The 55,610-nt window shown below is 73.5% G+C and carries 55 protein-coding genes (1 of these 55 running past the window's edge); 14 read left to right on the top strand and 41 right to left on the bottom strand.

Going from position 1 to position 55,610, the window contains the following annotated elements:
- The 18 genes from ABZ801_RS38545 to pgsA form a co-directional block, all read right to left on the bottom strand.
- Nucleotides 1-2,230: bifunctional (p)ppGpp synthetase/guanosine-3',5'-bis(diphosphate) 3'-pyrophosphohydrolase (locus ABZ801_RS38545; RefSeq protein ID WP_360708352.1), on the bottom strand; the 2,230-nt coding region annotated here is incomplete at its 3' end.
- A 553-nt stretch (nucleotides 2,231-2,783) separates the two neighbouring features.
- Nucleotides 2,784-3,329: an adenine phosphoribosyltransferase gene (locus ABZ801_RS38550; protein ID WP_344957867.1), complete on the bottom strand. Its 546-nt coding sequence runs from the start codon at nucleotides 3,327-3,329 to the stop codon at nucleotides 2,784-2,786.
- Between the two features lie 106 nt (nucleotides 3,330-3,435).
- Nucleotides 3,436-4,638, bottom strand: coding sequence for a protein translocase subunit SecF (secF, locus tag ABZ801_RS38555; RefSeq protein WP_360708104.1), 1,203 nt, complete (start codon nucleotides 4,636-4,638; stop codon nucleotides 3,436-3,438).
- Nucleotides 4,638-6,422: a protein translocase subunit SecD gene (secD, locus tag ABZ801_RS38560; protein ID WP_360708107.1), complete on the bottom strand. Its 1,785-nt coding sequence runs from the start codon at nucleotides 6,420-6,422 to the stop codon at nucleotides 4,638-4,640. Before secD ends, secF begins: the two co-directional genes overlap by 1 nt.
- Nucleotides 6,423-6,547: 125 nt before the next feature.
- Nucleotides 6,548-7,060, bottom strand: coding sequence for a preprotein translocase subunit YajC (yajC, locus tag ABZ801_RS38565; RefSeq protein WP_360708110.1), 513 nt, complete (start codon nucleotides 7,058-7,060; stop codon nucleotides 6,548-6,550).
- Between the two features lie 176 nt (nucleotides 7,061-7,236).
- Entirely contained in the window at nucleotides 7,237-8,310 is a 1,074-nt protein-coding gene (gene ruvB, locus ABZ801_RS38570) for a Holliday junction branch migration DNA helicase RuvB (protein WP_344957859.1), read from the bottom strand.
- Nucleotides 8,311-8,335: 25 nt separating this feature from the next.
- On the bottom strand, nucleotides 8,336-8,938 hold the full coding sequence (ruvA, locus tag ABZ801_RS38575) for a Holliday junction branch migration protein RuvA (RefSeq protein WP_360708113.1): 603 nt from the start codon (nucleotides 8,936-8,938) through the stop codon (nucleotides 8,336-8,338).
- Entirely contained in the window at nucleotides 8,935-9,495 is a 561-nt protein-coding gene (gene ruvC, locus ABZ801_RS38580) for a crossover junction endodeoxyribonuclease RuvC (RefSeq protein WP_360708355.1), read from the bottom strand. Before ruvC ends, ruvA begins: the two co-directional genes overlap by 4 nt.
- Nucleotides 9,496-9,589: 94 nt before the next feature.
- Entirely contained in the window at nucleotides 9,590-10,747 is a 1,158-nt protein-coding gene (locus tag ABZ801_RS38585) for a GNAT family N-acetyltransferase (RefSeq protein ID WP_360708115.1), read from the bottom strand.
- Nucleotides 10,748-10,900: 153 nt separating this feature from the next.
- Entirely contained in the window at nucleotides 10,901-11,653 is a 753-nt protein-coding gene (locus ABZ801_RS38590; protein ID WP_344957853.1) for a YebC/PmpR family DNA-binding transcriptional regulator, read from the bottom strand.
- 23 nt (nucleotides 11,654-11,676) lie between these two features.
- On the bottom strand, nucleotides 11,677-12,318 hold the full coding sequence (gene pdxT / locus ABZ801_RS38595) for a pyridoxal 5'-phosphate synthase glutaminase subunit PdxT (protein ID WP_360708358.1): 642 nt from the start codon (nucleotides 12,316-12,318) through the stop codon (nucleotides 11,677-11,679).
- Nucleotides 12,319-12,443: 125 nt separating this feature from the next.
- The gene (locus ABZ801_RS38600; RefSeq protein ID WP_344957851.1) at nucleotides 12,444-13,061 is read right to left on the bottom strand and encodes a hypothetical protein; all 618 of its coding nucleotides are present in this window, start codon (nucleotides 13,059-13,061) and stop codon (nucleotides 12,444-12,446) included.
- A 130-nt stretch (nucleotides 13,062-13,191) separates the two neighbouring features.
- Nucleotides 13,192-14,112, bottom strand: coding sequence for a pyridoxal 5'-phosphate synthase lyase subunit PdxS (gene pdxS, locus ABZ801_RS38605; protein ID WP_344957849.1), 921 nt, complete (start codon nucleotides 14,110-14,112; stop codon nucleotides 13,192-13,194).
- 137 nt (nucleotides 14,113-14,249) lie between these two features.
- Nucleotides 14,250-15,290: a DUF3048 domain-containing protein gene (locus tag ABZ801_RS38610; protein ID WP_360708119.1), complete on the bottom strand. Its 1,041-nt coding sequence runs from the start codon at nucleotides 15,288-15,290 to the stop codon at nucleotides 14,250-14,252.
- 153 nt (nucleotides 15,291-15,443) lie between these two features.
- On the bottom strand, nucleotides 15,444-15,980 hold the full coding sequence (locus tag ABZ801_RS38615) for a hypothetical protein (RefSeq protein WP_360708122.1): 537 nt from the start codon (nucleotides 15,978-15,980) through the stop codon (nucleotides 15,444-15,446).
- Nucleotides 15,981-15,989: 9 nt separating this feature from the next.
- Nucleotides 15,990-17,150, bottom strand: a complete 1,161-nt coding sequence (locus tag ABZ801_RS38620) for a glycosyltransferase family 4 protein (RefSeq protein ID WP_360708125.1) — start codon at nucleotides 17,148-17,150, stop codon at nucleotides 15,990-15,992.
- Nucleotides 17,147-18,073, bottom strand: coding sequence for a phosphatidylinositol mannoside acyltransferase (locus ABZ801_RS38625; RefSeq protein ID WP_360708128.1), 927 nt, complete (start codon nucleotides 18,071-18,073; stop codon nucleotides 17,147-17,149). Before ABZ801_RS38625 ends, ABZ801_RS38620 begins: the two co-directional genes overlap by 4 nt.
- On the bottom strand, nucleotides 18,070-18,870 hold the full coding sequence (gene pgsA, locus ABZ801_RS38630) for a phosphatidylinositol phosphate synthase (RefSeq protein WP_360708131.1): 801 nt from the start codon (nucleotides 18,868-18,870) through the stop codon (nucleotides 18,070-18,072). The genes ABZ801_RS38625 and pgsA overlap by 4 nt, the downstream gene beginning before the upstream one ends.
- A gap of 489 nt (nucleotides 18,871-19,359) precedes the next feature.
- On the opposite strand from pgsA, the gene ABZ801_RS38635 reads away from it, so the two are divergent.
- The 3 genes from ABZ801_RS38635 (at nucleotide 19,360) to ABZ801_RS38645 (ending at nucleotide 22,948) form a co-directional block, all read left to right on the top strand.
- Nucleotides 19,360-21,519, top strand: coding sequence for an elongation factor G-like protein EF-G2 (locus ABZ801_RS38635; protein ID WP_360708134.1), 2,160 nt, complete (start codon nucleotides 19,360-19,362; stop codon nucleotides 21,517-21,519).
- An 89-nt stretch (nucleotides 21,520-21,608) separates the two neighbouring features.
- On the top strand, nucleotides 21,609-22,064 hold the full coding sequence (locus tag ABZ801_RS38640; RefSeq protein ID WP_360708137.1) for a hypothetical protein: 456 nt from the start codon (nucleotides 21,609-21,611) through the stop codon (nucleotides 22,062-22,064).
- Entirely contained in the window at nucleotides 22,061-22,948 is an 888-nt protein-coding gene (locus ABZ801_RS38645; protein WP_360708140.1) for a hypothetical protein, read from the top strand. Before ABZ801_RS38640 ends, ABZ801_RS38645 begins: the two co-directional genes overlap by 4 nt.
- A gap of 127 nt (nucleotides 22,949-23,075) precedes the next feature.
- On the opposite strand, the gene ABZ801_RS38650 is transcribed toward ABZ801_RS38645, so the two are convergent.
- Both ABZ801_RS38650 and ABZ801_RS38655 read right to left on the bottom strand, forming a co-directional pair.
- Entirely contained in the window at nucleotides 23,076-23,483 is a 408-nt protein-coding gene (locus tag ABZ801_RS38650) for a DUF393 domain-containing protein (protein WP_360708143.1), read from the bottom strand.
- Nucleotides 23,484-23,509: 26 nt separating this feature from the next.
- A complete protein-coding gene (locus ABZ801_RS38655) occupies nucleotides 23,510-24,136 on the bottom strand; it encodes an HIT domain-containing protein (RefSeq protein WP_344957829.1) in 627 nt (208 codons plus the stop codon).
- Between the two features lie 192 nt (nucleotides 24,137-24,328).
- Here ABZ801_RS38655 and ABZ801_RS38660 point away from each other — a divergent pair, with 192 nt between their 5' ends.
- Nucleotides 24,329-24,946, top strand: a complete 618-nt coding sequence (locus ABZ801_RS38660) for an Asp23/Gls24 family envelope stress response protein (protein ID WP_360708146.1) — start codon at nucleotides 24,329-24,331, stop codon at nucleotides 24,944-24,946.
- A gap of 24 nt (nucleotides 24,947-24,970) precedes the next feature.
- Here the strand turns inward: ABZ801_RS38660 and ABZ801_RS38665 are convergent, their stop codons facing one another.
- The 9 genes from ABZ801_RS38665 to ABZ801_RS38705 all read right to left on the bottom strand — a co-directional run bounded on the left by ABZ801_RS38665 (nucleotide 24,971) and on the right by ABZ801_RS38705 (nucleotide 33,952).
- Complete coding sequence (locus tag ABZ801_RS38665; protein WP_360708149.1) at nucleotides 24,971-25,573, bottom strand: hypothetical protein; 603 nt, start codon at nucleotides 25,571-25,573, stop codon at nucleotides 24,971-24,973.
- Nucleotides 25,574-25,668: 95 nt separating this feature from the next.
- Complete coding sequence (locus tag ABZ801_RS38670; protein WP_344957824.1) at nucleotides 25,669-25,902, bottom strand: hypothetical protein; 234 nt, start codon at nucleotides 25,900-25,902, stop codon at nucleotides 25,669-25,671.
- 163 nt (nucleotides 25,903-26,065) lie between these two features.
- The gene (gene thrS / locus ABZ801_RS38675; protein ID WP_344957821.1) at nucleotides 26,066-28,042 is read right to left on the bottom strand and encodes a threonine--tRNA ligase; all 1,977 of its coding nucleotides are present in this window, start codon (nucleotides 28,040-28,042) and stop codon (nucleotides 26,066-26,068) included.
- A gap of 359 nt (nucleotides 28,043-28,401) precedes the next feature.
- Nucleotides 28,402-29,871: a sugar porter family MFS transporter gene (locus ABZ801_RS38680; protein ID WP_344957819.1), complete on the bottom strand. Its 1,470-nt coding sequence runs from the start codon at nucleotides 29,869-29,871 to the stop codon at nucleotides 28,402-28,404.
- A 67-nt stretch (nucleotides 29,872-29,938) separates the two neighbouring features.
- Nucleotides 29,939-31,099 (bottom strand): LLM class flavin-dependent oxidoreductase, encoded by a 1,161-nt coding sequence (locus ABZ801_RS38685; protein ID WP_360708154.1) that lies wholly within the window; start codon nucleotides 31,097-31,099, stop codon nucleotides 29,939-29,941.
- Nucleotides 31,100-31,202: 103 nt separating this feature from the next.
- Entirely contained in the window at nucleotides 31,203-32,207 is a 1,005-nt protein-coding gene (locus tag ABZ801_RS38690) for an ABC transporter substrate-binding protein (RefSeq protein ID WP_360708157.1), read from the bottom strand.
- Nucleotides 32,204-32,971, bottom strand: coding sequence for an ABC transporter ATP-binding protein (locus ABZ801_RS38695; RefSeq protein WP_360708159.1), 768 nt, complete (start codon nucleotides 32,969-32,971; stop codon nucleotides 32,204-32,206). The genes ABZ801_RS38690 and ABZ801_RS38695 overlap by 4 nt, the downstream gene beginning before the upstream one ends.
- Nucleotides 32,947-33,786 (bottom strand): ABC transporter permease, encoded by an 840-nt coding sequence (locus ABZ801_RS38700; RefSeq protein WP_360708162.1) that lies wholly within the window; start codon nucleotides 33,784-33,786, stop codon nucleotides 32,947-32,949. The genes ABZ801_RS38695 and ABZ801_RS38700 overlap by 25 nt, the downstream gene beginning before the upstream one ends.
- A gap of 85 nt (nucleotides 33,787-33,871) precedes the next feature.
- Nucleotides 33,872-33,952, bottom strand: coding sequence for a putative leader peptide (locus ABZ801_RS38705; protein ID WP_360708361.1), 81 nt, complete (start codon nucleotides 33,950-33,952; stop codon nucleotides 33,872-33,874).
- 141 nt (nucleotides 33,953-34,093) lie between these two features.
- On the opposite strand from ABZ801_RS38705, the gene ABZ801_RS38710 reads away from it, so the two are divergent.
- Together ABZ801_RS38710 and ABZ801_RS38715 are read left to right on the top strand one after the other, a co-directional pair.
- Nucleotides 34,094-35,353 carry a sensor histidine kinase gene (locus tag ABZ801_RS38710; RefSeq protein WP_360708165.1) on the top strand — a complete coding sequence of 420 codons (1,260 nt, stop codon included), beginning with the start codon at nucleotides 34,094-34,096 and terminating at the stop codon, nucleotides 35,351-35,353.
- A 64-nt stretch (nucleotides 35,354-35,417) separates the two neighbouring features.
- Nucleotides 35,418-36,098, top strand: a complete 681-nt coding sequence (locus ABZ801_RS38715) for a response regulator transcription factor (protein ID WP_344957807.1) — start codon at nucleotides 35,418-35,420, stop codon at nucleotides 36,096-36,098.
- Nucleotides 36,099-36,137: 39 nt separating this feature from the next.
- Here ABZ801_RS38715 and ABZ801_RS38720 read toward each other — a convergent pair whose 3' ends face one another.
- The gene (locus ABZ801_RS38720; protein WP_360708168.1) at nucleotides 36,138-37,094 is read right to left on the bottom strand and encodes an NADPH:quinone oxidoreductase family protein; all 957 of its coding nucleotides are present in this window, start codon (nucleotides 37,092-37,094) and stop codon (nucleotides 36,138-36,140) included.
- A 29-nt stretch (nucleotides 37,095-37,123) separates the two neighbouring features.
- Entirely contained in the window at nucleotides 37,124-37,915 is a 792-nt protein-coding gene (locus tag ABZ801_RS38725) for an SDR family NAD(P)-dependent oxidoreductase (protein WP_360708171.1), read from the bottom strand.
- A gap of 49 nt (nucleotides 37,916-37,964) precedes the next feature.
- Between ABZ801_RS38725 and ABZ801_RS38730 the strand changes: the two genes are divergently transcribed.
- The 3 genes from ABZ801_RS38730 (at nucleotide 37,965) to ABZ801_RS38740 (ending at nucleotide 40,542) form a co-directional block, all read left to right on the top strand.
- Entirely contained in the window at nucleotides 37,965-39,233 is a 1,269-nt protein-coding gene (locus ABZ801_RS38730) for an acyl-CoA dehydrogenase family protein (RefSeq protein WP_360708174.1), read from the top strand.
- Nucleotides 39,230-39,940 (top strand): TetR/AcrR family transcriptional regulator, encoded by a 711-nt coding sequence (locus ABZ801_RS38735; RefSeq protein WP_344957800.1) that lies wholly within the window; start codon nucleotides 39,230-39,232, stop codon nucleotides 39,938-39,940. Before ABZ801_RS38730 ends, ABZ801_RS38735 begins: the two co-directional genes overlap by 4 nt.
- Nucleotides 39,941-40,071: 131 nt before the next feature.
- The gene (locus ABZ801_RS38740; protein ID WP_360708177.1) at nucleotides 40,072-40,542 is read left to right on the top strand and encodes a luciferase family protein; all 471 of its coding nucleotides are present in this window, start codon (nucleotides 40,072-40,074) and stop codon (nucleotides 40,540-40,542) included.
- Nucleotides 40,543-40,545: 3 nt separating this feature from the next.
- On the opposite strand, the gene ABZ801_RS38745 is transcribed toward ABZ801_RS38740, so the two are convergent.
- Entirely contained in the window at nucleotides 40,546-41,586 is a 1,041-nt protein-coding gene (locus ABZ801_RS38745; protein ID WP_360708180.1) for a hypothetical protein, read from the bottom strand.
- An 80-nt stretch (nucleotides 41,587-41,666) separates the two neighbouring features.
- Between ABZ801_RS38745 and ABZ801_RS38750 the strand changes: the two genes are divergently transcribed.
- On the top strand, nucleotides 41,667-42,248 hold the full coding sequence (locus ABZ801_RS38750) for a TetR family transcriptional regulator C-terminal domain-containing protein (RefSeq protein WP_360708183.1): 582 nt from the start codon (nucleotides 41,667-41,669) through the stop codon (nucleotides 42,246-42,248).
- Between the two features lie 18 nt (nucleotides 42,249-42,266).
- On the opposite strand, the gene kynU is transcribed toward ABZ801_RS38750, so the two are convergent.
- The 7 genes from kynU to ABZ801_RS38785 form a co-directional block, all read right to left on the bottom strand.
- The gene (gene kynU, locus ABZ801_RS38755) at nucleotides 42,267-43,538 is read right to left on the bottom strand and encodes a kynureninase (RefSeq protein WP_360708185.1); all 1,272 of its coding nucleotides are present in this window, start codon (nucleotides 43,536-43,538) and stop codon (nucleotides 42,267-42,269) included.
- Between the two features lie 65 nt (nucleotides 43,539-43,603).
- Entirely contained in the window at nucleotides 43,604-44,629 is a 1,026-nt protein-coding gene (locus tag ABZ801_RS38760; protein WP_360708188.1) for an amidohydrolase family protein, read from the bottom strand.
- On the bottom strand, nucleotides 44,626-45,201 hold the full coding sequence (locus ABZ801_RS38765) for a 3-hydroxyanthranilate 3,4-dioxygenase (RefSeq protein WP_344957788.1): 576 nt from the start codon (nucleotides 45,199-45,201) through the stop codon (nucleotides 44,626-44,628). The genes ABZ801_RS38760 and ABZ801_RS38765 overlap by 4 nt, the downstream gene beginning before the upstream one ends.
- The gene (locus ABZ801_RS38770; RefSeq protein ID WP_344957786.1) at nucleotides 45,198-45,665 is read right to left on the bottom strand and encodes a RidA family protein; all 468 of its coding nucleotides are present in this window, start codon (nucleotides 45,663-45,665) and stop codon (nucleotides 45,198-45,200) included. The genes ABZ801_RS38765 and ABZ801_RS38770 overlap by 4 nt, the downstream gene beginning before the upstream one ends.
- Nucleotides 45,662-46,411: a fumarylacetoacetate hydrolase family protein gene (locus tag ABZ801_RS38775; RefSeq protein ID WP_360708191.1), complete on the bottom strand. Its 750-nt coding sequence runs from the start codon at nucleotides 46,409-46,411 to the stop codon at nucleotides 45,662-45,664. The genes ABZ801_RS38770 and ABZ801_RS38775 overlap by 4 nt, the downstream gene beginning before the upstream one ends.
- Nucleotides 46,408-47,223 carry a fumarylacetoacetate hydrolase family protein gene (locus ABZ801_RS38780; RefSeq protein WP_360708194.1) on the bottom strand — a complete coding sequence of 272 codons (816 nt, stop codon included), beginning with the start codon at nucleotides 47,221-47,223 and terminating at the stop codon, nucleotides 46,408-46,410. The genes ABZ801_RS38775 and ABZ801_RS38780 overlap by 4 nt, the downstream gene beginning before the upstream one ends.
- A gap of 11 nt (nucleotides 47,224-47,234) precedes the next feature.
- Nucleotides 47,235-48,674: a 2-hydroxymuconic semialdehyde dehydrogenase gene (locus ABZ801_RS38785; RefSeq protein WP_360708197.1), complete on the bottom strand. Its 1,440-nt coding sequence runs from the start codon at nucleotides 48,672-48,674 to the stop codon at nucleotides 47,235-47,237.
- Nucleotides 48,675-48,798: 124 nt separating this feature from the next.
- Here ABZ801_RS38785 and ABZ801_RS38790 point away from each other — a divergent pair, with 124 nt between their 5' ends.
- Entirely contained in the window at nucleotides 48,799-49,737 is a 939-nt protein-coding gene (locus tag ABZ801_RS38790; protein WP_344957777.1) for a LysR substrate-binding domain-containing protein, read from the top strand.
- On the opposite strand, the gene ABZ801_RS38795 is transcribed toward ABZ801_RS38790, so the two are convergent.
- Nucleotides 49,715-50,596, bottom strand: a complete 882-nt coding sequence (locus ABZ801_RS38795; RefSeq protein WP_344957775.1) for an alpha/beta hydrolase — start codon at nucleotides 50,594-50,596, stop codon at nucleotides 49,715-49,717. The genes ABZ801_RS38790 and ABZ801_RS38795 overlap by 23 nt on opposite strands.
- Before the next feature lie 54 nt (nucleotides 50,597-50,650).
- On the bottom strand, nucleotides 50,651-52,249 hold the full coding sequence (locus ABZ801_RS38800) for an ATP-binding cassette domain-containing protein (RefSeq protein ID WP_360708200.1): 1,599 nt from the start codon (nucleotides 52,247-52,249) through the stop codon (nucleotides 50,651-50,653).
- A gap of 74 nt (nucleotides 52,250-52,323) precedes the next feature.
- Between ABZ801_RS38800 and ABZ801_RS38805 the strand changes: the two genes are divergently transcribed.
- From ABZ801_RS38805 to ABZ801_RS38815, 3 genes are all read left to right on the top strand, one after another.
- Nucleotides 52,324-52,974: a TetR/AcrR family transcriptional regulator C-terminal domain-containing protein gene (locus ABZ801_RS38805; RefSeq protein WP_360708203.1), complete on the top strand. Its 651-nt coding sequence runs from the start codon at nucleotides 52,324-52,326 to the stop codon at nucleotides 52,972-52,974.
- Between the two features lie 86 nt (nucleotides 52,975-53,060).
- Nucleotides 53,061-54,701: a serine/threonine-protein kinase gene (locus ABZ801_RS38810; RefSeq protein ID WP_360708204.1), complete on the top strand. Its 1,641-nt coding sequence runs from the start codon at nucleotides 53,061-53,063 to the stop codon at nucleotides 54,699-54,701.
- 195 nt (nucleotides 54,702-54,896) lie between these two features.
- Nucleotides 54,897-55,610: the 5' portion of an RtcB family protein gene (locus tag ABZ801_RS38815; RefSeq protein ID WP_360708207.1), read on the top strand. Its footprint extends 654 nt past the window's final position; only the first 714 of its 1,368 coding nucleotides appear in the window; its start codon is at nucleotides 54,897-54,899; its stop codon lies off the right edge, out of view.

A 55,610-nucleotide genomic window follows, 5' to 3' on the forward strand; every position in this document is an offset into this window, starting at 1 on the left:
CGCGATGACGGAGAAGCCGGGCTTGGCGAACACGGTGTTGTCGGTGTCCAGCTCGGGAATGGAGACGTACTTCTCCGACAGGATCGAGATCAGCGGCGCCGTCGATGGAGCGGACGGCCTTCAGGACGTGGCCGAGATGCTTCGGGTCGCCCATCTCGAAGGTGAAACGGCTGACGGCGACGCGGTCGCGGGTGGTGGTGACCGAGGCCGACAGGATGTTCACGTGCTGGTCGGACAGTACGCGGGTGACGTCCGACAGCAGGCGGGGACGGTCCAGCGCCTCGACCTGGATGGCGACCAGGAAGACCGAGTCCTCGGTCGGCGACCACTTGACGTCGATCAGCCGGTCCGGCTGGGAGCGCAGCTGGGCGACGTTGGCGCAGTCGGCGCGGTGCACCGACACGCCGTGCCCGCGGGTGACGAAGCCGACGATGTCGTCGCCGGGCACCGGGGTGCAGCAGCGCGACAGCCGTACCCACACGTCCGGGTCGCCGGCCACGACGACGCCGGGGTCGCCCGCCGGGCGGACCCGCTTGCGGCGGGTCGGCAGGGCGATCTCGGCCAGGTCCTCCTCGGCGCTCTCCACCCCGCCCAGGGCGTCCACCAGGCGCTGCACGACGTGCTGGGCCGAGACGTGGCCCTCGCCGACCGCGGCGTACAGGGACGACACGTCGGTGTAGTTCATGTCGCGGGCCAGCGCCAGCAGGGCCTCGCCGGACATCATGCGCTGCAGCGGCATGTTCTGCTTGCGCATGGCGCGGGCGATCGACTCCTTGCCGGACTCGATCGCGGTGTCGCGGCGCTCCTTGGAGAACCAGTGCTTGATCTTGTTGCGGGCGCGGGCGCTCTTGACGAACCCCAGCCAGTCGCGGCTGGGCCCGGCATCGGGTGACTTGGAGGTGAACACCTCGACGGTGTCGCCGTTGTCGAGCGCGGACTCCAGCGGCACCAGGCGGCCGTTGACGCGGGCGCCGATGCAGCGGTGCCCGACCTCGGTGTGGATGGCGTAGGCGAAGTCGACCGGGGTGGCGCCCTGCGGCAGCGCGATCACGTCGCCCTTGGGGGTGAAGACGAAGACCTCGGAGACCGACAGGTCGAAGCGCAGCGACTCCAGGAACTCGGCCGGGTCGGCGGTCTCCTTCTGCCAGTCCAGCAGCTGGCGCAGCCACTGCATGTCGCCCGCCTTGCGGCCGGCGACCGTCTCCTCCTTGTACTTCCAGTGCGCGGCGACGCCGTACTCGGCGCGGCGGTGCATGCCCCAGGTGCGGATCTGCAGCTCGACCGGCTTGCCCTCCGGGCCGATCACCGTGGTGTGCAGCGACTGGTACATGTTGAACTTCGGCATCGCGATGTAGTCCTTGAACCGGCCGGGGACCGGGTTCCATCGCGCGTGGATCGAGCCGAGGGCGGCGTAGCAGTCGCGGACGCTGTCGACCAGGACGCGGATGCCGACGAGGTCGTAGATGTCGTCGAAGCTGACGTCCCGGGCGATCATCTTCTGGTAGATCGAGTAGTAGTGCTTGGGGCGGCCGGTCACGGTCGCCTTGATCCGCGCCTCGCGCAGGTCGGCGGAGACGTTCTCGATCACTTCCTGCAGGTAGACGTCGCGGCGCGGGGCCCGTTCGGACACCAGCCGGGCGATCTCGTCGAACCGCTTGGGGTAGAGGGTGGCGAACGCCAGGTCCTCCAGCTCCCACTTGAGGGTGTTCATGCCGAGCCGGTGCGCCAGCGGGGCGAAGATCTCCAGCGTCTCCCGGGCCTTGCGCTCCTGCTTGTGCCGGGGCAGGTAGCGCAGCGTGCGCATGTTGTGCAGCCGGTCGGCCAGCTTGATGACCAGCACCCGGATGTCGCGCGACATCGCCACGACCATCTTGCGGACGGTCTCGGCCTCGGCCGCCTCGCCGTACTTGACCTTGTCGAGCTTGGTCACCCCGTCGACCAGCGCGGTGATCTCGTCGCCGAAGTCGGCGCGCAGCTCCTCGATGGTGTACGGGGTGTCCTCGACGGTGTCGTGCAGCAGCGCCGCGCACAGCGTCTCGGTGTTCATGCCGAGCTCGGCGAGGATGGTGGCGACGGCGAGGGGGTGGGTGATGTAGGGGTCGCCGCTCTTGCGCTTCTGCTCGCGGTGGTAGTGCGCGGCGACGTCGTAGGCGCGCTCGATCAGCCGCAGGTCCGCTTTGGGATGGGTGTTGCGGACGGTCTTGATCAGTGGTTCCAGTACCGGGTTCATAGCGGTGCCGCGCTGGGCCCCCAGCCGGGCGAGCCTGCGGCGTACCCGGGCGGCGGACGGCGGGGTCGTGGCCGGAGAGGGCCGGGACGGGACGGTGGGGGCGGAGGCGGCGGTGCGGGAGGGGGGCTGGGCGGTCTGGCCGCGGGAGGGCGGACGGGCGGCGGAGGCGGGCTCTTTCGCGGCGGAGCCGCCGGCCTGCGGGCGGTCGCGCGGGGGCTCGGCGGGACGGGCCGCGTCACCGCCGCCCTCGCCTTTCGGCCCTTCCTCGCGGACCTCGGCGCCCTCGCCCGAGGTCTTCGGGTCGGCCGCCGGATCGGCGGCGCGGGCCGGGGCGGCGCGCTCCGCGGGACGGCGGGCGGTGTCGTCCGCCCCGTCCACCGCGGCGCCGTTCACCGCGTCGGTCGATGCCACCTCACCTGGCACCCAGCCTCCCTAGTCCAGTGGACGCCGTCCCCGTCGGTACCGCCCCGCGCGGGCGGCGCCCGTCCCACCGGATCCTGATTCCCGCCAGTCTATCCGCCCATGTCCGGTTCCAGGACCGTGACCAGGGCCGTCAGACCGTGACCAGGGTGTGCACGTCCAGGTCACCGAGCCGGTCGCGGCCGCGCAGGAAGGACAGCTCCAGCAGCACCGACAGACCCACCACCTGGGCGCCCGTCCGGCCCACCAGCTCGGCGGCCGCTCGCGCGGTGCCTCCGGTGGCCAGGACGTCGTCGACGATCAGAACCCGTTCGCCGGGACCGAAGGCGTCGGCGTGCACCTCGATGGTCTCGGTCCCGTACTCGAGATCATAGGTCTCCTCGTACGTCCGCGCGGGCAGCTTTCCCTTTTTTCGCACCGGAACGAATCCGGCGCCGAAGTGGTAGGCCACGGGGGCGGCCAGGATGAAGCCGCGCGCCTCGATGCCGACGATCTTGTCGATGGTGCCGCGGCCGTGGTGGTTGACGATCGCGTCGACCACGCCGGCGAACGCCACGTGGTCGGCCAGCAAGGGGGTGATGTCCTTGAACAGCACGCCCGGCTTGGGGTAGTCGGGCACGTCGCGGATCCGGTCGTGGATCAGCTTCTCGAGGTCCACAGGCGGTGTTCTCCTGCTCATGCGGCGGCCGTGTGCGGGCCTCCCGGGGGAGGCCCGCACACGGCCGGTTTCCGGTTCAATCCGCGCCCGGCGGCGCCGGGCGACGATCTGACGACCGCTCAGGCGGTCATTTGCCGCCGCGGCGCTGCTGGCGGGTGCCCCGCTTGGGCTGCTGCCGGGGCCCCTGCTGGACGACCTTGCGCACCGTGACCGACACGGGCGCCTCCTCTGCGGCCTCCGCGCCGCCGCCGGAGCGGCCGCCGTTCGGCGCGGCCTCGCCGGGGCCCTCGGAGCCGCCCGGCGGCACGTCGTCCCCGTCGGCGGTCGTCACCGCGGCCCGGGTCCGGGCGGCCTTGGCCTGCCGCTTGGCGCTGGCGTCGCGGCGGGCGATGTTCTCGCGCAGCTGCCGGTAGCGGGGTTCGCGCTCCTTGAGCTGCACCAGCATCGGGGTGGCCACGCAGATCGACGAGTACGTCCCGACGATCATGCCGACGAACAGGGCCAGCGACAGGTCCTTCAGCGTCCCGGCGCCGAACAGCGTGGTGCCGATGAACAGGATCGCCGCCACCGGCAGGATCGCCACCAGCGAGGTGTTCAGGGAGCGGACCAGGGTGCTGCTGAGCGCCTGGTTCGCCGCCTCGCTGTAGGTGATCTTGGACGTGGGGCCGAGCGGTTTGGTGACCTCCTTGATCATGTCGAAGACCACGACCGCGTCGTACAGCGAGTAGCCCAGGATGGTCAGGAAGCCCAGCAGCGTCGCCGGGGTGACCTCGAACCCGGACCAGGCGTAGATGCCCGCCGTGATGATCAGGTCGTGCACCAGCGCCACCAGCGCGGCCAGCGCCATCCGCCATTCGAAGGCCAGGCTGAGGTAGGCGATGATCAGCACCATGAAGACCGCGAGCGCCTGCCAGGCCTTCGCCGAGACCTCACCGCCCCAGGACGCCCCCACCACCTGTGTGCTGACCTTCGCGGCGGGCACCCCGAGGTCGTCGGAGATGCTCTTCTTGACCTCGTTGACCTCGGTGGAGCTGAGGCTCTCGGTGGTGACCCGCCAGTCGCCGCCGGCCTTCTGCACGATGGCCTGGTGGGCGCCGCCGCCCTGGACCGCCCCGCGCACGTCCTCGATGGAGTGGTTGGAGGCGCCGAAGGTGAACACCGACCCGCCGCGGAACTCCACGCCGAAGTTCAGGCCCTGGACCACCAGCCCGGCGATGGAGAGCGCCAGCAGCAGGCCGGAGATCGAGTACCACAGCTTGGGCCGGCCGACGATGTCGGCGCTGATCTCGCCCCGGTAGACCCGGGATATGACTGCGCGCAGCCCCAGCATCACGCCTCCTGGCCGGTCGGACGGGTCGTGGTGGTCGTGGTCGTCGCGCGCAGCCGCCTGGGGTCGAGACCCGACAGCGGATGGCCGCGGCCGAAGAACCTCGTCCGCGACAGCAGCGCCACCAGCGGCTTGGTGAAGAAGAACACCACCACCACGTCGATCAGCGTGGTCAGCCCCATGGCGAACGCGAAGCCGCGGACCCCGCCGACGGCCAGGAAGTACAGCACCAGGGCCGCCAGGAACGTCACCGCGTCGGCGACCAGGATGGTGCGCCGGGCCCGGCGCCAGGCGGTCTCCACCGACGGTCTGAGCGTGCGTCCGGCGCGCAGCTCGTCACGCAGCCGCTCGAAGTAGACGATGAACGAGTCGGCGGTGATGCCGATGGAGACGATCAGGCCGATGATGTGCGGCAGCGACAGCCGGAACCCCATGTTCTCGCCCAGGATCACCACCGACACCCAGGTGATCCCGGAGGCCACCAGCAGGCTGCCGACCGCGACCAGGCCGAGGCCCCGGTAGTACAGCAGGCAGTACAGCACCACCAGCACCAGGCCGATCGCACCGGCGATCAGGCCGCCGCGCAGCTGGTCGGAGCCGAGTGTGGACGACACCTCGTCGATGGAGCTCTGGGTGAACTCCAGCGGCAGCGCGCCGTACTTGAGCACATTGGCCAGGTCGGTGGCGTAGCTCTGGGTGAAGCTCTCCGGCGGGCCGTAGATGCTGGCGGTGCCGCCGGTGATCGCGCCGTTGTCGATGCTCGGCGCGGAGATCACCTGGCCGTCCAGCACGATCGCCACCTGCCGCTGCGGGCTGCCCGCCGGGGCCTGGTAGGCCTCGCTGGTCACCTGTCCGAACTGGCGGCCGCCCTGCGCCTTGAACTTCAGCGCGACGGTCCAGCTGCTCTGGCCCTGCTGGGCGTCCGGCGGCATGGCGTTGGCGTCGGAGACCTGGGTGCCCTCCACCCGCACCGGGCCGAGGATGTACTTGGCCTGGCCGTCCTGGTCGCAGGCCGCCACCCACTTGCGGTTGGGGTCGTTGGCGCCGGGGGCGCGCTTGTCGGCGCCCGAGCAGTTCAGCTTCTCGAACTGCTGGATCACGGCCTTGTCGTCGATGGCGCTGTAGTCCTGCCCGCCGAGCAGGTCGGTCGGCAGCGGCGACGGGGCGCCCGTGGCCGACGGAGACGCCGACGGAGACGCCGACGGAGACGCCGACGGAGAGGCCGACGGAGAGGCCGACGGAGACGCGCTGCCGCCGCTGGACGAGGCCGACGGCGACGGCGCCGCCAGCGCCTTCGACACCGCCCTGCCGCGCGGCGTGGCCGTGCCCGACGGGCTCGCCGACGGCTTGGCGCTGCCGCTCGGGCTGGGTGCGGGGCTCGGCGAGGTCCCCGAGGTCGGCCTGCCCTCGGCGACGGCGAACACCTGCCGGAACTGCAGCTTGGCCGTGGTCCCGATGAGCTGGACGACGCGGTCCTGGCCCTCTCCGGGGACGTTGACGACGATGTTGCGGTTGCCCTGCTTGGCGACCTCGGCGTCGGACACGCCCAGCCCGTTGACCCGCTGCGTCATGATCTTGACGGCCTGGGTCATCTGGGTGTCGGGCGGCGTCGCGCCGCTTTCGGTCCTGGCGGTCAGCGTGACGGTGGTGCCGCCGGCCAGGTCCAGCCCGAGCTTGGGCGTGGGCTGGCCCTGGAGGAACATCACGCAGGTCAGGACCGCCATGACCGCGAACAGCCCGAAGAGCGTGCGCCCGGGCTTGGGAACGTTGCTACGAGGCGGAGCCACTGGTCGTTGTACTTCCCGTCTTGGTGGTACGCCGTACGGCGTCGGGCGGCGACGTCACGTCCTCCCGGCCGCCCGAGCGCCCGCGCGACGGACGGGCGGTTCCGGGATATGGACGGAACGTCGCGTCAGGACGACGGCTTGCCCGCGGCCCTGGCCTTGGGTGCGTCCTCGTCCTCCTCGGCCTCGGTGTCCGCGGTGCCCTTGACGTCCTCGGCGTTCTTCCCGGCCGTGCCGGCGGCGCCGTCCTCGGCGTCGTCGGCGTCCTTCTTGGACAGGTCGATCCGGTCGTCGGCGTCGCCGGTCTCGTCGGCGTCATCGGCGTCGTCGTCGAGCTCGTCGTCGTCGGCGGCGTCGCTCTCGGTGACGATCTGCATCACGGCCTGCTTGACGAACCGGGCCTCGACGTCCGGAGCGATCTCCAGGACCACGCCGTCGTCGTCCACCGCGACCACGGTGGCGTACATGCCGCTGGTCGTCATCACCCGCGCGCCCGGCCTCAGGGAGCTCTGCATCTGCATCTGCTCCTTGCGCCGCTTGCTCTGCGGCCGGATCAACAGGAAATAGAAGACCAGGGGGATGGCGAGCAGCAGCAGCAGGTTCAGGGGCCCGCTGCTGCTCTGCTCTGCTGCAAAATTCATGTCGCTGCCCTTCGCTCGGGCATCCTTCCGATGTGCTGTGCCAGCCGGTCGCCGGAATTCGGCCTCGTCACAGGATCGTCGGCTGGAGAGGTGACCAAGTCCCGGAGTCTAGAGAGTACGTCAGACCCCGGCAACGACGTGACGAGCGACGCAGCCCGGAAGTTCCCAACCCGTTATCAGTTGATCACCGAGTCCTGGTCATCGCCGTCGTCCAGGTCGAACAGCGTGCCCGCCATCGGCGCGGTGGGCGGGGGCGTCAGGCCCAGGTGCGCCCAGGCCGCGGGGGTGGCGATGCGGCCGCGCGGGGTGCGGGCCAGCATTCCCTGCCGTACCAGGAACGGTTCGGCCACCACCTCGACCGTCTCGGGCTCCTCCCCCACCGACACCGCCAGCGTCGACAGGCCCACCGGCCCCCCGCCGAACTTGCGCAGCAGCGAGGCCAGCACGGCCCGGTCGAGACGGTCCAGGCCGCGTTCGTCGACCTCGTACAGGGTCAGCGCGTCGCGGGCCAGTTCGCGGGTGATGACGCCGTCGGCGCGCACCTCGGCGTAGTCGCGGACGCGGCGCAGCAGCCGGTTGGCGATGCGGGGCGTGCCGCGCGAGCGCCCGGCCACCTCGGCGGCCCCGTCGTCGGTGATCTGGACGTCCAGCAGCCGGGCCGACCGTTTGACGATGATCTCCAGCTCGGCGGGCTCGTAGAAGTCCATGTGCGCGACGAACCCGAACCGGTCGCGCAGGGGGCCGGGCAGCATGCCCGCCCGGGTGGTGGCGCCCACCAGCGTGAACGGGGCGATGTCGAGGGGGATCGCGGTGGCGCCGGGGCCCTTGCCGACGACCACGTCGACCCGGAAGTCCTCCATCGCCATGTAGAGCATCTCCTCGGCGGGACGCGCCATGCGGTGGATCTCGTCGAGGAACAGCACCTCGCCCTCGGACAGGGTGGACAGCACCGCGGCCAGGTCGCCGGCGCGTTCGATGGCCGGGCCGGAGGAGATCCGCAGCGGCTTGCCCAGCTCCGCCGCGATGATCATGGCGAGGGTGGTCTTGCCGAGGCCCGGACCGCCCGACAGCAGCACGTGGTCGGGGGTGCGGCCCCGTCTGAGCGCGCTGTGCAGCACCAGCGACAGCTGCTCGCGGACGCGGTGCTGCCCGATGAAGTCGTCCAGCCGCTTGGGCCGCAGCGCCGCCTCGATGACCTGCTCGTCGGGCCCCTCGGCGTCGGCCGAGACGAGCCGTTCCTCCGCGCTCATCGCGCGCCCCTCCCCGCCGTGTCGATCACTTGCTCAGCTTCTTGAGGGCGGCCCTGAGCAGCGCGGAGACCGGCGGCGGGTCGCCGCCGTCGAGGTCGGCGGCGACGGCCGAGACCGCGGCCTCGGCGTCCCTGGTGGACCAGCCGAGGTTGACCAGCCCGGTCTGGACCTGCTCGCGCCACGGTTCGGCGCGGGCCGGGACGGGCGCGTCGGCGCCGTCGCCGGTCGGGGCGCCGAGGCGGTCGCGCAGCTCCAGGACGATCCGCTGGGCGCCCTTCTTGCCGATGCCGGGGACCTTGGTCAGCGCGGTCACGTCCTCGGCGGCGACGGCGCGGCGCAGGGCGTCCGGCGAGTGCACGGCCAGCATCGCCAGCGCCAGGCGGGGCCCGACGCCGCTGGCGGTCTGCAGCAGCTCGAACACGGCCCGCTCGTCCTCGTCGGCGAACCCGAACAGCGTCAGGGAGTCCTCGCGGACCACCAGCGAGGTCGGCACCCGCGCCTGCTCGCCGACCCGCAGCCCGGCCAGGGTGGCGGGCGTGCACTGCACCGCCAGGCCCACGCCGTGCACGTCGATCACGGCCCCGTCGGGTCCGGCGGCCGCGACCCGGCCGCTGACGAACGCGATCACTGCGCGAATCCTCCTCTGCTCCTGCCGCGGACGGCGGCCGCGCCGGGACGGGCGTCCCGGCGGGCGGCGGCCAGCCGGGCCTGCGCGCCGCCGCGCCACACATGGCAGATCGCCAGCGCCAGCGCGTCGGCGGCGTCGGCGGGCCTGGGCGCGGCGTCCAGCCGCAGCAGCCGCGTCACCATCTTCGTCACCTGGGCCTTGTCGGCGCGGCCGCTGCCGGTGACGGCCGCCTTGGCCTCGCTGGGGGTGTGCATGGCGACCGGCAGGCCGCGCCGGGCGGCCGCCAGCATGGCCACGCCCGCCGCCTGCGCGGTGCCCATGACGGTGCGCACGTTGTGCTGGGAGAAGACGCGTTCGACGGCCACGGCGTCGGGCCGCACCTCGTCCAGCAGCGCCTCGATGCCCGCCTCGATGCCCAGCAGCCGGACCGGGACGTCGTCGTCGGGGCTGGTGCGGATGACGTCCACCGTCACCAGCGTCAGCGGTGTGCCCGGCGCGCCGTCCACGACGCCGACTCCGCATCTGGTGAGCCCGGGGTCGACTCCCAGCACCCGCACGGCCGCTCCTTCGATCATCTGTTCGGCGTTGGCCACCGTACCGAACGCCCCGGACATCGTCGCGCACCGGCGGCGCCGTGTCCCTCGCGCCCGGCTAGAAGTAGTCCAGCGTGAACGGCGTGGCGGCGAAGACGGCGGACAGGGCGTCGGCGTCGGCGTCGCCGCACTCCACGAGACCGGCCCGCCGCAGGGCGGCCGGCGGCACCCCGGCGTAGAGGGCCGACAGGCCCCTGATCCCGGTGCGGACGGCGGAGGGGTCGCCGGCCGCGGGCTCCAGCACGCCCTCGCCGTCCTTGACCGTCAGCCGCCACGTCCCGGAGTTGGCGGGCAGCACGGGGTCGTCGACGCGCAGCGCGACCTCGGCGGTGACGGCGGCCGGGTACCCGCGGGCCGCGATCGCGGCCGGGGCGTCGACGACGCGCAGCATCCAGCGTTCCCGCCGCACCCGCTCGGTGGACCGCTCCCGGACCAGCCACAGCACGGGGTCGTCCGGCCCGACGCAGGCGTGGACGGTGCCGGCCGTGGAGGACCCGGACCCGACGACGCCCCACAGCGCCCGCAGGGTCCGCTCGGAGCCCGCCACGACCTTGTCGACGCTCAGGGCGGCGTCGCCGTCGGCCCAGCCGTAGGCGAGGAATCCGTCCTCGGCGAGGTAGGCGTAGAGCCTGGTGTCGGCCAGGCGGATGCGCCACCAGTCGGCGCCCCGGTCGAGCGGGCCGTCGTCGCGGGCGTCCCGGTGGACGCGGCGCAGCGTGGCGGCGACCTCCTCGGCGTCCTCGGGCCCCGCGCGCCGGATCGGCACCGGCTCCGCCGCCAGGGTGCGCAGCGCCTCGGTCGGCAGCGTGACGATGTGCTGCGCCCCCGCGTGCTCCCAGCCCAGCGACCGGTACAGCGGCGTGGTGGCCGGATACAGCACCGAGACGGGGTGGCCGAGTTCGGCGCACAGCCGCAGGATGTCGGTCATGATGCGGCGGCCCGCGCCCCGGCCGCGGTCCTCGGGGGCCACGGTGACCCCGGCGACGCCGCCCATGGACACCGGCCGGCCGTGCCACCACTGGGCGAGGTCGTGCACCTTGGCGGTGGCGACGAGACGGCCGCCGTCGAAGCCGCCGAGGTGCCGTCCGGCGGCGATGCCGGCCTCGGCATGCCGCCGCCGGATGTCCGCCCCGTGGGCGGGCGGCTCGCCGAACGCGCGGGTGGCCGCGTCCATGAGGGCGTCGAAGTCGTCGGGACCCAGCGGTCGGATTTCCATGATCCCGACCGTAGGCCATCGCGGCCAGTGCCCGGCGGCGGCTCCGCGGACACGACAGCGGCCCCTCCGTGAACGGAAGGGCCGCTGTTCTCGTTATGGACGGGCCTCACGAGCCCGCTCGCAAGCCGCGCGTGGCGCGGCCAGGGGTAGGGCTCAGGCCTCGACCTTGGCCATGACGTCGTCGGAGACGTCGAAGTTGGCGAAGACCTCCTGCACGTCGTCGGAGTCCTCCAGGGCCTCCATCAGGCGGAAGACCTTCCTGGCGTTCTCCTCGTCCAGCGGGACGGTGACGCTGGGCAGCCAGTTGGTGTCGGCCGACTCGTAGTCGATGCCGGCGTCCTGCAGCGCGCTGCGCACCGCGATCAGGTCGCCCGCCTCGCAGACCACCTCGAAGTTCTCGCCGAGGTCGTTGACCTCCTCGGCGCCGGCGTCCAGCACCGCCAGCATCAGGTCGTCCTCGGTGGTGCCCGCCTTGGGGACGATGATGACGCCCTTACGGTTGAACAGGTACGACACCGAGCCCGGGTCGGCCATCGAACCGCCGTTGCGGGTGACCGCGGTGCGCACCTCGGAGGCGGCGCGGTTGCGGTTGTCGGTCAGGCACTCGATCAGCAGGGCGACGCCGCCGGGGGCGTACCCCTCGTACATGATCGTCTGCCAGTCGGCGCCGCCGGCCTCCTCACCGGCGCCGCGGCGCCGGGCCCGCTCGATGTTGTCGTTGGGGACCGAGTTCTTCTTGGCCTTGTAGATGGCGTCGTACAGCGTGGGGTTGGCGTCGGGGTCCCCGCCGCCGGTGCGCGCCGCGACCTCGATGTTCTTGATCAGCTTGGCGAAGAGCTTGCCCCGCTTGGCGTCGAGGGCGGCCTTCTTGTGCTTGGTCGTCGCCCATTTGGAATGGCCGGACATCCGTCAATCCTCCTGCTCAGTGCTCATTCCGACCCCCGCATGGGGGACCCACCCCCGGCCGCCGCCCGGCGCACCAGGTCGGCGAAGTAGCGATGCACGCGAAAGTCGCCCGTCAGCTCAGGGTGGAAGGCGGTCGCCATCAGGCGGCCCTGACGGACGGCGACGATCCTACCGGCGTTCGGGCCGCTCTCGGCGCGGCCGAGGACCTCCACGCCGTCGCCGACCGACTCCACCCAGGGAGCGCGGATGAACACCGCGTGGTAGGGCGTGTCGCCCATCCCCGTCAGCCGCACGGGGCTCTCGAACGAGTCGACCTGGCGGCCGAAGGCGTTGCGCCGCACGGTCATGTCGATGCCGCCGATCGTCTCCTGCCCGGCCACGCCGCCGCGGATGCGGTCCGCGAGCATGATCATGCCGGCGCAGGAGCCGTAGGCGGGCATGCCCGCCTCGATCCGCTTGCGCAGCGGCTCCAGCAGCTCGAAGGTGCGGGCCAGGCGCCACATGGTGGTGGACTCCCCGCCGGGGATGACCAGGGCGTCGCAGAGTTCCAGCTCCTCGGGGCGGCGGACGGCGAGCGTCCGCGCGCCCGCGGCCTCCAGGGCGCGGGCGTGCTCGCGCACGTCGCCCTGCAGGGCGAGCACGCCGATCGTCGGCTCAGACGGCACGGTCGGCACAGCAGTCACCGGTGAACCTTCCGGGAGGTACGCATGGACACACGGGGGCGTCAGGGGAAAACCCTAGCCGTTCCTTACAACGCCCCCGGCGTCATCGCTCTTCCGGGGGCGCGGGGTCAGCACAGTTTGAAGCGGCGCAGGGGCAGTTCGAGGGGCAGGAAGCCGTCGGTGCCTCGGTCGGCGATGCCGCGTCCGAACATGTGGGAGCGGGCCAGCGCCAGGCCGAACTCCTCGGGGTCGAACGGCAGCGGGACGTCCTCGGCGCCCTGGTCGATGGCCGTCCAGAACGGGCGTTCGACGGGCAGCCGCTCGCCCTGGTCGACCACGACGCCGTCCTCCTTGGTGACGAACACGTCGCGGCGCAGCGCTCCCCCCTCGTACCAGCGGAACCAGCACCCGGAGATGACGCTGTGCAGGACGAGCACGCCGCAGCGCGCCCCGGGCAGGGCCGCGGCGACCGAGTCGGCGACGCGGCGGGCGTCGTCGTCGAGGCAGAACAGGCGCCGGTCGCACAGCAGCAGCGCCCGTTCGTCGTAGGCGCCGACGAACAGCTCGTCCTCGTAGGGCCACAGGGCGAAGTCGAGCACCGTGTCGCCGGTCTCGACCAGGGTCGCGGCCGGGTAGAGCCCGCGGGCCAGCCGCGCCGCCGCTCCCGGATCGGGCCGCAGCCCCGGGCCGAAAACCTCGGCGGGCTCCCCCGCGCTCGCGCAGGCGAGCGCGACCGACCAAGCCATCGTCGTCCCCTCCCACGGCCGGAGCCGCCCAGGAGCCCTGGAGCCCCCGACCGGCCGCGCGGCCAGCGTAAACCTTCCGGTGGCACCGTGTGGAGGGGGGAGCGGACCCCCTGTCACTCCCCCGCGGGGGTCACCAGCCGCGGCCGGCGTACTTCTGGTCCTCGCCGAGCGAGGCGACGTTGATGCCGACCATGGCCTCGCCGAGGCCGCGGGAGGCCTTGGCGACCACGTCGGGGTCGTCGAAGAAGGTGGTGGCCTTGACGATCGCCTCGGCGCGCTTGGCCGGGTCGCCGGACTTGAAGATGCCCGAGCCGACGAACACGCCCTCGGCGCCGAGCTGCATCATCATGGCGGCGTCGGCGGGGGTGGCGATGCCGCCCGCGGTGAACAGCACGACCGGCAGCTTGCCCGCCTGCGCGACCTCCTTGACGAGCTCGTAGGGGGCCTGCAGCTCCTTGGCGGCCACGAACAGCTCGTCCTCGGGCAGCGACTGCAGGCGCCTGATCTCGGCGCGGATGCGGCGCATGTGGGTGGTGGCGTTGGAGACGTCGCCGGTGCCGGCCTCGCCCTTGGAGCGGATCATCGCGGCGCCCTCGGTGATGCGGCGCAGCGCCTCGCCGAGGTTGGTGGCGCCGCACACGAACGGGACGGTGAAGGCCCACTTGTCGATGTGGTGCTCGTAGTCGGCCGGGGTGAGCACCTCGGACTCGTCGATGTAGTCGACGCCGAGGGCCTGCAGCACCTGGGCCTCGACGAAGTGGCCGATCCGCGCCTTGGCCATGACGGGGATGGACACCGCCTCGATGATGCCCTCGATCATGTCGGGGTCGCTCATCCGGGCGACGCCGCCCTGGGCGCGGATGTCGGCGGGAACGCGCTCCAGGGCCATGACCGCCACCGCGCCCGCGTCCTCGGCGATCTTCGCCTGCTCGGGGGTGACGACGTCCATGATCACGCCGCCCTTGAGCATCTCCGCCATGCCGCGCTTGACACGGGCGGTCCCGGTCTCGGGGGCGGCGTTCTCGGTGGCGGGGACGTCGGTAGTGGACACGGGCAATCCTCACATGAAGGGACGACAAGTCACTCCCCATGATATTGCCTGCTCGGACGGGCCCCGGACCCGCCAGAGCGTCAACCTCCGCGCCGCCGGCCTTACGCCGTGTCGGTTGCCAGGGCGCCGCGCGGGCGCTAGGGGATGTACGGCCGGCCGTCGTTGACCAGGACGACCCACACCTGGCCTGTGGCGAACGTCATGGGCTTTCCGTCGGCGGTGGTGAACGTGGTGCCCTGCGAGTCGGAGGGACGCGACCAGCGCGCGTCGTAGGCCATGCCGTCGCGCAGCACCGTCGCGCGTCCCGTCCCCGTGGTCTGGATCAGCGGGGTGTAGCTGCCGAGGAAGTCATGGAACTGTGACCGGGTGGTCTTCGCGTATTGGACGACGACGGTGTGGCCGCCCAGCACCGTGCCCTCGGCGCCCACGTTGGCACGACCGCCGAACGACGACAGCCAGCGCTTGTTCTTGGCCGACCAGGTGAACGCCATGGTCGCCGACGGCCATCGCGCGGTGAAGGTCCTGGTGGGCCTGCCGCCCTCGGGGGCGGGGCCGAACCGGAAGCCGATGTCGCGCGGCGGCTCGGCGCGGGGCGCCAGCTTCAGCAGGTTCCTGGGGTCGGCGTACAGGTTGTAGGGGATCGGCCTGGGCCCGGCCCGGAAGTAGGCGGATCCGCCGTTCTCCTGCGACACGTCGTACACCGGCGCCTGCCGGATGTACGGCTTCATCTTGCTCTGCACGCCGGAGAAGGCGAACGCGGGCCGGCCGAACTGCGGCAGGATGTGCAGGTCGGAGATGCGGGCGCTGCGCACCGGGCCGACGCGGCGCGGCAGCCGGGACGAGTACACCGCCATCAGCCGGGTCTCGCCGCCCTCCACCTGCTCGACGTAGACGATGTCGGCCGCGGTGACGCCGTACTGCGGCATCGCCGGACGGGTGTTCTCGATCTTGACGGCCAGCACGGGGTTGCGCAGCCCGCGCGTGCCGCCGGTGAACGGGTGGGTCGCCGGGGCCGGCGAGCCGGTCGGGGCGGTGCCGCCGGGCGCGGCGGGCGGCGCGGCGTTCTCGGCGCCGCCCCCGGAGCAGCCCGCCAGGACGCCGCCCAGGACGACGGCGCCGGCCAGCCCCGCGGCGGCCCGGCCGCCTCCCGTTCCCCGCACAACCCCTGCGAATCGCACGATGTCACCCTCCTCCTGCGACCCGCCCGAGGGTAGCGAACCGGCACATATGCCAGGCCCCGCCCGGACGGGAGCAGCCGCACAGGGGTACGGACGGCGCGGCTCCGCGGCTCGACCCGGCGCCGTACGCCGCTCCGTCCCCGGACGGCCCCGTCACAGGCGGGGCGGGTCGTCGTCGATCTCGAAGAAGTCCGGCAGGGGGGCCTTGCCCGCCAGCGGCAGCACGCGGATCAGCAGCTTGCGGCGGGCGATGCGGGTGGCGGAGACGGCGTCGTTGTAGAAGCGGCGGGCGTAGACGACCTTGGCGGCGGCGCTCGCCAGCTCGTCCAGCACGGCCTTGCCGTCGTCGCGGGCCGCCACGGTGGCGGCGAACTCGGGCTGGTCGGCCACGGCCCGCAGCGCGCGCGACAGGTCGCTCTCGGCGAACTCGCGGGACTCGGCGTCGGCGGTGCGGGCCTCGTGCGCGGCCGTGGCCAGCAGCAGGCTCGTCGCGGGGTCCAGCAGCCGCGAGGCCGCCAGCTCCAGGGCGACCGCCGCGCGGCGCACCAGCGCGGCGTCCAGCGCGGCCCGCGCGGTCTCCACGCGCACGTGCAGCCGGTCCAGGCGGGTGGCCCGCCACGACACGTACACGCCGACCAGGAAGACGGCGGCGATCCAGAACAGGACGTCAATGATCCAGTCGTAGGTCACGGCCGCGCCTTACGCCCCGACCCGCCCGCCGCCGGGCGACTCCACGACCCCGGCGCCGTCCAGGGCGACCGTCTCGTACACGCGCAGCACGTCGCGCGCCACGGCCGACCAGTCGTAGCGCCGCACCGCCGCGCGCGCCTCGGCCGACAGCTGCTTGCGCCGCGGCGCGTCGTCCAGCAGTTCCCCGGCGACCCGGGCGAGGGCCTCGTGGTCGCCCACCGGGAACAGCGCCCCGGCGCGCCCGCCCAGCAGCACCCGGTCGAACGCCTCCAGGTCGCTGGCCACGATCGGCGCGCCCGCCGACATCGCCTCGGCCAGCACGATGCCGAAGCTCTCGCCGCCGGTGTTGGGCGCCACGAACACGTCCACCGAGTGGTAGGCGCGGATCTTGTCCTCCTCGCTGACCATGCCGAGCGTCACCACCCGGTCGCGCAGCTCGCGCGGGACCCGGCCGAGGGCCTCGCCGGTGTCGCCGGGGCCGGCCAGCAGCAGCCGCAGGCCGGGCCGCTCGCGGCCCAGGATCTCGAACGCGCGCAGCAGGACGGGCAGGCCCTTGCGCGGCTCGTCCATGCGCCCCAGGAAGCCCAGGGCCTGCACGCCGTCGGAGCGGCCGGGCTGCCAGCCCGGCAGCGGCTCGGCCATCGCGTACCGTTCGGTGGCCACCCCGTTGGGGATCAGCACCGCGTCGCCGCCCAGGTGCTCGACGAGGGTCTTGCGGGCCGCCTCCGACACCGCGATCCGCCCGGTGATCTTCTCCAGGGCGCTCTGCAGGATCGGCGCGGTCACCGCCACCACCCGCGAGCGCTCGTAGGAGGCGTGGAAGGTGCCGACGATCGGGCCGTCGGCCGCCCAGCACGCCAGGATGCCCAGCGACGGCGCGGCGGGCTCGTGGACGTGCAGCACGTCGAACCCGCCCTCGTTGATCCACCGCCGGACCCGGCTCGCCGACAGGAACCCGAACGCGACGCGCCCCACCGACCCGTTGTACGGGACGGGCACGGCGCGCCCCGTCGACACCGCGTACGGCGGCAGGGTCGCGTCGTCGTCGGCGGGCGTGATGACCGACACGTGGTGGCCGAAGCCGATGAGCGCCTCGGCCAGGTCGCGGATGTGCTGCTGCACGCCGCCCGGGACGTTCCAGGTGTACGGGCACACGATGCCGATCCTCACCGGGCGTCCTCCCCGGCGGGACGGCCGTCGGCGGCCAGGTCCTCCACCCAGACCTTCTGCAGCATGTGCCAGTCCTCGGGATGGGCGGCGATGCCCGCCTCGAACTCCCGCGCCAGCCGCTGCGTCATGGCCCGGATCCGGTCGCGCCTGTCCCCCTCCTCGGGCACCGGGATCTCCTCGTGCACGCGGGCCGCCCAGTAGTCGCCCTCGTACCAGAGGGTCACCGGGAACAGCGGGGCGCCCGTCTGGATGGCCAGCGCGGCGGTCACCGCGGGCATGCGCGCGGTCGCGCCGAAGAACTCCACCTCGACCCCCGTCTCGGTGAGGTCGCGGTCGACGACCAGGCAGACCGCGCCGCCCGCGCGCAGCCGCTGGGCCAGCCGGCCGTACGCCGACGCGCCCCGGTGCGCGAGCACCTCCATCCCCAGGCTCTCACGGAATGCCACGAAACGGTTAAAAAGGGACTCGGGTCTGAGGCGTTCGGCGACGGTGGTGAACGCTTTGCCGTGGTGCGCCAGCCAGGCGCCGGCCTCCTCGTAGTTGCCCATGTGCGGCAGGGCCAGGATCGCCCCGCGTCCCGACTCCAGCGCCGCGAACATCTTCTCCGCGCCCTGGACCCGCGTGCGGCCGATGATGCGGTCGCGGTCGTACTCGGGCAGCCGGAAGACCTCCAGCCAGTACCGGAAGTAGGAGCGCATCACCTTCTTGCTGAGCGCCCGCACCTCGGCGTCCACGGCGTCCTTGCCCAGGACGCGGCACAGGTTCTTCTCCAGCTGCCGTACGCCCTCGCCGCGCTGCCGCCAGGTGCGGTCGGCCAGGGCCCTGAACACCACGCGGCCCGCCGATTCGGGCGTCTTGCGGACGACCGTCCACCCCAGGGCGTACGCGACGTCCATGGCCTCGTCGCGCAGGCCCGTCCTCATGGGCGAGGCTCCGAGGCCGAATCGAGCTTGCGCACGTGCCACTTGCGCCGTCCGCCGCCGCCCTTGGCCCGCTTGGCGCCGTCCCTGCGGGCGGCCTTGCGGACGTCCCTGGCGGCGTTCTCGGAGGCGTTCTCGGACGGCCGCTCCCGGGGGCGCTCGGCCTTCGGCGACGGCGCCGGCGCGGCCGGCCGGGTCTCGGTGTCGGCGAGGGCCTGCGCGCGGACGGTCGCGAACCGCTGCCCCACGGTGACGGTGCTGAGCACGGCCAGCACCCACAGCGCCACGGTCAGGACGTAGGGCACGCCGAGCCCGTCCAGCCCGGTGGCCACCAGGATCACGATCAGGCGTTCGGCCCGTTCGGCGATGCCCACGTTGCAGGTGTAGCCCAGGCCCTCGGCGCGCGCCTTGGCGTACGACACCACCACGCCCGCGACCAGGCAGTACAGGGCGACCCCGGCCAGTTGCTCCTGGCCGTCCCGGTACAGGCCGATCATCACCCCGGAGAAGATCGCCGCGTCGGCCACCCGGTCCATGGTGGAGTCCAGGAACGCGCCCCACTTGGAGATCTTCCCGGTCACCCGGGCGACCGCGCCGTCCAGCATGTCGAACAGCACGAACGCGGTGATGACCAGCACGCCCCAGAAGAACTCCCCGCGCGGGAAGAAGCCGAGGGCCCCGGCCAGCACGCCCGCGGTCCCGATGATCGTGATGGCGTTGGGCGAGACCCCGGTGCGCGCGACGGTCCGGCCGACGGGGGTCAGGACGCGTCCCAGCGCGGGCCGCACTTTGTTGAGCATCGCCGTCCGATCTTCTCGTTTCCGTCTGAACCTAAGGGCCCACGGGCCGCGCAGGGGGCCATCGTAGTGCGATCGATCGCCCCCGGGGTGCGTACGGGCCACGGAGCGCCCACGGCGCGCACACGGGCATGCACGGTGCGCACAGGCCCGGAATGCCCACCGACCCCCGCAACCTAGGCACCCGCACACAAGTCTGGCGCAATCCCCCCACGTATGGCCGTAGGCCCCCGTATGCCGTGACAAGGAACATGCGCCTTCCCAACAGAGGGCGTCGCGGCGGGAACGGCGGGGTGGCCAAGAGATGGCACGGTTTGGCGCCCACCCCTTGTGATCCGGCCCCTCACGGGAAATGGTGGTGCTACGGGTGTGACGCCGGTCACGCGCGTCAGGGAGGTGGCCCAGCGCCGCACTCGGACGTCAGGGCCGGGCCCTCGCGGTCCGGCTCCGTTCCAGACGGCCCCGCACGGGGCGGTCCGAGGAGGTAGAGCTATGGCGGACAAGGGAGGCCACCCAGGAGGCCCCGGCAGGGCACCGGAGGCCGGCCGGCCCGACAAGGTGCGCAACGTCGCGCTGGTCGGCCACTCGGGGGCGGGCAAGACCACGCTCGTCGAGGCGCTGCTCGCCGCGACCGGCACCATCCAGCGGCGCGGGCGCGTCGAGGACGGCTCCACGGTCAGCGACTTCGACGACGTCGAGATGCGCCAGCAGCGCTCGGTCAACCTCGCCCTGGCCCCGCTCGTCCACGCGGGCATCAAGGTCAACCTCATCGACACCCCCGGATACGCCGACTTCGTGGGCGACCTGCGCGCCGGGCTGCGCGCCGCCGACGCCGCGCTGTTCGTGATCTCCGCGGTGGACGGCATCGACGGCCTGACCCGCCAGCTCTGGGAGGAGTGCGCGGCGGTCGGCATGCCCCGGGCGGTCGTCATCACCAAGATCGACCAGCAGCGCGGCGACTTCGACGACGTGGTCATGACCTGCCAGGACGTCTTCGGCGAGGGCGTGGCGCCGGTCTACTTCCCGGTCGGCGCGGGCGACGGGCTGCGCGGCCTGATCGGGCTGCTGACGCGGCGCTGCTTCGACTACTCCACCGGCGAGCGGGTGGAGTGCGAGCCCGACCCCGAGTTCCTCGACCAGATCGCCGAGCAGCGCGCCGCGCTGATCGAGGGGGTCATCCAGGAGAGCGAGGACGAGACCCTCATGGACCGGTACCTGGCCGGCGAGGAGATCGACGTCAAGGCGCTCATCCAGGACCTGGAGACCGCGGTCGCGCGCGGCAGCTTCTACCCCGTGCTGGCCACCGCGGTCCCGCACGGCGCCGACCCCGGGCCGGTCGTCGGCATGCTGGAGCTGCTGGAGGTCATCACCCAGGCGTTCCCGTCCCCGCTGGAGCACGGCATCCCCACCGTGACGGCCATCGACGGCGACTCCCCGAAGCAGGTGCGCTGCGACCCCGACGGCCCCCTGGTGGCCGAGATCATCAAGACCGCCTCCGACCCGTACGTGGGACGCATCTCCCTGGTGCGGGTGTTCTCCGGGACGCTGCGTCCCGACACGGTGGTGCACCTGTCCGGGCACGGGCTGGAGGACCGCGGGCACGAGGACCACGACGTGGACGAACGCGTCGGCGCGCTGTCGTCCCCGCTCGGCAAGCACCAGCGTCCCGTGTCGGCGTGCGTGGCGGGCGACATCTGCGCGGTCGCCAAGCTGGGCCGCGCCGAGACCGGCGACACCCTGTCCGACCCCGGCGCCCCCATGGTGATGGCGCCCTGGACGATGCCCGACCCGCTGCTGCCGGTGGCGATCCAGGCGCGCTCCAAGGCCGACGAGGACAAGCTCAGCCAGGCGCTGGGACGCCTGGTCGCCGAGGACCCCACGCTGCGCCTGGAGAACAACTCCGAGACCCGCCAGCTGGTGCTGTGGTGCATGGGCGAGGCGCACGCCGACGTGCTGATCGACCGGCTCAGCGCCCGCTACGGCGTGGAGGTCGAGCGGATCGACCTGCGCATCCCGCTGCGCGAGACGTTCGGCGGCCCCGCCAAGGGCCTCGGCCGGCACGTCAAGCAGAGCGGCGGGCACGGCCAGTACGGCATCTGCCACATCGAGGTCGAGCCGCTGCCGTCCGGCGCGGGCTTCGAGTTCGTCGACAAGATCGTCGGCGGGGTGATCCCCCGCCAGTTCATCCCGTCGGTGGAGAAGGGCCTGCGGCAGCAGATGGCCCGCGGCGTGTCCGCCGGATACCCGCTGGTCGACATCCGGGTGACGCTGCACGACGGCAAGGCCCACTCGGTCGACTCCTCCGACATGGCCTTCCAGGCCGCGGGGGCGCTGGCGCTCAAGGACGCCGCCGCCAAGGTGCCGGTCCTGCTGCTGGAGCCGGTCGACGAGGTGGGGGTGCTGGTCGCCGACGAGTACGTCGGGCCGGTCATGTCCGACCTGACCTCCCGCCGCGGCCGGGTGCTCGGCTCGGAGTCGGTGCCGGGCGGCCGCACGATGATCCGGGCCGAGGTGCCGCAGCTGGAGATCGTCCGGTACGCGATCGACCTGCGGTCGATGTCGCAGGGCACCGGCACCTTCAGCCGCACCTTCCTGCGGTACGAGCCGCTGCCGTCGCACCTGGCCGACAAGGTCGCCGCCGCCTCCGGCTGAACCGCGCCCCCCTTCCGGCGACGCCCGTCCCGCCGCCGGGACGGGCGACGCCCCGGGCCGCCGGGCGTGATCACGCTAGGCTGCTGCCCGTGGATCCGGGGGTCTTCCGACTCAGCGCGCCACGCCGCCTGTGGCGCACCCTCGTCGCCGCCACGGTGATCGGCGCGCTGCTGTACACCAGTTCGTGCGGGACCGACGACGACTTCCCGCTGGGGCCGATGACGCAGTTCGCGTTCTCGGTGAAGGACGACGGCGGTGAGATCCACTCGCACTGGCTGGAGGCCGACACCGCCGCGGGGACGCATGTGAGGCTGCCGATGGACGCCGTGGGGGCCGGCATGAAACGCGCCGAGATCGAAGGCCAGATGACCAGGATCGTGCGCGACCCCTCCCTGCTGCAGGGCATCGCCGACGCCCAGCGGCGGCTGCACCCCGAGCGCCCCGCGCTGACCCGGATCTACCTGGTGCACCAGATCAGGACACTGCGCGACGGCGAAGTCGTGTCCACCAGCGTCCGCAACCGCGCCGTGTGGACCGTGCGGTGAACGCGGCCACGCCCTGGGGCCGCTGGTGGTACGCCCCGATCCCGCGCGCCCGCGTCGCCTGGCTGCGCCTGCTGGCGTACGGGTTCCTGCCGATCGACATGCTGCTGTTCACCAACAGCGCGCTCGCGCACGCCCGGCTGCCCGCCAACCTGTACCAGCCCGTGCGGCTGGCGCGCTGGCTGCACCTGCCCGCCCCCACCCCCGCCGCGATGTACACGCTGCTCGCGGTCACGCTCGCGGCCGGCCTGGTCGCCGCGACGGGACGGTTCGCGCCGCGCGCGTCCGGCTTCGTCGCGGCGGGCGGATACCTGTGGTGGGTCACGATCAGCATGTCGTACGGCAAGGTCGACCACGACCACCTGGCGCTGGTCGTGGCCCTGTTCGTGCTGCCCACCGTGGGGCGGGCCCGCCTCGCCGACCCCGCGCCCTGCGAGGCGTCCGGCTGGTCGGTGCGGTGCGTGCAGGTGGCGGTGGTGGCCGCCTACTTCCTGTCGGCGTGGGCGAAGATCCGCATCGGCGGGTTCCCGGACTGGCCGAACGGCTCCACCGTCCAGTGGGCCCTCAGCCGCCGCGGCACCCCGTTGGGCCGCGCCCTCATCGAGTACCCGGTGCCGCTGAAGGCGGGCCAGTGGGGCATGTTCGCCGCGGAGCTCGCCTCACCGCTGCTGCTGTTCGCGCGCGGCCGTCCGCTGTACGCGGGCGTGGTGTTCTTCGCGGGGTTCCACCTGATCACCTACGCGCTGCTGTCCATCCACTTCCTGCCGCACACGATCTGGCTGCTGGCGTTCCTGCCCCTGGAGCGGCTGCCGTCGCTGCGCGAGCGGGTGCGCCGCCGGTCCGGGGCCTCCGCCCCGTCCGTCGGCAAGGAGCCGCTCCCCTCCTGAACGCGGGTTCGGCCTCAGCACGGGCCCGTCCTGAGCACGGGCCCGTCCTGAGCACGGGCCCGTCCTGAGCGCGGGCCCGTCGTGAGCGCGGGCCCGTGCTCGGAGCAGGACGGGCGTCCTGGGAGCGTCAGCCCTGCTGTCGCGCTCCAGGGCGCTGGGCGGCGGGCAGCACGCACGCGGCGGTGCCGCCCGGCATGCGGTGACGATTGTTGGCCACGAGCCGGTACACGCCGTGGGCGATCCACCGCACCGGCGGCACCCGCAGCACCGCGCCCAGCGGCCACCACACACCGCCCGCGTCCATCAGCAGCCGCGCGATCGCCTGCGCCCCGCCGGTCACCCGGCCCGCGCGGTCCACCCACAGCACCTCGTACTCGGCCCGCTGCGCGGTGGTGCCGAGCGCGCCCAGGTCCGCGAACTGGAACGCGACGATCCGCGCGGACGTCGGCACGCGGCGTTCGACGAAACGCACCGACGTGGTGCAGAAGCCGCAGTCCCCGTCGTAGACCAGCACCGGCCGTTCGCGTCGTGTCATGCCCCCATCATGGTCGATCTTGGGGCTCACGCGTGCGGCCAGGCGTCGGCGAGGATCTGCCGGGTCTCGCGCAGCAACTGCGGCAGCACCCTGGTGTGCCCGACGACCGGCATGAAGTTGGTGTCGCCGCCCCAGCGCGGCACCACGTGCTGGTGCAGGTGCGCGGCGATGCCCGCCCCGGCGACCTGGCCGAGGTTCATGCCGACGTTGAAGCCCTGGGCGCCGCTGGCCTTGCGCAACGCGGTCAGGGAACTGCGGGTCAGCTCGGCCAGCTCGGTGTACTCGGCCGCGTCGAGCTCGGTGTAGTCGGCGACGTGCCGGTAGGGAACGACCATCAGGTGACCGGAGTTGTACGGGTAGAGGTTGAGCACCGCGTACACCGACGTGCCGCGGGCCACGATCAGGCCCTCCTCGTCGGACATCTTGGGGATCTCGCAGAACGGGCAGCCGTCCTCCGCCCCCGCACCCGAGGGCTTGTTCTCGCCCTTGATGTAGGCCATCCGGTGCGGGGTCCACAGCCGCTGGAAGTTGTCCGGAACGCCCGCGCCGCCGCGTTCCTCCTCGACGACGGGCTCGTCCCCGGCCCGCTTCCCCGACTCGGGCGCGTCCTCGCGCGCCTCCTCCACCACGGGCTCCTCCGGCTCTACGCTCAAGGCGGCGCTCTCCTTATTGTCCACGGCCTGACCAGCAGCATAGAGAGAGAAGCCGGACGGCCTGAAGTCGGGATGCCGGCCCGCCCGTCCCGCCGCGTCCCGCACGGACACATGGTCGACGCCCACTTTGCGTGACGAAACAGGCGTCACTACGCCACCATGGACTTCCTGTCAGAAAGGGGGGACCGATCGATGACCGACCTCGACAAGGGCCGCCCCGGGGACGGCGGGGACGCCCCGCACCCCGAGGTCCGGTCCGCGCCCTTCTTCCCCGGCCTCGGCGGACGCGCCGGCGGCGCCCCCTCCACGGCCGGAGTGCCGCTGAGCTCCCCGCCGTCGGTTCCGCCTCCGGCCTCCGGCTCGCCCCCGGCGGCCCCCGCCGCACCGGCGGCCCCGCCGGCTCCGGGGCCCGCCGGGCCGCCCGCGCCGGAACGCGAACCCGCCGACCGGCCCGCGGGCGAGGACGTCCCGCCCGGCCCCGGCACGACCGCGACGGTGAAGGGCCGCGTGACGATCGAGGACGAGGTCATCGAGAAGATCGCGAGGCTGGCCGCGCTGGAGGTCGGCGGGGTGGCCGCGCTGGCGGGCGGCCCGTGGCCGGCCGGTCAGCCGGGCACCCCCGGCGTGCGGATCCACCTGCAGGACAACGCGGTCACCCTGGACCTGGCCGTCGTGGTCGAGTACGGCAGCGTGATCATGGACGTGGCCAAGGCGGTCAAGTCGAACGTGGCCCGCGTCATCGGGCTCATGCTCGGCATGCGGGTGCTGGCCGTCAACGTGTCGGTCGAGGACGTGCGCGTGCCCGAGTGAGCCGCCGCGCTCCCCGTGCGGGGGTCACGCGGCGGGACGGGCGTAGCACGTCTGCGTGGACACGCCGACCGAGATCGTGGTGACCTTCACGCGCTCCACCTCGGCCGCCGGTACCCCGGTGAACCGGAACGTGTGCGGGACGCCGTCCCGGACCGTGGCCTGCTCCTCGGCGGTGTGCCCGCTGCGCAGCGACACCTGCGCCCGCGCGAACCCGCTGGCCGACGCGTTCACCGTCACCTCCAGGCCGCCGTCGCCGGCGCGGTACACCGCGCTGCCCGCCGGGCACCAGGTCACGGTGGTCCCGCTCTGCTGCTCGGGGCGCGGCCCGGACTGCTGCTGCGGAGAGGACCGCCCTCCCCCGTCCTGCCGGGGCACGGTGCCCGTCGGCGTCACCGTCGGCTGGACCGTCGGGACGGTGCCGACCGGCGGCACCTGACCCCCGGACGGGGTCGCCTCCGGGGTCGTCCGGTCGGCCGCCTCGCTGGACGCGGCCCTGCGCCCGTCGTCGAACAGCGGCATGAGCAGCACCACGACGGCCGCCACCACCAGCACCACGGACCCGCCGTACCCGAGCACCCGGCCCACGACCGGACGACGCGCCGTCCCCGGCCGTCGCGTGGTTCTCATCGCGCCCGTCTCCCGATCGCCTCAACTGCCCGCTGAGGCTACCAACTCCCGCGCGGGGCGGGCGGCGACTCGGGAGCCGTCGCGCGGACGGCCGGTCAGTCCTCCTCGCGGAGGGCCTGGTCCATGCAGGCGAAGATCTCGGCGGCGGTGGGGTCACCGGCGTCGCAGGCGCGGCAGTAGGTGACCGGGATAGCCGCCACGCCCGCGGTGTCGGGGTCCAGGGGGACGGCGGCGGTGATCTGGTCGTGTCCGCCGCAGCCGGGGCAGGCGGCGGGGGTGTCGGCCCGCGCGATGAGCCGGGCGACTTCCTCGATGTAGCGATCGTCCATGACGGGGGCGACCCTTCGGATGGGCTTGCTTACGCAGAGTGTCTCGCGTCGAAGGGGCGCCGCGCTCGGAAACCGCGCAACGATCACGCGGCGGCCCGGGCCGGTGAAGGCCGGGGCCGCCGCGGACGGGTCGGACCGGGTCGGAGCCGGGTGCGGTCCGGGGTCAGATCTGGACCCGGGCCTCGACCGCCTTGACGATCTCCTCCACCGCCTCGTCGATCGGGACCCCGTTCTTCTGCTCCCCGTTGCGGTAGCGGAACGACACCGCGTCCTTGGACACGTCGTCGTCGCCCGCCAGCAGCATGTACGGCACCTTCTGCTTCTGCGCGTTGCGGATCTTCTTCTGCATCCGGTCGGAGGAGGAGTCGACCTCGACCCGGATGCCGCGCTCGCGCAGCCGCGCCGCGACCTTCTCCAGGTGCGGCACGTGGGCGTCGCCGATCGGGATGCCGACCGCCTGCACCGGGGACAGCCACGGCGGCATGGCGCCGGCGTAGTGCTCCAGCAGCACGCCGAAGAACCGCTCGATCGACCCGAACAGCGCGCGGTGCAGCATGACCGGACGCTGCCGCGAGCCGTCGGCGGCCTGGTACTCCAGGTCGAAACGGTCGGGCTGGTTGGGGTCGACCTGGATGGTGGACAGCTGCCAGGTGCGGCCGATGGCGTCCTTGGCCTGCACGGAGATCTTCGGGCCGTAGAACGCCGCGCCGCCCGGGTCGTCCACCAGGTCCAGGCCGGACTCGGCGGCGGCCTCGCGCAGCGCCGCGGTCGCCCACTCCCAGTACTCGTCGGAGCCGATGAACTTCTCCGACTCGTCCCGGGTGGACAGCTCCAGGTAGAACTCGTTGAGCCCGAAGTCGCGCAGCAGGTCCAGCACGAAGGTGAGCAGGTTCTTGATCTCGTCGACCATCTGCTCACGGGTGCAGTAGATGTGCGCGTCGTCCTGGGTCATGCCGCGCACCCGGGTGAGGCCGTGCACCACACCCGACTTCTCGTACCGGTAGACGCTGCCGAACTCGAACAGCCGCAGCGGCAGCTCCCGGTACGACCGCCCCCGCGCCCGGAAGATCAGGTTGTGCATGGGGCAGTTCATCGGCTTGAGGTAGTACTCGCCGCCGTCCACCTCCATGGGCGGGAACATGTCGTCCTTGTACCAGCCGAGGTGCCCGGAGGTCTCGAACAGGGCGCCCTTGGTGATGTGCGGGGTGTTGACGAACTCGTACCCGGCCTCCTCGTGGCGGCGCCGGGCGTAGTCCTCCATCACCCTGCGGACCACGCCGCCCTTGGGGTGGAAGACCGCCAGGCCGCTGCCGATCTCGTTGGGGAAGGAGAACAGGTCCAGCTCGGCGCCGAGCTTGCGGTGGTCGCGCTTCTCGGCCTCCTCCAGGAACTTCAGGTACTCGTCCTGCCGCTCCCGGGACTCCCAGGCGGTGCCGTAGATGCGCTGCAGCTGCGGGTTCTTCTCGCTGCCGCGCCAGTAGGCGCCGCCCGAGCGCATCAGCTTGAACGCGGGGATGACCTTGGTGGTGGGCACGTGCGGGCCCCGGCACAGGTCCTTCCAGCGCAGTTCGCCGCTCTTGGCGTCCAGGTTGTCGTAGATGGTCAGCTGCCCGGCGCCGACCTCGACGTTCGCGCCGTCCTCGGAACCGGCGGCCCCCTTGAGCCCGATCAGCTCCAGCTTGTACGGCTCGTCGGCCAGCTCCTCGCGGGCCTGCTCGTCGCTGACGGGACGGCGGCAGAACCGCTGCCCCTGCTTGACGATCTCGCGCATGCGCTTCTCGATGCGCTTGAGGTCGTCGGGGGTGAACGGCTCGGCGACGTCGAAGTCGTAGTAGAAGCCGTTCTCGACGGGCGGGCCGATGCCGAGGCGGGCGTCGGGGAACAGGTCCTGCACGGCCTGGGCGAGCACGTGCGCGGTGGAGTGGCGCATGATCGCGCGGCCGTCGTCGGAGCCGATCTCGACGGGCTCGACCACGGCGCCGTCGCTCAGCTCGTGGTCCAGGTCGCGCAGCTCGCCGTCCACGCGCGCGGCGATCACGGTCCGGCCGTCGGCCTGCAGGGCCTGCCCGGCGGTGGTGCCGGCCGGCACCACCCGCTCGTCGCCGTCGAGGGTGATGCGCAGTTCGGACACGGTGGACACGGTCTCTCCTCGCGATGGTGGGACGGGATCGGCGGGTTTCGATGCTAGCGACTCGGCGGCCGCGTCGGACGCATCCGGCTCCATGGTCGGGCTCCTGTCGTTCGGGCGGGCGGTGGCCCGGGAGGCGCCGGCGGCCCGGAACGCGGCAGGGCCCCGGGAGCACCTCCCGGGGCCCTGCCGCCTGCGATGTCTAGGACATGCGGTCGTCGCGCCGGGAGTCGCCCGGCGTCGTCGTCAGCGCGCGGCTCGCGCCCGCCGCCATCGGACGGGGCGCCGCCTGTGAAACGACCTGCATGGGCCCATGGTACCCGACGGCCGCACGGACGCCGGGCCGTATCCGGCGCGTTCCCGGCCGCCCGTCAGGCCGGGGTGCGGCCGCGGCGCGCGGTGGTGAGGCCGTCCATGTCCTCCAGTTCGCGGCCCTTGGTCTCGGGGACGGCGCGGAACACGAACAGGAAGGCCAGCACGGCGAACAGCGTGTAGAGGCCGTAGGCCAGGCCCAGGGACACGCCGGACAGGCCGGGGAAGCTCGTGGTGATCGCCCAGTTGGCGATCCACTGGGCGGCGGCGGCCACGGCCAGTGCCGACGCGCGGATGAAGTTGTTGAACATCTCGCCGAGCATGACCCACACCACCGGGCCCCAGGACGCGGCGAACGAGAAGACGTAGACGTTGGCGGCGATCAGCGCGACCATCCCGGCGGTGCCGCTCAGCCGCGGCTCGCCGTCCACGACGGGCGCGGTGGCGAAGCAGATCGTCAGGGTGGTCAGGGTGACCGCCATCCCGGCGGCGCCGGTCAGCAGCAGCGGGCGCCGGCCCACCCGGTCGACCAGCGCGATCGCCACCAGCGTGGCCACCACGTTGACGGTCGAGTTGATCACCGAGGTGAGCATGGCGTCGTTCTCGGTGAAGCCCACCGCCCGCCACAGCGAGGTCGAGTAGTAGAAGATCACGTTGATGCCGACGAACTGCTGGAAGACCGACAGCAGGATGCCCACCCAGACGATCGGCAGCAGGCCGAACCGGCGCCCGCGCAGGTCGCGCAGGTGGACGGGCCGGTCGGCGGCGATCGACCGGACGATCTCCCGGATCTTGGTGTCGACGTCGCCGCGGCCCATCACCTTGGCCAGCACCTGCCGGGCGCGGCCGATCTGGCGCTTCTTGACCAGGTAGCGGGGCGACTCGGGGATGGTCGTGGCGATCACCCCGTACATCACGGCGGGCACGATGGCGCTGGCGAACATCCAGCGCCAGGCGGTGCCGCCCCACGGGAACCGCCCGGACGCGCCGCCGTCCGACACCCGGGCGATGACGTAGTCGACCACCAGCGCCGCGAAGATGCCCAGCACGATCGCCATCTGCTGCAGCGAGCCGAGCCTGCCGCGCAGCTCGGCGGGGGCGATCTCGGCGATGTAGGCGGGCGCGATGACGGACGCGGCGCCGATGGCCAGCCCGCCCACCACCCGCCAGAACGTCAGGTCGACGGCGTTGAACGCCAGCGCCGAGCCCAGCGAGCTGATGACGAACAGCACCGCGGCCACGAGCATGGTGCGGACCCGGCCGATGCGGTCGGCCAGCGGCCCGGCGAACCAGGCGCCGACCGCGCAGCCGAGCAGCGCCGACGACACCACCAGGCCCACCGCCACGGAGTTCAGGTGGAACTGGGACTTCAGCGCGTCGACGGTGCCGTTGATGACCGACGAGTCGTAGCCGAACAGGAAGCCGCCCAGCGCGGCCGCGCCCGCCAGCAGGGCGGCGGTCGCGGCGGTGTGGGACGGCGTTGTCGCTTCGGCGGCATCCGCTGGTCTGCCGCTCTCTCCCACAGTCATGCGAGCGGATCTTCCCGGCAAAAAGGTTCTAATGCGGCCAGACTCGAACGTCTTGGCTGATCAGCCGCTACGCGGTGGTCCGCGGCCCCCACGGGTCGCCGGCGACGCCCCGGCGGCGCAGCTCCGGCAGCACGCCCTCGCCGAACCAGTACGCCTCCTCCAGGTGCGGGTAGCCGGACAGGATGAACTCCTCGATGCCGAGCGCCGCGTACCGCTCGATCAGGTCGGCGACCTCGGTGTGGGAGCCGACCAGGGCGGTGCCCGCGCCGCCGCGCACCAGCCCGACGCCCGCCCACAGCCCCGGGTGGATCTCCAGGTCGCGGGCCGAGCCGCTCGCCCGGTACTTCTCGTGCAGCCGCACCATGCGCCGCTGGCCGACCGACTCGCTGGCGGCCAGGGTGCGCTGGGCCTGCTCGATGTGGGACGGGTCCAGGCCGCCCAGCAGGCGGTCGGCCTCGGCCCAGGCGGCCTCGGAGGTGTCGCGGCTGATGGTGTGCAGGCGGATGCCGAAGCGCGGCTCGCGTCCCCGCTCGGCGGCCAGCCCGCGGATCCATGCGATCTTCTCGGCCACCTGGTCCGGCGGTTCCCCCCAGGTCAGGTAGACGTCCACGTGCCGGGCCGCGACCGGGCCCGCCGCCTGCGACGACCCGCCGAAGTAGATCTCCGGCGGCGGCTCCGGCGGGCGCGCCACCATGGCGCCCTCGACGTGGTAGTGCTCGCCCTTGAAGTCGTACGGCTCGCCGCTCCAGGCGCCGCGCACGATCGACAGGAACTCGTCGGTGCGCGCGTAGCGTTCGGCGTGCGGCAGGTGGTCGCCGAAACGGCGCTGCTCGGCCGAATCGCCGCCGGTGACGACGTTCAGCAGCAGGCGGCCGCGTGAGATGCGCTGGTAGGTGGCGGCCATCTGCGCGGCCAGCGTGGGCGAGACGAACCCGGGCCGGAACGCCACCAGGAACTTCAGCCGGGACGTCTCGCGCAGCAGCGCGGCGGTGACCAGCCAGGCGTCCTCGCACCAGGTGCCGGTCGGGGTGAGCACGGCCTCGAAGCCGAGCTGCTCGGCCGAGCGGGCGATCTGCGCCAGGTAGTCGATGTCCGGCGGGCGGACCTGGTCGGCGGTGCCGGGGCGGGGCTGCGGCCGTCCCACCCCGCGCGGGATGCTGTGGCCGCCGCCGATCAGGGCGCGGCTGTCGCCGGTGGTGGGCAGGAACCAGTGGAAGCGCAACGTCATCGCGGTGTCCTCGTCGCTCGACCTGGAGTCCGTCGGTCCGGAGTCACGTGGGCAGGGGCCACGTGGGCAGGGGCCACGTGAGCCGGGGGCACGTGTGCAGGGGTCATTTGACCTGGATGTCGTTGAAGCGGCGGTCGACGAAGTCGGCCATCGTGACCCTGCCGGGGATCAGCTTCTGGTCGGCGAAGGCGTCGGCGACCTCCTGCTCGTGGCGCACCAGCGCGTCGTCGACCTGGACGAGCCGGGCGGCGCGGCGCTCGGCGGCCTTCTCGGCGATGGGGACCGGCAGGCCGGTGTCCTTGGCCCACACGGCTCCCCACTCCCTGGCGTGGTCGTTGGACCACAGGACGGCGCGCTGCCGCCGGGTGACGAAGTCGCGCAGCGCGGCCTCCTTGGCCTTGTCGTCCAGCGCCTTGTCGGCGGCGACGATCACGTTGTAGCCGGTGGTGTAGCCGCAGCCGTCGACCAGGATCCGGGCGCCGGCCTGGGCCTCGCCCTGTGCGGTGTAGGGGTCCCAGACCGCCCAGGCGTCGATCTTGCCGGAGCTGAGCGCGGCCAGCGCGTCGGGCGGCGCCAGGTACTGGGGCCGGATGTCGGCGAAGCTCAGCCCGGCCCTCTTCAGGACGGTCAGCAGGTGGTAGTGGGCCGAGCTGCCCTTGGCCACGGCGATCCGCCTGCCCCTGAGCTCGGCGGGGGTGCGGATGGGCGAGTTCTTGGGGACCAGCACGGCCTGCCCGGTGAGCCCGATGTCGGCGGCGGACACGATCTTGATCTTGGAGCCGGCGGCCGCGGCGAACACCGGCGGGGCGTTGCCGACCGCGCCGAGGTCCAGCGCCCCGGCGTTGACCGCCTCCAGCAGCGGCGGCCCGGAGGTGAACTGCTTCCACTCGATCCGGTACCGGACGCCGTCGAGCTGCCCGGCCGCGCCGAGCAGGGCGCGCTGGCCGCCCTTCTGGTCGCCGACGCGCAGCGTGACCTTGGACAGGTCGACCGAGCCGTCCGCGCGGACCGCCGCGTCGCCGGCGTCCGTCCCGCCGCCGCAGCCCGCCGACACGGCCAGGGCGGTCGCGGTGAGCAGGGACGTCAGCAGCGTTCTGAGCCGGTTCATGCGGTTCCTTCTTCGGGGGTGACGCCGAGCTGGGCGAGCAGGGCGGCGCGCAGGGCGGTGAGGTCGGGGTGGTCGCGGCGGCGGGGACGGTCCAGGCCGACGCGGGACTCGTGGGCGATGCCGCCGCCGTCCAGCACCAGGACGCGGTCGGCGAGCAGCAGCGCCTCGTCCACGTCGTGGGTGACCAGCAGGATGCCGGGGCGGTGCCGCTCCCACAGGTCCAGGACGAGCCGGTGCATGGTGATGCGCGTGAGCGCGTCCAGTGCGCTGAACGGCTCGTCCAGCAGCAGCAGGTCGGGTTCGCGCACCAGCGCGCGGGCCAGGGAGGCGCGCTGGGCCTCGCCCCCGGACAGGGTGAGCGGCCAGGCGTCGCCGCGTTCGGTCAGCCCGACCTCGGCGAGCGTCCGGTCGGCGGCGGCGCGCGGGTCCGGCACCCGCAGGCCCAGCGTGACGTTGGCCCACACCCGTTTCCACGGGACCAGGCGCGGCTCCTGGAACGCCACGGCCACGGTGCCGTCGACCGACAGCTCGCCGCCGGTGGCGCGGTCGAGGCCCGCCAGGGCGCGCAGCAGGGTGGACTTGCCCGAGCCGCTGCGGCCGAGCAGGGCGACGAACTCGCCGCGGGCGATGTCGAGGTCGGCGCCGTCCAGGACGGTGCGTTCGCCGAACCGCCTGGTCAGCCCGCGCACCCGCACGACCCGCCGGGCGGGCGCCGCGGCGGGCGCCGCCGTCCGCGCGGTCACACCGGGAAGCCCTTGCGCCATGTCAGGGCCCTCCTTTCCAGCAGCCGGACCAGCGCGTCGGTGAGCAGGCCGAGCGCCGCGTACACCACCAGCCCGAGCACCACCACGTCGGTGCGCAGGAACTCCCGGGCGTTGTTGATCATGAAGCCGAGGCCGGACGAGGCGTTGATCTGCTCGGCGACGATCAGCGCGAGCCAGGCGACGCCCAGGCTCTGCCGCAGCCCCACCAGCGCCTGGGGCAGCGCGCCGGGCAGCACGATGTGCCGGACCAGGCCCCACCGGCCGAGCCGCAGCACGTCCGCGACCTCGGCGAGCTTGCCGTCCACGCCGCGGATGCCGGAGAAGGTGTTGAGGTAGAGCGGGAACGCCACGCCGAGCGCGACCAGCACCACCTTGGGCGTCTCGCCGATGCCGAACCACAGGATGAACAGCGGGATCAGCCCGAACAGCGGAAGGGCGCGCAGCATCTGCATCAGCGGGTCGACGGCGTGCTCGCCGAGGCGGCTCAGCCCGGCCACGACCGCCAGGCCGACCCCGGCGGCCGCGCCGAGCAGGAACCCGGCGGCGGCGCGGCGCACCGACACCGCGATCGCGTCGGTCAGGGTGCCGTCGCGGATCAGGTCGAGGCCGGTGGAGGCGATCGTGGTGGGCGCGGCGAGCAGGCGTTCGGGCAGCAGCCCGGTGCTCGCGGCGATCTGCCAGAGCACCAGCACCGCCAGGGGCGCGACGAGACGGGCCAGCGCCGCCCGCTGCCGTCTGGCGAACCCGGGGGCGGGGCGCGCGCGGCTCGGGGCGCGGGCGAGGGACGACGGGCTGGACACGGAGGACGTTGACACGGCGGAACGGACCCTTCGCAGGCGATCGCTTGCAGGGGACTCGGTGATCGGGGGGAGGCCGCGCGAGAGGGCGGCGGAGGTCTGATCAGGCGGGCCGACACAGGCTGCTCGCCTGCCGCCGGAGGTCGACGTGCAGGCGCGCCACGAGACGTACGGTGCGGCTCACGCGCTCCAGGCTGACGCAAATTCCCTATTAAGTCAATCAGGAATACAGGGAAGAGGCCGGGCTGATACCCAGGGATCGGTCGGCATCTCCCTCCTCCGGGTCACGCCCCGTCCGTCGCGCAGGGCCTAGGCTCACCGTCAAATGAACGTCTCCGACCCCCCACGGCACCACGGCCTGTCCCTGCCGCGCCTCCTGTGGCCTGCGGTGAGCCGGGGCACCGCCGAACCGCCCGGCCTGCTGATGCCCGCGACGCCCTGGCTGCGCGTCGCGCTGCTCGTGCTGCTGTTCGCCATGACGGTCGGGTTCACCGGCGGCGCGATCGCCATCCCGCTCAACGTGTTCGAGCCGCGGCCGGCGCCGATCGTCGCCGCGGTGCTGGGACTGCTGCAGGCGGCCCCGCTGCTGTTCGCGGCGCGCTGGCCGCTTCGGGCCTGGCGGGTGAGCGCGGTCGGCTTCCTGCTGGGCGCGTTCGTGCTGCAGGAGCGGTACTTCTGGCCCTGGCCGGTCACCTCGTGGCTGGCGTTCGTGGTGATCGTGTTCCTCACGGCGGTCGGGCACGAGCGCCGGGTCACGACGGGGGTCGGGGTGATCAGCGTCTGCGGGCTGATCGTGCCGGCGGTGGTGATCGGGGCCATGCCCGACTGGTACGGCCTCATCCTCGCGGGCATCGTGGTGCTGGCGCTGGCGTTCGGCGACGCGATCCACGCCCGCTTCGTCGCCGAGCTGACCCTGCGCGAGCAGGCCGAGCTGCGGCGGCAGGACCTGGCGCGGCAGGCGGTGCTGGAGGAGCGCGCCCGCATCGCCCGCGAGCTGCACGACGTCGTCGCCCACCACATGTCGGTGATCGCGATGCAGGCGGAGGCCGCCCCCTACAAGATCCCGGACCTGCCGGACGAGGCGCGCCGGACCTTCGGGGTGGTGCGCGACGCGGCGCGCGAGGCGCTGACCGAGACGCGGCGGGTCGTGGGCCTGCTGCGGTCCGACGACGACGGCGCCGAGCGGACGCCGCAGCCGGGCCTGGACCGGCTCGACGACCTGGTCGCCGCGGCCCGCCGGTCCGGCCTGAAGGTCACCGCGACGATCGTGGGCGTGCCGCGTCCGGTGCCCGCCGGGGTGGACCTGTCGGCGTACCGCATCGTCCAGGAGTCGCTGAGCAACGCCGCGCGCTACGCGCCCGGGTCGCAGGTGGGCATCGAGGTGCGCTACGAGGGCGACCTGCTGCGGCTGGCCGTCACCGACGACGGCCCGCGCGGTACGCCCGAGGAGTCGCACGGCGGCGGCCACGGCCTGGTCGGCATGCGCGAGCGCGTCGCGATGCTGGGCGGCACGCTGGAGGCGGGCCCGCACGAGGAGGGCGGCTGGGCCGTCGCCGCCGCCCTCCCCTACGGCGCACCGGAGTGACCGCCGCCCGCGCCACCTCGGGAAACCGAGCATCCGGGGGTGAGCCGGGCCATAGGGTGCTGTCGTGACGATTCGGGTGCTGATCGCTGACGACCAGGTGATGATCCGCGACGGGCTGGCCGCGCTGCTGGCCTCCGATCCGGAGATCGAGGTGATCGGGCAGGCGGGCAACGGCCGGGAGGCGGTGGAGATGGCCCGCGCCCTGGACCCCGACGTGGTGGTCATGGACATCCGGATGCCGGAGATGGACGGCCTGGCCGCCACCGCCGAACTGGCCGGCGGCCCGGCGCCGGCCGGCGCCGACCCGGCCGAGCAGCGTCCCAAGGTGCTGGTGCTGACCACCTTCGACCTGGACGAGTACGTCTACGAGGCGCTCGGCTCGGGGGCCAGCGGCTTCCTGCTCAAGGACGCCTCCGCCGCCGACCTGGTCAACGGCGTGCGGGTGGTGGCGGGCGGGGACGCGCTGCTCGCCCCGTCGGTCACCCGCCGGCTCATCGGCGACTTCGCCCGGCGCCGCCGCCACCAGCGGCCCAACCCGGCGGCGGCCGCCGCGCTCACCCCGCGCGAGCTGGACGTGCTGCGGCTGATCGCGCGGGGCCTGTCCAACGCCGAGATCGCCGCCGAGCTGGTGCTGGCCGAGCAGACCGTCAAGACCCACGTCGGGCATGTGCTGACCAAGCTGTCGCTGCGCGACCGCACCCAGGCCGTCGTCTACGCCTACGAGAACGGCCTGGTGGGCTCCTGAGGCGTGCCGCCGCGGGCCGCCGCCGGCCCGCGGCGCCCCTCAGCGGGACGGGTCGAGGACGAGCTTGCCGGTGGTGCGGCGCGCCCGCAGGTCCTCGTGCGCGCGGCGGGCCTCCGACAGCCCGTACTCGCCTCCGTTGATCACCCGGATGCGCCCGTCGGCGGCCAGCGCGAACAGCTCGTCGAGCGCGGTGCGCATCAGGTCGCCGCGGGACTGGAACACGTGCGCCAGCCACATCCCGGCGATGGCGGTCGAGTGCCGCAGCAGGTTGCCGGGCTTGACCGGCTTGGGCTCCTGCCGCGAGGCCGTCCCGTAGTACGCCAGGCGGCCGAAAGGGGCCAGCGCGGCCAGGCTCTGGTCGGTGACGGTGCCGCCGGTCATCTCCAGCACCACGTCCACGCGGTGGCCGCCGTTGGCCTCGATGAGCGCGGCCTTCATGTCCGGCTCGGCCGCGTCCACGGCCGCGTCGGCGCCCAGCTCCAGGGCCAGCTCCCGCTTCTCCTTGGACGAGGCGGTGGCGATCACCCGTCCCGCGCCCCACGCCTTGGCCAGCTGCACCGCCAGCGTGCCGACCCCGCCCGCGGCGGCGTGCACGACGACCGAGTCGCCCGGCTCCAGGTGGACGCTCTTGCGCAGCAGCACCCACGCCGTCGCGCCCTGGATCACCATGCCGAGGGCGGTCACGTCGTCGATCCCGTCAGGGACGTCCCAGGCCATGGCCTCGGCCGCCAGCGCCTTCTCGGCGTACCCGCCGGTGCCGGTGAGGGCGACGACCCGGCGGCCGCCGGGCGTGCGGCCGACGACCTCGCCGCCCGGCACCAGCGGCAGCGACGTGGCCGACAGGTAGCTGTTCTCGGCCTGGTGGGTGTCGGCGTAGTTGATCCCCGCCCGCGACACCTCCACGAGCACCTGGCCCGGGCCGGGCTCGGGGTCGGGCAGGTCGGTGACGTTCAGCACCTCGGGGCCGCCGAACTCGGTGATCTGGATCGCGCGCATTGTCTCCTCCTCCGTGGTCCTTGTCCCGCTCAGCGCGGACCGGGAACGCCGCGGAACCGGAACGGCTCGGGGACGCGGCCGGGCACGACGTACCACGCCTCGCCCGTCCCGTCGGCGGCCAGGATCGCCATGAACGCCTCCACCACGTCGGCGACGTCCAGGATCGGGAAGCCGGTCTGTTCCAGGTGGTCCTTGAGCGGGCCGATGATGTCGGTGTCGGCGAACGACGGGCACAGCGCGTTGATCCGGATGCCCTCGCCGGCGTGGTTGGGGCCGAGGGCGCGGACCAGGCCGACCACCGCCGCCTTGTTGGCGCCGTAGACCGGGTCGAACGGCGTGGCGGTCAGGGCCGCCATGCTGGCGGTGGCGATGATGTTCCCGCCGCCGCGGGCGCGCAGCGCGGGCAGCGCGGCGTGCACCCCGTACACGACGCCGTCGACGTTGATCGCCATGGCGCGCCGGTACAGCTCGGGGTCGAAGTCGCCGTCCAGGCCGCAGCCGCTGGCCACGCCCGCGTTCAGGAAGGCCAGGTCGAGCCCGCCGAACCGGTCCTGCGCGACGGCGACCGCGGCGCGGCTGTCGGCCGGCTCGCGCACGTCGCAGCGGACGAACTCGGCGTCCAGCTCCTCGGCCAGCGCGGTGCCGCGCTCGGCGTCGATGTCGGCCAGCACCAGCCGGGCGCCCCCGGCGGCCAGCCGCCGGGCGACGGCCGCGCCGATGCCGTTGGCCCCACCGGTGATCAGCGCCACGGTGCCGTCCAGGCCGTGCCGGCCGTCCGGGCCGCCCGGTCCGGTGCCGGCGGCGGCGTCGTTCGGGGTCATGCGACGACTCCCCTCCACAACTGACTGACTCGTCAGTTACTCTAACCGAATGGACTTCGGTTTGAGCGAACGGGCCCGCGACCAACTCGCCCGGCTGCAGGACTTCATGGATGCCCACGTCTACCCCGCCGAACCCGTGTACGCGGCGCAGCGGCGCGAGCTGCGCGCCGCGGGCCAGGAGCACACCCTCCCGCCGATCGTCGAGGAGCTCAAGGCCGAGGCGCGCCGGCGCGGGCTGTGGAACCTGTTCCTGCCCGCCGAGCACCCCGGCGGCCTGGCCCCGCTGCACCCGCCGGTGAGCGAGGAGGAGACGCCCGCGCACGGCCTGAGCGTGGTCGACTACGCGTCCCTGGCCGAGGTCACCGGACGCGTCCCGCACATCGCGCCCGAGGCGCTCAACTGCTCGGCGCCCGACACCGGCAACATGGAGGTGCTGCACCTGTTCGGCACCCCCGAGCAGAAGCGGCGCTGGCTCGTCCCGCTGCTGAACGGCGAGATCCGCAGCGCCTTCGCCATGACCGAGCCGGACGTGGCCAGCTCCGACGCGCGCAACATCTCCACCCGGATCGAGCGCGACGGGGACCACTACGTCATCAACGGCCGCAAGTGGTGGATCAGCGGCTCGGCCGACCCCCGCTGCAAGATCATGATCGTGATGGGCAAGACCGATCCCGAGGGCCACCCGTACCGGCAGCAGTCCATGGTGCTGGTGCCGGTCGACACGCCCGGGGTGGAGATCGTCCGGGCGCTGCCCGTGTTCGGCTACTCCGACCAGGAGGGCCACTGCGAGATCCGCTTCACCGACGTGCGGGTGCCGGTGGAGAACCTGGTCGGCGAGGAGGGCGGCGGCTTCGCCATCGCGCAGGCCCGGCTCGGCCCCGGCCGCATCCACCACTGCATGCGCGCCCTCGGCATGGCCGAGCGGGCCCTGCAGCTGATGTGCGAGCGGGCGGTGTCGCGCGTGGCGTTCGGCAAGGAACTGGCCCGGCAGGGCGTGATCCAGCAGTGGATCGCCGAGTCGCGGATGGCGATCGAGCAGGCCCGGCTGCTCACCCTCAAGACCGCCTGGCTGATCGACAGGGAGGGCGTCCGGGCGGCCCGCTCGGAGGTCTCCGCGATCAAGGTGATCGCGCCGCGCGTCGCGCTGGACGTGCTGGACAAGGCGATCCAGGTGCACGGCGGCGCGGGCGTCAGCGACGACACGCCGCTGGCGGCCATGTGGGCCGGGGCGCGGGCGCTGCGCCTGGCCGACGGCCCCGACGAGGTGCACGTGCGGTCGGTGGCGCGCACCGAGCTGGGGAAGTACCTGGGCGCATGACGGGCGGCACGGGGGACGCGGCGGCCGCGCCGGAGGAGGGCCCGGAGACGACCGCGCCGGCGGCGGGCGCGCGGCGGCGGATGTCGCACGCCCGGCGCCGCGAGCAGCTGCTCGCGGTGGCCCTCGGCGAGTTCGGGCGGCGCGGCTACCACCTGACCCAGATGGATCACGTGGCGGCCGCCGCCCGGGTCTCCAAGGCGCTGCTCTACCAGCACTTCGGCTCCAAGGAGGACCTGTTCGTCGAGGTGACCGAGATGATCGTCACCGAGCTGACGGGACGGCTCAACGCGGCCGTGGCGCCCGCGCGCGACAGCGTCGACAACATCAGCGCGATGGTGGGGGCGCTGTTCGACTACGCCACCGAGGAGCCGGACGCCTGGGCGCTGGTGATCCGGCACCTGGACAAGCCGGAGGTCGGGCCGGGCCTGCACGAGCTGCGCGAGCGGATGGGCACCGCGCTGGCCGACATCCTGCTGCGCCGCCGCCGCGCCGACCCCGCCCTGTCGCCCGCCGCGCTGGAGGTCAACGAGCGGCGGGCGCGGCTGCTGGTGCCGCTGATGTACGGGGCGATGCTGTCGATGGTGTCGTGGTGGCTGGAGCACCCCGGCACCCCCCGGGAGCGGGCCGAGCAGATGGCCGTGGAGTTCATCTGGCTCGGCCTGGACCGGCTGCGGCACGGCGAGCGCCTGGACCGGCCCCGGAACTGAGCCTTTCGGCCACTTCGTGCCGTTCCATCCGGTCGTCGGCGGCCCGGCGGCTCGAACGGGTTCGCCCCCGATGGTAACGATTTCGACTCGGCCGGTTCCGCTGCCCGTCGGCGGGGCGCAACGATGGCGCTGTGACGGGGAGCGGCAAGACCTCCCACGCCGGGCGGATCGCCGCCCGGCTGGCGGCGTGGCCCGGGGTGAGCAAGGTCCGCGCCGACTGCGGCATCGGCATCGCCCTGCAGGCCGGCGGCAGGCAGATCGTCCATCTGCACTGCGACGACGAGGCCGAGCTGCGGCTGACGCGCCCGGTGGTGGAACGCCTCGGCGGCGCGCTCGCCGAGTCCGGGCGGGTGGCGATCCGGGCGGGCGGCGAGTGGGTCGCGGTGCGGCTCGACACCGACTCCGACGTGGCGCTGGTCGTGTCGCTGGCCAGCGTGGCGATCAAGGCGAACACCACACCGTCGCCGCCGCCGTCGCCGCCGCCGTCGAAGGCGTCCTCGCCGTGCGGCGCGGCGGTGCGGCCGCCGTCGGCCGCGCACACCGGCCGCCTGCGCCGCCTGGCCGCGGTCATCCCCGGCGCCGGCCCGCGCCCGCACCTCTGAGGGTCATCTGATCCCGAAGACGTGCGTGACGTGCGGGGTGTCGACGAGGGTGTGCGGCACCAGCGCGTGGTACGCCCACACGTGCACCCAGGCGTTGCCCGTCCGCACGGTCAGGGTCGTCTTCACCATGCCCGGCGGCACGTAGGTGAACAGCAGGAAGACGATCGACAGCGCCGCGTGGCCCGGAGAGTCGAAGACCGTCCAGGCGTCCCACAGGTGCATCGCCGCGTAGGTCAGCCCGCCGAGGACGACGGTGGCGGCCACCGAGCCGGTCAGCCGCAGGAAACGCGGGACGAGCAGGCAGTAGATGAACACCATCGCCGGGAGCACCGCGCCCAGCAGGAACAACGCGAAGGTGAGCGGCACGCCGAGCGCCAGCTGCGCGCCGTCCAGGCCCACGATCGCCGGTCTGAGCGCGGCGAACTGCACGACCGACTCGACCAGCAGCACGACCGCGACGAGCCGGGCGTCGGCGCGCCGGTCCCGGGAGGTCAGGTTCAGGGCGGCGGCCGGGTGGCGGCGGCCGAACCACAGCAGCGGGACGACGCCGTAGACGGCCGCGTTGTAGCAGGCCCAGGTGAGCGCCTCCGCGGGCGCGACGTGCTCGTGCGTGCCGAAGACCGATCCGGCGAGGTGGAAGCCGAACGGATGCCAGCCGAACGCGCGGGCCAGGACGAACCCGCCGAGCAGCCCGCACGCGCCGTACGCCAGCAGCAGGAGGGTCTCGCGTAGCGCCGCGCGGCGGCCGGGGGCGCGCGCCGCCAGTTCGGGGACGGGGACGGCGCGGCGGCGGGTCAGCGCGTACGCCAGGGCGATGATCAGCAGGGCTTCCAGGGCCCTGAGGTCGGCGTCGAGCACCTGCCCGGCCGCCGACCGGTCGCCGACGCCGGGCCAGTCGAAGGGGAGCGCGCGCCCGGCGGCGGCGAGCGCGACCGCGTTGGCGGCCACCCAGCCGAGCAGGGTGATCACGATGACGCGACGGCGCCGGCGGTCGCGGGGCGGGCGGGTGGGCGGGGAGTCCTGGCGTGGGGTGGTCGTCGGCATGGCGGTTCTCCGTCCGCGCAGTTTTTAGCACGACTGTGCTATATCAGCGGATGGTAGCACGACTGTGCTAGAAAGGGGGCATGCCGAAGGTGGTGGACGCCGAGCGGCGGCGGCGCGAGGTGGCCGAGGCGGTGTGGCGGGTGATCCGGCGCGACGGCCTGGAGCACGCGTCGGTGCGCAACGTGGCGCGCGAGGCCGGGCTGTCGATGGGCTCGCTGCGGCACTACTTCGCCAGCCAGGGGGAGCTGATGACCTTCGCCCTGCGCATGGTGATCGAGCGGATCGAGCGGCGGGTGGCGGCGCTGGACGCCGGGCCCGACCCGCGGCGCCGCGCCGAGCTGGTGCTGGCCGAGCTGCTGCCGCTGGACGCCGACCGCCGCGCCGAGAACGAGGTGTGGCTGGCGTTCACCGCGCGCGCCATGGTGGATCCGGAGCTGCGCGCGCTGCGCGAGGAGGGCCACGACACGCTGCTGGCGGGCTGCCGCCGGATCGTCCGCGACCTGCTGCCCGCCGGCACGCCCGGCGAGGACGTCGAGGTCGAGGCCCAGCGGCTGCACGCCCTCGTCGACGGGCTCGCCGTGCACGCGGCGATGCGTCCGGACCTGCACACCCCCGAGCGGCTGGCGGCCCTGGTGTCACGGCACCTGGACCGCCTGCGGTGAACCGCCTGAGGTGACGGGTCAGCGCAGCAGGGCCGCCAGTGCCTCGGCGGCGCGGTGGCAGTCGGCGAACGTGCAGTACAGCGGCGCCGGGGCCAGGCGGACCACGTCGGGCTCCCGGGCGTCGGCGATCACCCCGGCCTCGTCGGCCAGCCGGCGGACCAGGCCCGCGGCGTCGGCCACCCGGATCGACAGCTGGCAGCCGCGCCAGGCCGGATCGGACGGCGTGATCACCTCCAGGCCGCCGATCCCGGCGAGCCGGTCGGCCAGGTAGCCGGTCAGGCGGCGGCTCTTGGCGCGCAGCGCGTCCATGCCGACCCGGTCGAAGATCCGCAGCGAGGCCAGCACGGGCGCCATCGCCAGGATCGGCGGGTTGGACAGCTGCCAGGAGTCGGCCGAGGCGACCGGCACGAAGTCCGGCGCCATCGCGAAGCGGGTCGCCGGGTCGTTGCCCCACCAGCCCGACAGGCGCGGCAGCGAGGCGTCCCGGACGTGGCGTTCGTGCACGAAGCAGCCCGCCACCGCGCCGGGCCCGCCGTTGAGGTACTTGTAGGAGCACCAGGCGGCGAAGTCGACGTCCCAGTCGTGCAGGCGCAGCGGAACGTTCCCGGCGGCGTGCGCCAGGTCCCAGCCGACGACGGCGCCGGCGGCGCGGCCCGCCTTGGTGATCGTCGGGATGTCCATGAGCTGCCCGGTCAGGTAGTTGACGCCGCCGAGCAGGACCAGCGCGACGCGGTCGCCCTCGCGTTCGAGGCGGCCGACGACGTCCTCGGTGCGCAGGTGCTCCTCGCCGGGGCGGGGCCGCAGCCGCACCACCGTCTCCGCCGGGTCGAGGCCGTGGTGCACCGCCTGGCTGCCCACCGCGTAGGAGTCGGACGGGAACGCCGAGTCCTCGATCAGGATGCGGGTGCGGTCCCCGGCGGGCCGGTAGAAGGTGGCCATCATCAGGTGCAGGTTGACCGTCAGCGAGTTCATCGCGACGACCTCGTGCGGCAGCGCGCCGACCAGGCGGGCGGCGGGCTCGCGCAGCAGCTCGTGGTAGCCGACCCAGGGGCGGCGCCCGTGGTGGTGGCCCTCGACGGCCAGCCGCGCCCAGTCCAGCAGCTCCTCGTTGACCAGCTCCGCGGCGGCGCGGGGCTGCAGGCCGAGGGAGTTGCCGGCGAAGTAGGCGGCCTCGCCGCCATCCGGGGCCGCCGGAACGTGGAACTCGGCGCGCAGCGTCGGCAGCGGGTCGGCCTCGTCCAGCCGCCGCGCCTCGGCGGCGCCGGGGTCCTCGGACGGCAGGAAGTCCATGTGGGGCATTCTCACCAGTTCTTGTTCTCGTGGGGCGGTCGCGGGCTCGCCGGGGTGATTCCCCGTCAGGGCGCGTCCAGGGCGAAGAAGGCGCGGGCGTTTCCGCCGAGCAGGGCCGCGCACTCGTCGTCGGTGAGGCCGGCGCAGGCGCGGATGACGGCGCCGGGCTCGACCTCGCCGAGCGGGAAGGGGAAGTCGGTGCCGAGCATCACCCGGTCGGCGCCCATGACGTCCACCAGCAGGCGCAGCGCCCGCGGGTCGAACACGGCCGAGTCGACGTGGAAGCGGCCGGTGTAGGCCGAGGGCGGGCGGGGCGAGTCGCGGCGGACGATGTCGCGGTTGCGCCAGGCGTTGTCGGCGCGTCCCAGCAGGTAGGCGAAGCTGCCGCCGCCGTGGCAGAAGCACAGCCGCAGCGTCTCGGGCAGGCGCTCGAACGCGCCGGACAGGATGAGCGTCAGGATCGACAGCTGCGTCTCGGCGGCCATGCCGACCAGCCACGGCAGCATGTAGCGGCCGTTCATGCGGTCGTCGCCGAGCATGTCCCAGGGGTGGACGAGGACGGGCACGCCCTCGTCGGCGCAGTGCGCCAGGAAGTCGACGATCGCCGCGTCGTCGAGGTACCGGGCGCCGACGTGGTTGCCGATGTGCACGCCGCGGTGCCCGGCCGCCGCCGCCTTGGTGACCATGGCGCAGGCCGTCTCGACGTCCTGCAACGGCACCTGGCACAAGGGGACCAGGCGTCCGGGGGCCTGCGCGCAGTAGTCGAGGATGCGTTCGTTGACCAGCTCGCACCAGTCCGCCGCGCGCGCGGGCTCGGCCGCGTATCCGAACATCAGCGGCGTGGACGACACCACCTGCACGTCCACCCCCGAACGGTCCATGGCGACCAGGCGCGCGTCCGCGTCCCACAGCTCGGCGCGCACGGGACGGTACTCGTCGTCGCCGCTCATCATCATCCCCGTGCCGTCGCCGTGCTCGCGCAGCCACGGCTCCCCCGCGCCCGCCAGCAGCCGGGCCTCAGCGCGCGACACGCGGGGGAAGACGTGGGCGTGGACGTCGATGACGGTGTGCGCGGACGTTGGCGTGTTCATCGGGTCTGGGGTCGCATGTGCTCGGGCCATTCCTTGCCGGGGTGGACGGCACCGCAGTGGGGGCACCGGCGGTCGCCGTTGTAGAAGCCCTGGAACACCGGGGGCAGGTCGTCCACGATCGACCGGACCTGCAGTTCGGCGCGGTGCACCAGGTGGTGGCACTCGGTGCAGTACCACTCGAACGCCTCGCGCCGCCCCTCCGGGCGGGCGATCTCCACGACCAGGCCGACGCTGCCCGGCTCGGGGCGCTGCGGCGAGTGACGCACGTGCGGGGGCAGCAGGAACACCTCGCCCTCGCCGATCTGCACGTCGACCGGGGGCCGCCCCTCCTCCTCCATGACGCGCAGCACCATGGTGCCCTTGAGCTGGTAGAAGAACTCCTCGGTGGGGTCGTCGTGGAAGTCGGTGCGCTGGTTGGGGCCGCCGACCACCATGACGATCATTCCGGCGTCCTCCCAGACCTGGACGTTGCCGACCGGCGGCCTGAGCAGGTCGCGGTGCTCCTCGATCCAGCGGGCGAAGTCGAACGGTCGCCCGTGCGACAGTTTCGGCAGTGTCCTCGGCACGGTCATGTTCCGGCCTCCTCGTGGGGGCTTCGGTCCCGGTCGGAGTTGCGGTCGCGGTCCTGCGGGATGTGGGCCACGCACGACATCTCGATGAGCAGGTGCGGGTGCGGAAGCTGGTGCACGGCGACGGTGGTGCGGGCCGGGCCGGTCTCGTCGAAGTACTCGCCGTAGACCTCGTTGTACCCGCCGAAGTCGTTCATGTTCACCAGGTACGTGGTGACGCTGACCAGGTCGGACAGGTCTCCCCCGGCGGCGCGCAGCAGGTCGCGGACGTTCTCGACGACCGCCCGCGTCTGCTCCCGGATGTCCAGGTCGGTGACGCCCATGGCGTCGGCGCGCGCGCCCGCGAACGTGCCGTCGGGCCGCCGCGAGCTCGTCCCGGACACGAACACCAGGTCGCCCGCCCGCTTGAGGTGCGGGAACCGGCCGCGCGGCCGGGCCTTGCCGTCGACCAGGTAGGCCTCGTTCACCGGGCGGTCACCTCCACGCCGCCCAGGCCCGCGCCGGTGACGCGGACGTGGGCGCCCTTGGGCAGCGGAACCGCGGCGGTGGCGGCCCCGGCGAGCACCACCCACCCCGGTTCCAGGGTGATCCCGGACGCGGCGGCCAGGCGGGCCGCGGCGCGCAGCGACCGGACCGGGTCGCCGAGGATCGCGGCCGACGAGCCGCTCTGCGCGGGACGCCCGTCGATCTCCATCAGCAGCCCGACGTTCGACACGTCCCGCGGCCGGTGCCAGGGCCCGACGCCGAACCGGGCGGCCGAGGCGTTGTCGGCCACGACGTCGGGCAGCGTGAACGAGAAGCCGTCGTAACGGGAGTCGAGGATCTCGTAGCCGACCGCGACGGCGTCGATCGCGGCGTCCGCCTCGGCGGGCGAGCGGATCTCCCGGCCGATCAGGAAGACGATCTCCGGTTCGATCCGGGGGTGGATGAGCCGGGAGACGTCCACGTCCGGCCCGGCGGGCATCGCGTCGGTGAGCAGGCCCCAGATCACGTCGTCGACGCCCATCTGGATCATCTTGGCGCGGCTGGTGAAGCCCATCTTGACGCCGGCGAGCCGTTCGCCGCGCGCCCGGCGCCGCTCGATGACGGCGTGCTGGACGGCGTACGCGGTGGGCACGTCCAGGTCCGCGGAGTCGGTGAGCCTCGGGATGGGCCGCACGTCGCGTTCGGCCGCCTCCAGCGCCTCGGCCAGCGCGTTCACATCGGTGGTCACGACTCCTCCTCGGCGGGTTCCTTCGCGAAGGCGACGCGGACGTCGCCGAGGCCGTCGATGCGGGCCTCCAGCACGTCGCCGGGCGCCGGGGGGACCATCGGGCCGAGCGCCCCGGTCAGGACGGTGTCGCCCGCGCGCAGCGGGGTGCCGAGGGCGACCATCGCGTCGGCCAGCCACAGCGCCGCGTTGAGCGGGTGGCCCAGGCAGGCGGCGCCGGTGCCGGTGGACACCTGCTCGCCGCGCCGCTCCAGCACCATGCCGCACAGCCGCAGGTCCACGTCCGCCGGCCGGACGGGCCGGTTGCCCAGCACGTACACGCCGGAGGAGGCGTTGTCGGCGACGGTGTCGGCGAGCGTGATGTCCCAGTCGCGGATGCGGCTGCCGGCGACCTCGATGGCGGGCAGCGCGAACGCGGTGGCGCGGATGATGTCGGCGACGGTGTGCCGCTCGTGCGTCAGGTCGCGGTCCAGCACGAGCGCGACCTCGGCCTCGGCCCGGGGCTGCAGGACCGTCCCGGCCGGGATCTCCGCGCCGTCCGGCACGGCCATGTCGGCGAACAGCGCGCCGCAGTCGGGGCTGTCCACGCCGAGCTGCCGCTGCACGGCCCGCGACGTCAGGCCGATCTTGCGGCCGGTCAGGCGGCGACCCCGGGCCAGCCACCGCTCGATGAGGCGGCGCTGCACGGCGTACGCGGCGTCGGGGCCGTCGATCAGGTCGCGGACGGGCGCGCACGGGGTGCCGGAGGCGTGGGCGCCGAGGATGCGGTCGGCGGCGGCCTGGAGGGCGGCGGTGTGGTGTGTCGTCTCGGTCACGGGCTCGCTTTCTAGATCTGCACGCAGACGTTCACGGGCTCGGAGAAGAAGTCCAGGGAGTACTCTCCCCCCTCGCGGCCGATCCCGGACGCCTTGACCCCGCCGAACGGGGTGCGCAGGTCGCGCAGGTTCCAGCAGTTGACCCAGACGATGCCCGCCTCGACGCGCGGCGCCACCCGGTGCGCCCGCGACAGGTCGCTCGTCCACACGGTGGCGGCCAGGCCGTAGGGGCTGTCGTTGGCCAGGCGCACCGCCTCCTCCTCGGTGTCGAACGGCGCGACGTGGCACACCGGCCCGAAGATCTCCTCGCGGACGACCCGGGCCGTCTCGGGCAGGCCGGTCAGCACGGTCGGCTCGACGTAGAAGCCGCCGTCGCGCCGGTCGCCGAACGCGGGGACGCCGCCGCCCGCCGCCACCGTGGCGCCCTCCTCCACCGCCAGCCGGTAGTACGACAGCACCTTGTCGCGGTGCGCGGCGGAGATCATCGGGCCGTAGTCGCGCAGCGCGCGGGCGCGTTCGGCGAGCGCGGCGGTGAACTCGGCGAAGATCGGGCGTTCGACGTAGACGCGTTCGGTGCACAGGCAGATCTGCCCGGAGTGGGTGAACGTCGAGCGGACCGTGCCGTCCAGGGCCCTGTCCAGGTCGGCGTCGGCGAAGATCAGCGCGGGATTCTTGCCGCCCAGCTCGAACGAGACCGGCGTGACGTGCTCGGCGGCGTTGCGCATGATCGCCGCGCCGGTGGCCGACTCGCCGGTGAACGCGATCGCGTCCACGCCGGGGTGGCCGGTCAGGAACTCCCCCGCCGCGCCGGGGCCGTGCCCGTGCACGAGGTTGAACGCGCCCGCCGGCAGCCCGGTCCCGTGGATCACGTCGGCCAGCAGCGTGGCCGTGGACGGCGTCTGCTCCGACGGCTTGGCCACCACCGCGTTCCCGGCCGCCAGGGCGGGCGCGACCTTCCAGGTGAGCAGCAGCAGCGGCAGGTTCCACGGGGAGATGACCGCGACCACCCCGAGCGGGCGCCGCACGGTGTAGTTGAGCGCCTCGCCGGTGCCGCCGCTCCAGCCCGGCACGCGTGTGGTGTAGGCGTGCTCGCCCCGTCCGTACAGCAGGTCGGCGTAGGCGCGGAAGTTGCCGACGGCGCGGGGGATGTCGACGGTGGCGGCCAGGTCGCGGGGCTTGCCGGTGTCGGCGGCCTCGGCGTCCACGAACTCCTCGAACCGCGCCTCGACGCCGTCGGCGATCTCGCGCAGGGCGGCGGCCCGGTCCTGCGGGGAGGCGGCGCCCCAGGGGCCCTGGAGCGCCCGCCGGGCGGCCCGGACGGCCGCGTCGACCGTCTCGCGGGACGCCTCGGGCACCCGGCCCCGCTCGGTGCCGTCCACCGGGTCGATCAGCGGGAAGTCGCGCTCGCCGTCTCCGGTGAACGCGCCGCCGACATAGTGCTCAGGCTTCATGGTCATCCCTCGGACGGGTCCCCGCGCGCACGGGCCGGACACTGCGATGATGCGCCCCGTCAGCTATACCTGACAAATACTCTTTGCCTTCGCGGCTATCACGAGATGGTGATAGGAAGGCGGCATGCGACCGATCGACCTGCTCAACGGGCGGCTGAAGCTGCGGCATCTGGTCCTGGTGGTGGCGATCGCCGACCACGGCAGCGTGCTGCACGCCGCCCGGCACCTGCGGCTGGCGCAGCCCGCGGCGACCCGCAGCCTGCGCGAGGTCGAGGACGTGCTCGGCGTGGAGCTGTTCACCCGGGGGCCGCGCGGGGTCACGCCCACCCTGTTCGGCGAGGCGTTCGTCGAGCACGCCCGCGCCGTGCTGGCCGAGCTGCGCCGCGCCGGGGAGCGCATCGCCGAGCTGGCCGACGCGCGGGTCGGCACGGTCACCATCGGCACCCTGCTCGCCGGGTCGAACGTGCTGCTGCCGCGCGCCATCGCCGCGCTGAAACGCGACCGTCCCGGCATCACCGTGATCGTGCGGGAGGCCACGTTCGACGTCCAGGCGCCGCGCCTGCTGGACGGCGAGCTCGACCTGATCGTGGGCCGTCTCAACCCCATCGACGACCTGCGCGGGCTGCGGCAGGTCACCCTCTACGGCGAGCCGGTCCGCCTGGTCGCCCGCCGCGACCACCCCGCCCGGCGGCGCCGCGGCCTCGCCCTGCGCGACCTGCTGGACTACCCGTGGGTGCTGCCCCTGGAGCAGACCGCGCTGCGCCAGGAGCTGGAGCAGGTGTTCCGCGACGAGGGCCTGCCGCCGCCGTCCGACCTGGTGGAGTGCACGTCGATCCTGACCGTGCGCACCCTGGTCCGCGACACCGACATGATCGCGGCGCTGCCCGAGCTGGTGGCGGTGACCGACGGCGAGATCGCCCCGCTGCCCGTGCCGCTGGAGCCGGTGCGCCGCCAGGTCGGCGTGACGCTGCCGGACGGACGCCCGCTGACGCCCTCGGCCCGGCTGATGCTCGACCACCTCCGGCGGGAGGCGGCCGCGCTCACCGGCCGGTTCGAGCGATGAGCCCCAGCAGCGCCCGGCTCACCGCGGAGCCGGCGTCGGCCAGGTCCAGCACCACGTCGAAGTGGTTGCGCTCCGGGACGACCAGCAGTTCGGCCGCCTCGCCCCAGTGCCGGTGGAACCCGCGCGACTGCTCGACGAACCCGGTGCCGTCGTCCTCGGCCACCGCCACCACCGCCGGGCAGCGCCGTCCGGCCGGCAGCAGTCCGGGGCTGAGCCGGGCCGCCCTCCGCACGTCCAGGCCGAGCCACTCGTTGACGTAGACGCGCACCAGGGGCCGTATGTCGAACAGCCCGCTGAACGGCATGGCGGCCTTGACCACGTCCGGGGGCAGCCCGAGCGCGTCCTGCCAGCCGTCCACCATGAGCATCCCGGTCAGGTGCCCGCCCGCCGAACTGCCGCCCACCACGATGCGCTCCGGGTCGAGCCCGTGGTGCGCGCCCTCGCGGTGGACCCAGGCGACCGCCGCCCGCACCTGGCGGACGATCTCCTCCAGCGTCGCCGCGGGCGCCAGCGTGTAGTCGGGCACGACGGTCGCGACGCCCTGCTCCCACAGCATCCGCGCCATGAACGCCGAATCGTGCCGCGACAACGCCCGCCAGTAGCCGCCGTGGACGAACACGAACACCGGCCTGAGGTCCGGGCCGGTGCCCCAGACGTCGAGGCGCTCACCACTGGTCTCGTCGTACACGACCCCCGGATGTCCGGGCAGCCCTTCCACGGCCTCGTCCGACATCCGCCGGTAGCGGGTCATGAGGCGCGCGAACTCGTCCTCCCCCGCCTTGCGCCGCACGTTGTAGGCGACGTCCAGCTCCTCGTCGGACAGCTCCCGCCCCGGCCAGTCCTCCAGCGACACGGTCATGCCCCCAGCCTCCGCCGCCCGGCCGGCGCAATCAAATACCGTTACGGGCGTCCGCTATAACGAACCGGGACGACCCTCGTCCCACACCGGCTCGTCGGCCTCGTACACGACGCCGTCGCCGCCGAAGATCAGGTAGCGGTCGAAGTCGTCGGCGAACCAGCGATCGTGCGTGACCGCCAGGACGGTGCCGGAGAACCCCTCCAGCCCGTGCTGCAGGGCCTCGGCGCTCGCCAGGTCCAGGTTGTCGGTGGGCTCGTCGAGCAGCAGCAGCGTCGCGCCCGACAGCTCCAGCAGCAGGATCTGCAGCCGTGCCTGCTGCCCGCCCGACAGCGTCTCGAACGGGCGCCGTCCCGCGGGTGCCAGCTCGTAGCGCGCCAGCGCCGCCATCGCCTCGTTCAGCGTCAGCGCGTACTCGGTGGTGATGATGTCGGCGGGGGTGCGCCCGTGCAGTTCAGGACGGGCGTGCGTCTGGACGAAGTGCCCGGGCGACACCCGCGCCCCGAGCCTGGCGACACCGGTGTGCGCGACGTCCTCCCCCGCCAGCAGCCGCAGGAACGACGACTTCCCCGAGCCGTTGGACCCGAGCACCGCCACCCGTTCCCCGTACCAGATCTCGGTGTCGAACGGCCGCATCAGCCCCGTCAGCTCCAGGCGCTCGCACGTCACCGCACGCTTGCCGGTGCGTCCGCCCCTCAGCCGCATGCGCACGTTCTGCTCCTTGGGCGCCGCCCGGGGCGGCCCCGCCTCCTCGAACCTGTGCAACCGCGTGCGCGCCGCCTGGTAGGCCGACGCCACCGCGTCGTTGTTGGCGGCGCGCTGCCGCAGCGTGTGCACGAGCCGCTTGAGCCTGGCGTGCTCCTCGTCCCATCTCCTGCGCAGCTCGTGCAGACGCTCGGTGCGTTCCCTGCGCGCCTGCGCGTAGGTGGCGAACCCGCCGCCGTGCACCCACACGTCCCCGCCCTCCACGGTGACGATGCGGTCGGCGGCGTCGGCGAGAAGCCGCCGGTCGTGGGAGACAAGCAGCACGGTCTTGGACGTGCCGGTCAGCCTTTCGGCGAGCCACTGCTTGCCGGGGACGTCCAGGTAGTTGTCGGGCTCGTCCAGCAGCAGCACGTCGTCCGGGCCGCGCAGCAGCGCCTCCAGGACGAGCCGCTTCTGCTCCCCGCCCGACAGCGTGCCGACGGGGCGGTCCTTCGCCCGCTCGTAGGGCAGCCCCAGCGCGACGGTCGTACAGGTGTCCCAGACGACCTCCAGCTCGTATCCGCCCGCATCGGCGTAGTCGTTGATGGCCTCGGCGTATGCCAGCTGCGACGCCTCGTCGTCGCCGAGCGCGCGCTCGGCCCGCGCCAGCCGCCCGGCCGCCGACCGCACCCGTCCGGGTGCCACCGACACCAGCAGGTCGTGCACGCTCCGCCCGTCCCGCACGCTGCCGATGAACTGCCGCATGACGCCCAGCCCGCCCGACACGCCCACCACGCCGTCCGCCGAGCTCAGCTCGCCCGCGACCAGCCGCAGCAGCGTCGTCTTGCCCGCCCCGTTCGGGCCGACCAGGGCGGCCTTGGCGCCCTCGCCGATCCGGAACGACACGTCGTCCAGCAGGGGACGGCCGTCGGGCAGCACGTAGGTCAGCCGGCTCACCTCGACATGTCCCACGACGCTCCCTCGTGCACTGTTCGAGCAACTCGACCAACGATCCGGTACCGGCTCAATGTACTAGGCTCGCCCGCATGACCGACAGCGTGTGGCTCAGACCGCGCAGAGCCCGGCGCGACGCCCCGCCCCTGACCCGCGAGCGCATCGTCGCCGAGGCCGTGGCGCTGCTCGACGAGGAAGGCCCCGACCGCCTGACCATGCGCCGCCTCGCCGAACGCCTCGGCACCGGCTCGACGACCCTCTACTGGCACGTGGAGACCAAGGACGACGTGCTCGACCTCGCGCTCGACGCGATCCTCGGCGAGTTCCCCGTGCCCGCCCGCACCGGCGACTGGCGCGCGGACGCGACCGCCCTGCTCGCCGAGTGGCGCGCCGCCATGCTCCGCCACCCGTGGTCGGCCGCGCTGCTGGGCCGTCCGCTCCTCGGCCCGAACGTGCTGGCCCGCACCGAGTACCTGCACGCCGTCCTCGTCGACGCGGGGTTCACCGGCCCCCGGCTCGTGGCCGCCGCCTACGGCCTGGCCAACTTCGTCGTCGGCTCGGCCCTGATGCAGGTCAGCTCGACCGGCGAGGACCAGACCCGCCGGACCGCCGACGAACTGCTGGCCCGCCACCGCGACCTCTACCCCACCCTCGCCGCCCACGGCCACCCCAGCGCCAACGACTGGGACACCGCCTTCACCCAGTCGCTCACCTGGCTCCTCACCGGCATGACCCCGGACTGAGCGGAGAAGGCGATCGCGGGCGGGGGGATCGTCCGGAAAGATGGGGCCTCGAAGGCGTCGGCCCCTGCCGGAAAGGCGATCCCGCTGTGCCCGAGAGTCAACCGCTGAACGGCTCCGACCCGCGCCGGCTCGGCCCGTACCGCCTGCTCGGACGGCTGGGGCGGGGCGGGATGGGCACGGTGTACCTCGGCGAGGACGGGCACGGACGGCACGTCGCGGTCAAGGTCATCAATCCCGAACTCGTGCAGGAGGAGCCCTTCCGCGCCCGGTTCGTGCGGGAGGTCACGGCGGCGCGGCGGGTCCGGCCGTTCTGCACGGCGCCGGTGCTGGACGCCGACCTGACCGGCGACCCGCTGTACGTCGTCACCGAGTTCATCGACGGGCCGACGCTGGACCGGGCGGTGCGCGAGGGCGGGCCGCTGACCGGCTCGAACCTGGACGCCCTGGCCGTGGGCACCGCGACCGCGCTGTCGGCCATCCACGGCGCCGGGCTGGTGCACCGCGACCTCAAGCCGTCCAACGTGCTGATCTCGCCGTACGGGCCGCGCGTCATCGACTTCGGGATCGCGCGGGCGCTGGACGCGACGTCCGCCACCCGCACCGGGCAGCTCGTCGGCACCCCCGCCTACATGGCGCCCGAACTGCTGCGCGGCGGCGAGCTGACCCCGGCGGCCGACGTGTTCTCCTGGGGGTGCGTGCTGGCGTTCGCCGCGTCCGGGCGCCCGGCGTTCCCCGGCTCCACCGTCGAGGAGATCCTCTTCCGGGTCGTGAGCGATCCGCCGAGGCTGGACGGGCTGACCGGCCCGCTGCGCGAGCTGGTCGAGCAGGCCACCGCGAAGGACCCGGCGCGGCGGCCGTCCGCCGGCGACCTGCTGGACCGGCTGACCGGCGGCCGCGACACCGCGGCGGCCGCGCGCACGGTGGCCGAGCAGCCCCCGCCGCCGTCGCCCCACCCCGCGCCGACCGCGCACCTCACGGCTCCGGCGGACCTGCCCGCCGCGCCCACCGTCGCGGATTCCCCGGGCGGGCGCCGGGGCCGTCTCCTCGCCGTCGGCGGCGCGGCGCTCGCGGTCGCCGTGATCCTCGTCGTCGTGGCCGTGGCGCTCACCAGGAACGGCGGCTCCTCCGAGGCCGCCGACTTCGAACCACGCGAAACGCTCGTGACCGACGACTTCGAGGACGCCGGGTCCGGCTGGTTCGAGGGCATGCCCGGCTCCCCCACGTACGTCGGCGGCGTGTACCGGATGCGCGCGAACATGGGCGAGGACGCCAAGTTCATGCCGCTGCCGCAGGGGAAGAGGATCCCCGCGCGGATGCTCCTGGACGTGAAGACCCGCATCACCGAGGGCGGCGGGGACGCGGAGGCGGGCGTGTTCTGCCGCAACGGCTACGGCGGCGCCAAGTACACCCTGGGGCTGCGCCCCGACGGCGTGGCCGGCATCCGCAAGTCCGAGCTGGGAGGGCGTTCACGGCAGCTGGCGCGCTCCGAAGGCCCCGTCGGCACTCCCGGCAAGTCCAACCGCATCCAGGCCACCTGCGCGGGCTCGGGCACCAAGGTCGAGCTGGCGCTGTGGGTGAACGGCAAGCGGGCGGCGACGGCGGTGGACGCCGCCTCCCCCCTCAAGTCGCAGGACGACCGGACCTCTACGGGCCTGTACGTCGACCCGAGGGGGGCGGGCTCCGCCGGAGCCGACTTCGACGACTTCACCATGGCCGACCTGGGCTGACCGGACGGTCCTGCGGGGCGTAAATCACGTGGCGCGAGCGGTGCGTGCCGCGTTACGTTCGGGGACGCCTTCACCTCGCGGCTGCTGAACCACGAGGACCACGGCGGCGGCTCGCTTCCGCCGCCTTCTCCGGCGCGCCCTCCAGCGCGCCCGCTTCCGCGTTCGTTCTTCCAGCAGCCCGAGGACTTCACCATCATGCGCATCCGTCAGGACCGCCGTCTCGTGCGGCGTGACGAGCACTGGCTCACCCTGCCGAACCCCTGGGACATCCCCATCGACATCTGCGCCGGCGAGCGCGTGCCGCTCGAACCGGCCGCCGTCGACGAGGTGCTGTCCGTCCTGGAGACCGCCGGCACCCTCGCCCGTCTCGCCGGGACGGCACCCGGCCACGGCACGCCCCGTCTCACCCGCCTGGTTCTCACTCCCGACTTCCACAAGGGCGCGGGCATACCGATCGGCACGGTCGTCGAGACCGAGGGCGCGCTGCTCCCGCAGGCGGTCGGCAACGACGTCAACTGCGGCATGCGGCTGGAGGTCACCTCGCTCACCGTGGAGGAGGTGCGGCCGCGCCTGGACGCCCTGGAGCGGCGGCTGCGGCACCTGTTCTTCGAGGGCGGCCGCCGCATCGCCCTCACCCCCGTCCAGCGGGAGGCGCTCCTGCGCGACGGGCTCCCGGGTCTGCTCCTCACCGGCGACGCCCCGTGGCAGGGCTACCAGCCCACCGACCCCGGCGACTGCCTGGACCGCATGCACGCGCCGGCGCACCCGGCCGGAACCGCCGGCGCGTTCGCCGACTGGATCACCAGCGCGGGCGGCGGCGGAGGCGCCAGCCACGACAGCATCATCGGCGGCATCGGCGGCGGCAACCACTTCGCCGAACTGCAGTACGTGGCGCGGGTCCACGACGCC

Source organism: Actinomadura sp. NPDC047616 (genome assembly GCF_040642915.1).
Taxonomy (GTDB): Bacteria; Actinomycetota; Actinomycetes; order Streptosporangiales; family Streptosporangiaceae; genus Spirillospora; species Spirillospora miaoliensis.

Excerpts from the sequence above, each read along its gene's own strand:
- ABZ801_RS38550 (WP_344957867.1), bottom strand. The coding sequence starts at position 3,329 with ATGAGCAGGAGAACACCGCCTGTGGACCTCGAGAAGCTGATCCACGAC.
- secF (WP_360708104.1), bottom strand. The coding sequence starts at position 4,638 with ATGCTGGGGCTGCGCGCAGTCATATCCCGGGTCTACCGGGGCGAGATC.
- yajC (WP_360708110.1), bottom strand. The coding sequence starts at position 7,060 with ATGAATTTTGCAGCAGAGCAGAGCAGCAGCGGGCCCCTGAACCTGCTG.
- ruvB (WP_344957859.1), bottom strand. The coding sequence starts at position 8,310 with ATGAGCGCGGAGGAACGGCTCGTCTCGGCCGACGCCGAGGGGCCCGAC.
- ABZ801_RS38585 (WP_360708115.1), bottom strand. The coding sequence starts at position 10,747 with ATGGAAATCCGACCGCTGGGTCCCGACGACTTCGACGCCCTCATGGAC.
- ABZ801_RS38590 (WP_344957853.1), bottom strand. The coding sequence starts at position 11,653 with ATGTCCGGCCATTCCAAATGGGCGACGACCAAGCACAAGAAGGCCGCC.
- ABZ801_RS38600 (WP_344957851.1), bottom strand. The coding sequence starts at position 13,061 with ATGGCTTGGTCGGTCGCGCTCGCCTGCGCGAGCGCGGGGGAGCCCGCC.
- ABZ801_RS38625 (WP_360708128.1), bottom strand. The coding sequence starts at position 18,073 with ATGAGGACGGGCCTGCGCGACGAGGCCATGGACGTCGCGTACGCCCTG.
- pgsA (WP_360708131.1), bottom strand. The coding sequence starts at position 18,870 with ATGCTCAACAAAGTGCGGCCCGCGCTGGGACGCGTCCTGACCCCCGTC.
- ABZ801_RS38635 (WP_360708134.1), top strand. The coding sequence starts at position 19,360 with ATGGCGGACAAGGGAGGCCACCCAGGAGGCCCCGGCAGGGCACCGGAG.
- ABZ801_RS38650 (WP_360708143.1), bottom strand. The coding sequence starts at position 23,483 with ATGACACGACGCGAACGGCCGGTGCTGGTCTACGACGGGGACTGCGGC.
- ABZ801_RS38660 (WP_360708146.1), top strand. The coding sequence starts at position 24,329 with ATGACCGACCTCGACAAGGGCCGCCCCGGGGACGGCGGGGACGCCCCG.
- ABZ801_RS38665 (WP_360708149.1), bottom strand. The coding sequence starts at position 25,573 with ATGAGAACCACGCGACGGCCGGGGACGGCGCGTCGTCCGGTCGTGGGC.
- ABZ801_RS38670 (WP_344957824.1), bottom strand. The coding sequence starts at position 25,902 with ATGGACGATCGCTACATCGAGGAAGTCGCCCGGCTCATCGCGCGGGCC.
- ABZ801_RS38680 (WP_344957819.1), bottom strand. The coding sequence starts at position 29,871 with ATGACTGTGGGAGAGAGCGGCAGACCAGCGGATGCCGCCGAAGCGACA.
- ABZ801_RS38685 (WP_360708154.1), bottom strand. The coding sequence starts at position 31,099 with ATGACGTTGCGCTTCCACTGGTTCCTGCCCACCACCGGCGACAGCCGC.
- ABZ801_RS38690 (WP_360708157.1), bottom strand. The coding sequence starts at position 32,207 with ATGAACCGGCTCAGAACGCTGCTGACGTCCCTGCTCACCGCGACCGCC.
- ABZ801_RS38695 (WP_360708159.1), bottom strand. The coding sequence starts at position 32,971 with ATGGCGCAAGGGCTTCCCGGTGTGACCGCGCGGACGGCGGCGCCCGCC.
- ABZ801_RS38710 (WP_360708165.1), top strand. The coding sequence starts at position 34,094 with ATGAACGTCTCCGACCCCCCACGGCACCACGGCCTGTCCCTGCCGCGC.
- ABZ801_RS38720 (WP_360708168.1), bottom strand. The coding sequence starts at position 37,094 with ATGCGCGCGATCCAGATCACCGAGTTCGGCGGCCCCGAGGTGCTGAAC.
- ABZ801_RS38725 (WP_360708171.1), bottom strand. The coding sequence starts at position 37,915 with ATGACCCCGAACGACGCCGCCGCCGGCACCGGACCGGGCGGCCCGGAC.
- ABZ801_RS38730 (WP_360708174.1), top strand. The coding sequence starts at position 37,965 with ATGGACTTCGGTTTGAGCGAACGGGCCCGCGACCAACTCGCCCGGCTG.
- ABZ801_RS38735 (WP_344957800.1), top strand. The coding sequence starts at position 39,230 with ATGACGGGCGGCACGGGGGACGCGGCGGCCGCGCCGGAGGAGGGCCCG.
- ABZ801_RS38745 (WP_360708180.1), bottom strand. The coding sequence starts at position 41,586 with ATGCCGACGACCACCCCACGCCAGGACTCCCCGCCCACCCGCCCGCCC.
- ABZ801_RS38750 (WP_360708183.1), top strand. The coding sequence starts at position 41,667 with ATGCCGAAGGTGGTGGACGCCGAGCGGCGGCGGCGCGAGGTGGCCGAG.
- kynU (WP_360708185.1), bottom strand. The coding sequence starts at position 43,538 with ATGGACTTCCTGCCGTCCGAGGACCCCGGCGCCGCCGAGGCGCGGCGG.
- ABZ801_RS38760 (WP_360708188.1), bottom strand. The coding sequence starts at position 44,629 with ATGAACACGCCAACGTCCGCGCACACCGTCATCGACGTCCACGCCCAC.
- ABZ801_RS38765 (WP_344957788.1), bottom strand. The coding sequence starts at position 45,201 with ATGACCGTGCCGAGGACACTGCCGAAACTGTCGCACGGGCGACCGTTC.
- ABZ801_RS38785 (WP_360708197.1), bottom strand. The coding sequence starts at position 48,674 with ATGAAGCCTGAGCACTATGTCGGCGGCGCGTTCACCGGAGACGGCGAG.
- ABZ801_RS38790 (WP_344957777.1), top strand. The coding sequence starts at position 48,799 with ATGCGACCGATCGACCTGCTCAACGGGCGGCTGAAGCTGCGGCATCTG.
- ABZ801_RS38795 (WP_344957775.1), bottom strand. The coding sequence starts at position 50,596 with ATGACCGTGTCGCTGGAGGACTGGCCGGGGCGGGAGCTGTCCGACGAG.
- ABZ801_RS38805 (WP_360708203.1), top strand. The coding sequence starts at position 52,324 with ATGACCGACAGCGTGTGGCTCAGACCGCGCAGAGCCCGGCGCGACGCC.